Annotated in this window: 46 protein-coding genes, 2 tRNA genes and 1 pseudogene (1 of these 49 only partly in view); 21 read left to right on the forward strand and 28 right to left on the reverse strand. The window is 49.9% G+C overall.

All coding sequences use genetic code 11. From position 1 onward, the window contains the following. Positions 1-81: 81 nt before the first annotated feature. A tRNA-Leu gene (locus H6G45_RS12415) sits at positions 82-167 on the forward strand. A gap of 36 nt (positions 168-203) precedes the next feature. On the opposite strand, the gene H6G45_RS12420 is transcribed toward H6G45_RS12415, so the two are convergent. Then, entirely contained in the window at positions 204-1070 is an 867-nt protein-coding gene (locus tag H6G45_RS12420; protein WP_199309743.1) for an SWIM zinc finger family protein, read from the reverse strand. A 335-nt stretch (positions 1071-1405) separates the two neighbouring features. Between H6G45_RS12420 and H6G45_RS12425 the strand changes: the two genes are divergently transcribed. Continuing rightward, positions 1406-2953: a GAF domain-containing protein gene (locus H6G45_RS12425; RefSeq protein ID WP_190598727.1), complete on the forward strand. Its 1548-nt coding sequence runs from the start codon at positions 1406-1408 to the stop codon at positions 2951-2953. On the opposite strand, the gene H6G45_RS12430 is transcribed toward H6G45_RS12425, so the two are convergent. Next, a complete protein-coding gene (locus tag H6G45_RS12430; RefSeq protein ID WP_190598728.1) occupies positions 2935-4845 on the reverse strand; it encodes a GTPase family protein in 1911 nt (636 codons plus the stop codon). The two genes, H6G45_RS12425 and H6G45_RS12430, sit on opposite strands and share 19 nt — an antisense overlap. Before the next feature lie 183 nt (positions 4846-5028). Here H6G45_RS12430 and H6G45_RS12435 point away from each other — a divergent pair, with 183 nt between their 5' ends. Next, the gene (locus H6G45_RS12435; RefSeq protein WP_190598729.1) at positions 5029-7146 is read left to right on the forward strand and encodes a TIGR00300 family protein; all 2118 of its coding nucleotides are present in this window, start codon (positions 5029-5031) and stop codon (positions 7144-7146) included. Positions 7147-7351: 205 nt separating this feature from the next. Then, positions 7352-7909 carry a hypothetical protein gene (locus tag H6G45_RS12440; RefSeq protein ID WP_190598730.1) on the forward strand — a complete coding sequence of 186 codons (558 nt, stop codon included), beginning with the start codon at positions 7352-7354 and terminating at the stop codon, positions 7907-7909. A gap of 123 nt (positions 7910-8032) precedes the next feature. On the opposite strand, the pseudogene recR reads toward H6G45_RS12440, so the two are convergent. Beyond that, positions 8033-8730: pseudogene (recR, locus tag H6G45_RS12445) on the reverse strand (recombination mediator RecR). Positions 8731-8845: 115 nt separating this feature from the next. On the opposite strand from recR, the gene H6G45_RS12450 reads away from it, so the two are divergent. After that, positions 8846-9094, forward strand: coding sequence for a DUF3146 family protein (locus H6G45_RS12450; protein ID WP_190598731.1), 249 nt, complete (start codon positions 8846-8848; stop codon positions 9092-9094). Positions 9095-9830: 736 nt separating this feature from the next. Here the strand turns inward: H6G45_RS12450 and H6G45_RS12455 are convergent. After that, positions 9831-11564 (reverse strand): alpha/beta hydrolase, encoded by a 1734-nt coding sequence (locus tag H6G45_RS12455; RefSeq protein ID WP_242018158.1) that lies wholly within the window; start codon positions 11562-11564, stop codon positions 9831-9833. Positions 11565-11810: 246 nt separating this feature from the next. On the opposite strand from H6G45_RS12455, the gene H6G45_RS12460 reads away from it, so the two are divergent. The 3 genes from H6G45_RS12460 (at position 11811) to H6G45_RS12470 (ending at position 14294) form a co-directional block, all read left to right on the forward strand. Further along, positions 11811-12059 (forward strand): hypothetical protein, encoded by a 249-nt coding sequence (locus H6G45_RS12460; protein WP_162328209.1) that lies wholly within the window; start codon positions 11811-11813, stop codon positions 12057-12059. A gap of 72 nt (positions 12060-12131) precedes the next feature. Beyond that, positions 12132-12809, forward strand: a complete 678-nt coding sequence (ntcA, locus tag H6G45_RS12465) for a global nitrogen regulator NtcA (RefSeq protein WP_010872636.1) — start codon at positions 12132-12134, stop codon at positions 12807-12809. 9 nt (positions 12810-12818) lie between these two features. After that, positions 12819-14294: a DUF3084 domain-containing protein gene (locus tag H6G45_RS12470; protein ID WP_190598732.1), complete on the forward strand. Its 1476-nt coding sequence runs from the start codon at positions 12819-12821 to the stop codon at positions 14292-14294. 46 nt (positions 14295-14340) lie between these two features. Here H6G45_RS12470 and H6G45_RS12475 read toward each other — a convergent pair whose 3' ends face one another. After that, positions 14341-14937, reverse strand: coding sequence for a late competence development ComFB family protein (locus H6G45_RS12475; protein ID WP_190598733.1), 597 nt, complete (start codon positions 14935-14937; stop codon positions 14341-14343). 197 nt (positions 14938-15134) lie between these two features. Here H6G45_RS12475 and proS point away from each other — a divergent pair, with 197 nt between their 5' ends. The 3 genes from proS (at position 15135) to H6G45_RS12490 (ending at position 18906) form a co-directional block, all read left to right on the forward strand. Next, positions 15135-16946 carry a proline--tRNA ligase gene (gene proS, locus H6G45_RS12480; RefSeq protein WP_190598734.1) on the forward strand — a complete coding sequence of 604 codons (1812 nt, stop codon included), beginning with the start codon at positions 15135-15137 and terminating at the stop codon, positions 16944-16946. Positions 16947-17074: 128 nt separating this feature from the next. Beyond that, the gene (locus H6G45_RS12485; protein WP_199309744.1) at positions 17075-17542 is read left to right on the forward strand and encodes a hypothetical protein; all 468 of its coding nucleotides are present in this window, start codon (positions 17075-17077) and stop codon (positions 17540-17542) included. A 113-nt stretch (positions 17543-17655) separates the two neighbouring features. Continuing rightward, the gene (locus H6G45_RS12490) at positions 17656-18906 is read left to right on the forward strand and encodes an HhoA/HhoB/HtrA family serine endopeptidase (protein ID WP_190598736.1); all 1251 of its coding nucleotides are present in this window, start codon (positions 17656-17658) and stop codon (positions 18904-18906) included. A 37-nt stretch (positions 18907-18943) separates the two neighbouring features. On the opposite strand, the gene H6G45_RS12495 is transcribed toward H6G45_RS12490, so the two are convergent. From H6G45_RS12495 to H6G45_RS12550, 12 genes are all read right to left on the reverse strand, one after another. Next, on the reverse strand, positions 18944-19936 hold the full coding sequence (locus H6G45_RS12495; RefSeq protein ID WP_190598737.1) for an aldo/keto reductase: 993 nt from the start codon (positions 19934-19936) through the stop codon (positions 18944-18946). A 56-nt stretch (positions 19937-19992) separates the two neighbouring features. Then, positions 19993-21786, reverse strand: coding sequence for a translational GTPase TypA (typA, locus tag H6G45_RS12500; protein WP_190598738.1), 1794 nt, complete (start codon positions 21784-21786; stop codon positions 19993-19995). A gap of 97 nt (positions 21787-21883) precedes the next feature. Beyond that, complete coding sequence (locus H6G45_RS12505; protein WP_190598739.1) at positions 21884-23725, reverse strand: EAL domain-containing protein; 1842 nt, start codon at positions 23723-23725, stop codon at positions 21884-21886. A 28-nt stretch (positions 23726-23753) separates the two neighbouring features. Then, on the reverse strand, positions 23754-25874 hold the full coding sequence (locus H6G45_RS12510; protein WP_190598740.1) for an EAL domain-containing protein: 2121 nt from the start codon (positions 25872-25874) through the stop codon (positions 23754-23756). A 215-nt stretch (positions 25875-26089) separates the two neighbouring features. Continuing rightward, positions 26090-28657: an EAL domain-containing protein gene (locus H6G45_RS12515; RefSeq protein WP_242018159.1), complete on the reverse strand. Its 2568-nt coding sequence runs from the start codon at positions 28655-28657 to the stop codon at positions 26090-26092. A 75-nt stretch (positions 28658-28732) separates the two neighbouring features. Next, positions 28733-29218: a universal stress protein gene (locus tag H6G45_RS12520; protein WP_190598742.1), complete on the reverse strand. Its 486-nt coding sequence runs from the start codon at positions 29216-29218 to the stop codon at positions 28733-28735. 70 nt (positions 29219-29288) lie between these two features. Continuing rightward, entirely contained in the window at positions 29289-29669 is a 381-nt protein-coding gene (locus H6G45_RS12525) for a hypothetical protein (protein ID WP_190598743.1), read from the reverse strand. Positions 29670-29917: 248 nt separating this feature from the next. Next, positions 29918-30541, reverse strand: coding sequence for a flavin prenyltransferase UbiX (locus tag H6G45_RS12530; protein ID WP_190598744.1), 624 nt, complete (start codon positions 30539-30541; stop codon positions 29918-29920). Between the two features lie 67 nt (positions 30542-30608). After that, entirely contained in the window at positions 30609-31367 is a 759-nt protein-coding gene (locus tag H6G45_RS12535) for a HEAT repeat domain-containing protein (RefSeq protein WP_347338265.1), read from the reverse strand. 97 nt (positions 31368-31464) lie between these two features. Then, positions 31465-31956, reverse strand: a complete 492-nt coding sequence (locus tag H6G45_RS12540) for a CRR6 family NdhI maturation factor (RefSeq protein WP_190598746.1) — start codon at positions 31954-31956, stop codon at positions 31465-31467. 3 nt (positions 31957-31959) lie between these two features. Further along, entirely contained in the window at positions 31960-33384 is a 1425-nt protein-coding gene (lpdA, locus tag H6G45_RS12545) for a dihydrolipoyl dehydrogenase (protein ID WP_190598747.1), read from the reverse strand. A gap of 109 nt (positions 33385-33493) precedes the next feature. Next, positions 33494-34003, reverse strand: a complete 510-nt coding sequence (locus H6G45_RS12550; protein WP_190598748.1) for a DUF29 domain-containing protein — start codon at positions 34001-34003, stop codon at positions 33494-33496. 203 nt (positions 34004-34206) lie between these two features. On the opposite strand from H6G45_RS12550, the gene H6G45_RS12555 reads away from it, so the two are divergent. Next, complete coding sequence (locus H6G45_RS12555) at positions 34207-35211, forward strand: alpha-E domain-containing protein (RefSeq protein WP_190598749.1); 1005 nt, start codon at positions 34207-34209, stop codon at positions 35209-35211. A gap of 5 nt (positions 35212-35216) precedes the next feature. Here the strand turns inward: H6G45_RS12555 and H6G45_RS12560 are convergent, their stop codons facing one another. Beyond that, the gene (locus H6G45_RS12560; RefSeq protein ID WP_190598750.1) at positions 35217-35993 is read right to left on the reverse strand and encodes a DUF429 domain-containing protein; all 777 of its coding nucleotides are present in this window, start codon (positions 35991-35993) and stop codon (positions 35217-35219) included. A gap of 79 nt (positions 35994-36072) precedes the next feature. Here H6G45_RS12560 and H6G45_RS12565 point away from each other — a divergent pair. Next, a tRNA-Pro gene (locus H6G45_RS12565) sits at positions 36073-36146 on the forward strand. Between the two features lie 64 nt (positions 36147-36210). Here the strand turns inward: H6G45_RS12565 and H6G45_RS12570 are convergent. Further along, positions 36211-36957, reverse strand: a complete 747-nt coding sequence (locus tag H6G45_RS12570; protein ID WP_190598751.1) for a hypothetical protein — start codon at positions 36955-36957, stop codon at positions 36211-36213. Positions 36958-37109: 152 nt separating this feature from the next. Here H6G45_RS12570 and H6G45_RS12575 point away from each other — a divergent pair, with 152 nt between their 5' ends. Next, a complete protein-coding gene (locus H6G45_RS12575) occupies positions 37110-39908 on the forward strand; it encodes a CHAT domain-containing protein (protein ID WP_199309745.1) in 2799 nt (932 codons plus the stop codon). Here H6G45_RS12575 and H6G45_RS12580 read toward each other — a convergent pair. Together H6G45_RS12580 and H6G45_RS12585 are read right to left on the reverse strand one after the other, a co-directional pair. Next, positions 39839-40597, reverse strand: coding sequence for a DUF928 domain-containing protein (locus tag H6G45_RS12580; protein WP_190598753.1), 759 nt, complete (start codon positions 40595-40597; stop codon positions 39839-39841). The genes H6G45_RS12575 and H6G45_RS12580 overlap by 70 nt on opposite strands. Before the next feature lie 143 nt (positions 40598-40740). After that, complete coding sequence (locus H6G45_RS12585) at positions 40741-41295, reverse strand: cobalt chelatase (RefSeq protein ID WP_190598754.1); 555 nt, start codon at positions 41293-41295, stop codon at positions 40741-40743. A gap of 191 nt (positions 41296-41486) precedes the next feature. On the opposite strand from H6G45_RS12585, the gene H6G45_RS12590 reads away from it, so the two are divergent. The 4 genes from H6G45_RS12590 (at position 41487) to H6G45_RS12605 (ending at position 45927) form a co-directional block, all read left to right on the forward strand. After that, positions 41487-43739 carry an ATP-binding protein gene (locus tag H6G45_RS12590; protein ID WP_190598755.1) on the forward strand — a complete coding sequence of 751 codons (2253 nt, stop codon included), beginning with the start codon at positions 41487-41489 and terminating at the stop codon, positions 43737-43739. A 105-nt stretch (positions 43740-43844) separates the two neighbouring features. Then, positions 43845-44057 (forward strand): RNA-binding protein hfq, encoded by a 213-nt coding sequence (locus H6G45_RS12595; protein WP_190598756.1) that lies wholly within the window; start codon positions 43845-43847, stop codon positions 44055-44057. A 178-nt stretch (positions 44058-44235) separates the two neighbouring features. Beyond that, positions 44236-44757, forward strand: a complete 522-nt coding sequence (locus H6G45_RS12600) for a late competence development ComFB family protein (protein ID WP_190598757.1) — start codon at positions 44236-44238, stop codon at positions 44755-44757. 324 nt (positions 44758-45081) lie between these two features. Further along, on the forward strand, positions 45082-45927 hold the full coding sequence (locus H6G45_RS12605; protein ID WP_190598758.1) for a M48 family metalloprotease: 846 nt from the start codon (positions 45082-45084) through the stop codon (positions 45925-45927). Here the strand turns inward: H6G45_RS12605 and H6G45_RS12610 are convergent. Continuing rightward, on the reverse strand, positions 45924-47222 hold the full coding sequence (locus tag H6G45_RS12610; RefSeq protein ID WP_190598759.1) for an ATP-binding protein: 1299 nt from the start codon (positions 47220-47222) through the stop codon (positions 45924-45926). The genes H6G45_RS12605 and H6G45_RS12610 overlap by 4 nt on opposite strands. Positions 47223-47309: 87 nt before the next feature. Then, the gene (locus tag H6G45_RS12615; protein WP_190598760.1) at positions 47310-47540 is read right to left on the reverse strand and encodes a hypothetical protein; all 231 of its coding nucleotides are present in this window, start codon (positions 47538-47540) and stop codon (positions 47310-47312) included. Between the two features lie 175 nt (positions 47541-47715). Between H6G45_RS12615 and H6G45_RS12620 the strand changes: the two genes are divergently transcribed. Continuing rightward, complete coding sequence (locus tag H6G45_RS12620; protein ID WP_190598761.1) at positions 47716-48795, forward strand: PIN/TRAM domain-containing protein; 1080 nt, start codon at positions 47716-47718, stop codon at positions 48793-48795. Positions 48796-48869: 74 nt separating this feature from the next. Here the strand turns inward: H6G45_RS12620 and H6G45_RS12625 are convergent, their stop codons facing one another. Further along, entirely contained in the window at positions 48870-49436 is a 567-nt protein-coding gene (locus tag H6G45_RS12625; protein WP_190598762.1) for a hypothetical protein, read from the reverse strand. Between the two features lie 286 nt (positions 49437-49722). Next, a complete protein-coding gene (locus H6G45_RS12630; RefSeq protein ID WP_199309746.1) occupies positions 49723-52227 on the reverse strand; it encodes a hypothetical protein in 2505 nt (834 codons plus the stop codon). Positions 52228-52408: 181 nt separating this feature from the next. Here H6G45_RS12630 and der point away from each other — a divergent pair, with 181 nt between their 5' ends. Next, complete coding sequence (gene der, locus H6G45_RS12635; protein ID WP_190598764.1) at positions 52409-53767, forward strand: ribosome biogenesis GTPase Der; 1359 nt, start codon at positions 52409-52411, stop codon at positions 53765-53767. Positions 53768-53911: 144 nt separating this feature from the next. On the opposite strand, the gene H6G45_RS12640 is transcribed toward der, so the two are convergent. From H6G45_RS12640 to H6G45_RS12650, 3 genes are all read right to left on the reverse strand, one after another. Further along, a complete protein-coding gene (locus tag H6G45_RS12640) occupies positions 53912-55024 on the reverse strand; it encodes a hypothetical protein (protein WP_190598765.1) in 1113 nt (370 codons plus the stop codon). A gap of 63 nt (positions 55025-55087) precedes the next feature. Beyond that, on the reverse strand, positions 55088-56347 hold the full coding sequence (gene argJ, locus H6G45_RS12645) for a bifunctional ornithine acetyltransferase/N-acetylglutamate synthase (RefSeq protein WP_199309747.1): 1260 nt from the start codon (positions 56345-56347) through the stop codon (positions 55088-55090). A gap of 120 nt (positions 56348-56467) precedes the next feature. Continuing rightward, complete coding sequence (locus H6G45_RS12650) at positions 56468-57280, reverse strand: tetratricopeptide repeat protein (protein WP_199309748.1); 813 nt, start codon at positions 57278-57280, stop codon at positions 56468-56470. 258 nt (positions 57281-57538) lie between these two features. Between H6G45_RS12650 and H6G45_RS12655 the strand changes: the two genes are divergently transcribed. Further along, a protein-coding gene (locus H6G45_RS12655) for an AGE family epimerase/isomerase (RefSeq protein ID WP_190598768.1) crosses the window boundary here: on the forward strand, positions 57539-57671 show its 5' portion. 1043 nt of this gene lie beyond the right edge of the window; only the first 133 of its 1176 coding nucleotides appear in the window; the start codon lies at positions 57539-57541; its stop codon lies off the right edge, out of view.

Below are 57671 nucleotides of genomic sequence, written 5' to 3' on the forward strand. Positions count from 1 at the left end.
TGGAAATCTTGTCAAACGGGTGGAGGAAACTTTCTGTGGTATGATGCTTAATCGCCGACGGATCGGCGGACCCCAATTGTTGGGGGTGTGGCGGAATGGTAGACGCTGCGGATTTAAAATCCGTTGAGCCTTATAAGCTCGTGAGAGTTCGAGTCTCTCCACCCCCATTAAAGTTTTCCCTAACTTCCCTTGGTTAGGGCTATCTAGTCGCCCGCTCCCACCATTTGTCCCAGGGTAGCTTGGCTGGAGGCTTGGTAGATTTGCGTCAATGCCTGTTTAATTTCCCTGGCCACCTCATAATTTAAGGGCAGATCCCCTAGACGTTCAATTTGTTGCATGGGGTTATCCGGTGGGGCGATCGCCGTTAATTCCGGGGCCAATTCCCCTCGGTACTGCCAAAATTGTTCGATGGCTTGCTGTTGCTCCGCTTTAGTTTGTTTTTGGGGCTTGGTGGTGGTTGCTCCTTCCTCTGTCTCAATGGCGATCGCCGTAGAGTCATTGCAGAGATCTGGGTCATAGGTAGCCAATTGGGCTGGGTCAAGGTGTCGATAACAACTTAACTGCTCCAACAACTCACCCCGGCTCCGGCCCCGCAAGCGAAAAATCACAAAGGGATCCTCTTGGAAATGATCCGCCAACTGGTAGTACACTGCACCGATATGCTTACATGGATTAGCTTTATCTGGACAACTACAGCGGGAATGAACCTCCCCCAGGGTGAAGGGGAACAAATTTAGCCCATTTTGGACAAACACCTGTTCGATGCTGGGGGGCATGGCTCCACTGAGCAACTGGGCCGCATACAGAGCTTGTTCTGCCAAGGTGGCCACCACATAATGCCAATCCTCATCGCTGAAGCAATCCAATCCCAAAGTAACCTGGTAGGGATCCACTTCTGTGCCTTGCACCAGGGCCGTTAGCTTACTCTCCACAAACTGCAAACTAAGGACATTACCCTCCCTGGCATAATTCCTGGCACGTTCGAGGCGCTTTTTAAATCGGTAGGAATCTAATAGTTCCAACCATCGATCTACCCACCATTGTCGTTGTTCAATCTGCACTGCCACCATAATTCGGTAATGTTAGACCTGCTAACCACAAGTTTTTAATGAAAGTCACTGCCATCAACTTTCCCCTCACTATCCTATACCCCTTTCTCGGGCAATCATGAGCTCTCTTTTTCCCGGTTGACGGAACAAATCACCCTAGTCTTTTACCCTGGGGTATTGCCATCGAAATAGAGGTACACCATCATGGATGTAGAAAATAGGTTCTGGGCCACAGTTAACCATTAATCCCCAACATCACAAAATGTTCAGCAATCAATATAGTTATGGCTCGTTTAATAGAAAATGGCCCAGAACCATAGATTGAAATGATTGTCTTACCGACTTGACAGGAATTTATGTCACCCCGTTCTTATTCTAGTCAGCTATACGGATATGGATTAAGTTGTGCCTTAGATGGATTATCTACGGTGGATCGACGGGCCCGGAGGCAAAAAAAACTGTCGGAGTTGGGGCTGATGGCCAATGGAAACAATACTTTTTTTGAAGAAGCCACCCAAACCGTTGCCCAGAGTCTGGGATTACCCATTTGTATAGTGGGTTTGATGGTGCAGGACGAAATTCACATTACCTCCGCCGTGGGCATATGTAGCTTGGGCGTGAATGATGCCCTGGTGGTTTCCCGGCGCTTACAGCGCAATGAAGCTTACTGTACTATGGTGGTGGATAGTGCCATGCCACTAGTGGTGAATGATGCTTTGGCAGAACCGTTTTTTATCCAGGGGGAATTGTACCAACGTTATGGCATTAGGTCCTACCTAGGCACTCCTCTGCTCACCAGGGATGGTGTGTGCCTCGGAACCCTAGCGGTGCTAGATTTTTCCTCCCATGATTTTACGGAACAGAATGTGGCTCTGCTTAATATGACTGCCCGTTGGTGCATGGGGGAAATTGAACACCAAGCTTATCTCAGCGCTAACCAGGGTCAACTTGGCCACAGTTCCCCTAATTTCGGGTTAAATCCGATCGCCATCGGGAGAGATGATGTTTTTTCCTCCAACGGTAATAACCTAAATAAATTGCACAGGCCAGGGCGATCGGACCATTCTCCAGAAGCGGTCAAACTGCAATTGGTGCCCCATTACCTGATCCGCACCCAACGAGACCTCACTGCGGTGATCGGCATGGCCAGTGTTGTGCGGGACGGAGTTTTTGGCGAGCTTAATGAGAAGCAAAAACAATATCTAGAAATTATCCACCAGAGTGGCCAGCGGGTTAGCCAAGCCATTGAGGAAATCATCGAACTGGAGCAGATTAAACCCGATCGCCAGGGCTTAAAAATTGTCAATATCAATTTGGCCTTATTGGGAGAATATTGGCGGGATAAAATGGCCACCATACTTGGTCAAAATCGGCTTGCCCTAAACCTTTCCCTAGAATCGGGGCTGAAATATTGGCCCCTAGACAAAATTAAAATCAGACAGGGAGTGTACTATCTACTGCTCAGTTTGTTGGATGAGGGAGTAACGGATGGGACCTTACGCATCCACGCTTCTGCTGGCCAAGAATATTTGCACTTAGCCGTTTGGGTTGATTCTCCCCAGGGCCAGGGTCTGCCCCATGTGACCCTACAGGATTTACTCACAGAAGGTGAAGCCCACCAGGCAGAAGTAAATATCCAGTTAACATTGGAACACTTAGCTCTGAAACTGCAAGGCCATAACCAAGAAAGTCAGGGCCACTATTGCCAACAAATTTTGGCTTTGACCCTCAGTTTTTATTTCATCAAAAGTCATCAGGGGCAAATTGCGCTGCAGGGCAGTGCCGAGCGGGGTTACTGTTACTGGGTGCAGTGGCCGAAAATATCGGCCCCAACCGCCGTCAATCACAGTGAGTCCAATCTTTTACCGTTAATACTCCCCCTTACTCAGCCTCGCTCACAATAATGGCGAAATCTGACTCCCAATTGCTCCACTGTTAAATTTTGCGTCCAATATTCTAACAGGGCATGGCCAAAGGCCCAGGCATTGCGGTCGGGGGCCACCGGATTGTCTAGCAATAGGGGCCAGAGGGTCAGTAAATCAAAGGTGGTGTCATCGTCATCCGCTGCCAATAAATTAAATAGGTCATAGGCTAACTGGAGCTTGCCCAACACTAATGGCAGTTGCTCAATGGGAATTTGCTCTGCTAGCAAATAGGCCAGGGCTGGGGAACCGGTGGTTAAGCTAGAAACAAATTGCAACACCGGACTTTTCAACAGAGCTGTCACACCCTGGGTAGTGGTCATTTGCAAGGCATAACGGTCAATAATTTGGGCCGCCGCCAGGGAACGGGCCTCTAGGTTCCGTAAAAAACGGGCGAGACGTTGTTGTTGGGCCGGACTGACAACGGTCACTAAGGCCACAGCAAGCTCCTCCAGGCCCCAGGGCGATCGCCCTACCGTTTCATCACCACTAACAACGGGCAAAATTTGTTCACAATACTGGCCCAATTGCTCTGCCCGGTACTGCACCGCTTCCCGAATTGATTTTTCTTTGGACTGATCTCCCGATCGCCAATCGTAGGGAGGTTGCCATTGCCGCAGAGGACGCAGTCGGTCCACCTGGGTTACCAAGAGGATTAAAGGACGATCTCCCCCCAGGCTTTGGACATCCCGCACAAAGTCCGCATCCATCTGTAAAGCCGGATCCAAAGCGGGATTGAGCAGCAAAATCACATCGGCTCGTTGGGCATAGTCCAACACCAATTGCCTTAAGTCCGCCCGTTGCCCCTGCTCATAACCGGGACTGTCCCAGAGCAACAGGGTTTGGCCGTCCTGAGTTTGCCATTCATACTTGGTAATTTCCGTGGTGCTAGGCAGTAAATCCGTCACTGCCAAATTGGTTTGAAAGAGGGCATTAATGAGGCTACTTTTCCCTGCCCCAGTGCGCCCCACTAATAAAATATTGACCGGCTGTTGCTCCACTTCCTGGGGGGATTGCCCCTGGGCCAAAATATTTTGCAAAGTCTGGCTTTTGGCTTTCACCAGCCCTGGGATTGGGTTGCCCCCACTGGCAAAATTGTCCGGTAAATTACCACTGGCCGGATTGTACAAGGCGATCGCCTGGCGACAGAGGGTGCGGAGGGTTGCTTCCCGTAGCTGTTGACTGAGGTTAACTAACAATTGCTGGGTAGCCTGCTGATTGCTCTGTTGACTAGCTAGCCGTGCCGCCGCCGCCACCGGATTGAGCAACCACTGACCCCAGTACCACGCCTGCCAAATTTTTTTCAGGGATGGTTCTAGCTTTTGATAGACCTCATAGGATTGATATACCTGAGCCAAAGAAACCTGATTGAGGGTGGGGGAAAGGTTGGCGACCCAGCGGTCCATATCATCCACCGTGCCCCGGATCAAACCATAGGCATCCGGCACATAAATATTTAGTAGAGGGTATTTCACTTCCGGGTAATAGCTCTGGGCCACCGCTGTCACCACTTGTTGACATCTCTGCCAAAACAATGGCCAATCCTGCCACACTGGCACATCTTGGCGGGAAGCTTGGAGAATCTCGTTTAATGCCTGTTCGATTTTCTCCACGTTAACGTCCGCCGTGGGGTCCCCCAGGGAAACGGTGGGAAAAGATACCTGCCCATTGGGGGCTGCTAGAGGGGCTGTCCACCGCACCAGCAACCACCGCCAACCCAGGAAAACTAGCACCACCACGCCCCAAATCCAGTTCAAGTGCCAAGCATTAATTTGCCAACTGGCCGCCACCAACAAAAAGGTGATTACCCCCGCAATGGGTAACACTAAAATCACTCCCTGCCAGGGGCGGAGACGGAAATTGGCGATCGCCATGGGGGCTCTCAACAAAAAAACATTGTCCCCATGGTATGGGCCCAGGGGCAAAGTTTCAACAGGGATACCGTGATAGAATGGAAGGTTGGATTCCGCCTGCCTGGAAAGCTGATTTACGACCTTACTCCAACCAGGATTTGTCTCTAGATATACTTGCAAACCAACTTTTTTACTTCTTCAACCATGGCTGACGATATTCGCATTTTGATGTGCCCCCCCGACCACTACGACGTGGACTACGTAATTAATCCTTGGATGGAGGGCAATATCCACAAATCCTCCCAGGAGCGGGCCGTAGAGCAATGGAAAAAACTACACCAGACCATCAAAGAATGCGCCATTGTGGACTTGGTGAAGCCAGCAAAGGGTTGGCCTGATATGGTCTTCACCGCCAATGCGGGGCTGGTATTGGGAGAAAATGTGGTGCTCAGTCGCTTCTACCACAAAGAACGCCAAGGGGAAGAACCCTATTTCAAAGCTTGGTTTGAAGAAAATGGTTTCACTGTTTACGAACTGCCCCAGGATTTGCCCTTTGAAGGGGCCGGGGACGCCCTGTTTGACCGGGAAGGTCGTTGGTTGTGGGCGGGTTATGGTTTCCGCTCCGAACTAGATTCCCATCCCTACATTGCCAAATGGCTGGATACGGAAGTGGTTTCCCTGCGGTTAATTGACGAGCGTTTTTATCACCTTGATACCTGTTTTTGCCCCCTGAGTGGTGGTTATTTACTCTATTATCCCCCTGCCTTTGACGCCTACTCCAACCGGGTAATTGAGATGCGCATTCCCCCGGAAAAACGGATCATCGTCGAGGAGTTAGATGCGGTTAATTTTGCCTGTAATGCGGTCAATGTTAACGACATCATCATCATGAATTTGGTCAGTCGAACCCTGAAGGATAAGTTGGCTGAGGCCGGCTTTACGGTGCGGGAAACTCCCCTGACGGAATTTTTAAAAGCGGGGGGAGCAGCCAAATGTCTGACCCTACGGGTAACGGAGCCTATTCTGGAAGATGTCCATGCCACCGTTTCCATTGAAAGTCGGGTGATTCGCATGGAGGGCCATTTACTTGATGCCGGCATCCTCAACCAAGCCCTGGATTTGGTGGTGGAAAACAGCGGTAGTTTCCGGGTGTTGAATTTCAATTTGGGGGTAGAGCGCAACAGTACCTCCAGCGCGGAAGTCAGGGTTTCAGCCCCCTCCCACCAGATTATGGAAGAGATCATGACCGAACTGATTGATCTCGGCGCAGTGCCGCCTCCCCAGGAACTCTGTGATATCAACACCGAAACGGTAATCCAAGCAGGGGTAGCTCCAGATGATTTTTATGTCAGCACCATTTATCCCACGGAGGTGCGGGTTAATTGCGAATGGGTCCAGGTGACAGGACAACGGATGGATGCGGCCATTGTCGTCACTAGCAATCCTCCTTCGGCCCGCTGTGTACTCCTCCGGGATCTCCAGGTCGGCGATCGGGTCATGGTGGGAGTTGAAGGCATTCGTACCATCAAAAAAGTGGAATCCCATGAGGGCGGAACCCGCAAAGAAAATAAAGAGTTTGCCTTCATGGCGGCGGGGGTTTCCAGCGAGCGTCGGGTGGAACTTTTAGTAGAACAAATTGCCTGGGAAATGCGCCAAATCCGGGACCAAGGAGGCAAAATTGTCGTCACTGCAGGGCCTGTGGTGATCCACACCGGCGGCGCCCAACACCTTTCCCATCTGGTGCGGGAGGGTTATGTCCATGCTCTGCTGGGGGGCAATGCGATCGCCGTCCATGACATTGAGCAGGCCACCATGGGTACCTCCCTCGGAGTCGATATGCAACGGGGCATCCCAGTGCGGGGGGGACACCGTCACCATCTGAAAATTATTAACACTGTGCGGCGCTATGGTGGTATTCGCGAAGCGGTGGAAGCTGGATTTATTAGCAAAGGGGTCATGTACGAATGCGTGAAAAATAACGTCCCCTATTGCCTAGCCGGTTCCATTCGGGATGATGGCCCCCTGCCCGATACGGAAATGGACCTAGTCCAAGCCCAGGGTCGTTACAGCGAATTGATCCAAGGCGCAGATATGATCCTGATGCTGTCCAGCATGCTGCACTCCATTGGAGTAGGTAATATGACTCCTTCCGGGGTAAAAATGGTCTGTGTGGACATCAACCCCGCTGTGGTAACCAAGCTCAGTGACCGGGGCTCGGTGGAATCCGTCGGAGTGGTCACCGATGTGGGTTTATTCCTCAGTCTTTTGGTACGGCAACTGCAACAACTCACCAGACCCTACAGTCTGAACGAAACCTTTTAACTTTTGTCCTAGTTTTTGGCCCTGGGGTGTTACCTGTGGGGCCAGGGCTAGTAAATTGGAAATATCAAGAAGTAGGTAAAAAAGTTTTAAGGGATGGGGTCAAACCTTCCCCGTCTCCGAGGAACTATATTATACTTTTAGCGTCGGGGTCTGGATTTTGGCCCCAGCTAAAAATTGATTTTCGTGATTCACAAGCGAGGTTATCGTGTTAAACAAATCTGTTCAAACCCTCTCTGGAGTTTTGCTTGCTGCTGCGGCCCTAGGTTTTGCTGCCCCCGCCCAAGCTGAGCCTTTTCAAACCAAGGGTAACATTTTATTGAGCCAACTTCCTGGCCATGACATGTATGCCCCCATCAACGAGCAAATGAGCTTCGATGGGCTGGCGATCGGTCGGGTACGGGGCAAGGTTGGTAGTATCATCCAAGTTGAACTGTTACCCTATGGTGACTTCCCTGGTTACATTGAAGTGAGCGACAACAGCCGCATCTACCACTGGGACGGCGCCGGTGCTGCTGAACCCGGTGATGACGTTTTGCTCCAGCCCGTGTTCGATGACAATGGTAACTACATCCGCACCGATTTCTATTCTGCGGCCCACCCCACCTGGTTGACCCGTTTGGATCTCAAGGAAGTTCAAGAAGTCACCATTTCCGAAATTAACTTCCAATCCTCCGAACCTGTTGGTTTGCCCCCCGTGACCCGGTCCGCCCCTGCCCCCGTAGCCCCCGCTCCGGCTCCCATGCCCGTCCGTGGTCTTTGGTAAGCCGTCTGGTTACGCGATGAACTTATTTTACCGGCTTCTTTAATAGCTGGATTTAGTGTCTATATTCTCCTAAGCGTTGTGTTCACAGCGCTTTTTTAGCGATCGCCATTTATCCGCAAGCAACTAAAGTTCCCGTCGTCCCTCCAGGGCCCGAGCCAGGGTAACCTCATCGGCATATTCCAAATCTCCCCCCATGGGTAAACCAAAGGCAATGCGGGTAACTTTGGTAAAAGGTTGCAGTAATTTACCCAGATACAAAGTGGTGGTTTCCCCTTCCACGCTGGGACTAATGGCTAAAATCACCTCGGCAATTTCCGGCTGACTAACCCGATGCAATAGGGGCTGAATGGTCAACTGCTCCGGGCCAATGCCGTCCATGGGGGAAATTACCCCGCCCAAGACATGGTACTTGCCCCGAAATTCCCTGGTTTTTTCCAAGGCAATTACATCCCTGGGGTCACTGACCACACAGATAACACTGTTATCCCGTTGGGGATGGCGACAAATATCACAGACGGGCTCAGCGGATAAATGGAAGCAGACCTGGCACTGCCCCACCCGTTTTTTAGCGTCGAGGAGGGCTTGGGCTAAGTTTTCTACCTCCGCATCGGGGCGCTTGAGGAGATGTAGAGCAAGACGTTGAGCCGTTTTTGGTCCCACACTGGGGAGCCGTTGCAATTGTTCAATGAGACGGGCTAGGGGAGGAGTGTAAATGGCGCCAAGACCTCCTGGTGCGAGAGAAATTTTACTAATGGGGGCAAGTAAATAGCCGTAGAAACCAAGAGCTGATGGGCAATGGAATCGACGGCCATCTTCCACATATATTGTGCTACGCTATCGCCAATTATCGGCAAAACTTTCCGGGGTAATGTTTAATTCAGCGTAGATAGACCAACTGTTTGAACTTTATCCATTCCTTGTCCACCCGTATTTCCTATGCCTCAAACCAAAGCCCACCTGAGAGTGACTACCCATTCCTGGCCCGGAGGTTTTCTGGCTGGGGAAGTGCGGGCCGGGAACTATGAATGGCAATTTCACTGGAATTTTCGGGGGGGCAAATTGCGAGTACAGCCTTCCCTTGGGCGATCGCTCATTTTTGAGCCCCTGGGACGTTTTTTAGAACGGAGTGATTATCAATTGGAGCCGGGGGGTGACTATGAATTCATTCTCCGCAGTCGGCTTTAGAGATTGCTTGAAAAGTCCCCTGGCCCTGAAGTTTTGGGGGCAACTGGAAAAAAATCCCCCAGAGTTGCGGTCGCCTTAGTGGGTAAGCTGAGACTTTGCCAACAGGCTCTAGGCTCGACTTTGTCTATTTAGGGCGCATAACAAAGTAGATGAGACCAGGTATGGAATAACCGGGCAGGAATTTTTACCACATGAGTCTTGTCTGAAGATGTCGGAAAAGTCTGGAATTGCCATAATCGCTGCCTGACCAAGGCTAAAGCATCCACTTGACAACATGGGCATGGCTTGAGCGTACTGGGTCTCTATAGATACCCTCCGCTGCAATCTGTTTTCCCCAGTAGCGCCAGTAGCGCCCTATCGTACCGTCCAACCCTAACAGTAGCGAGCCAAACTCTGCCGGCCCCTTTGTTTATATCGTTAAACGCTCGTTGCTAGTCCCACATAACTGACTTAAAATTCTGAAATTTCAGAGGGGCGTTCCATAATTCAAGTTGTACTGATAGCATTACCGACGGGATAGGGCATTTCTCCTTTTTTTGAAATTGCCAACGCTGATATCGCTATTTTCGCTTCTCTTTTCTGATATAAGAGCGATATCACAAAATTACTAAGGAGTTCTAATTGGGCCAAGACTTCCATCAGCATTTCCGTCATTGGACAAATATTCGCCGTTTATGATCTTAGTCAAGATCGCAGTCTATTGTCCCAAGCAGATTAATACCGGTAAAACACCCCCTTAAAAATTGTCAGAAATAGTTTGGGTGGGGAACTCATTGGGGGGAGCAACTATGCCATTGGTGCGGCGGAACTGGTCAATCTCTTTGATTAAGGCTCCCTCAGATTTTTGGCTAATCAAATAAAACTTGAACTCCTGATCTTGGCTAAGGTAGGCTGCGTGGGCTGCACCATTCTCCACTAGGGGGCGGAAACTTTCATCCCGGGCTACATATAACTGGAAGAAAGGCACCATCACCGCAGAACCGTAGGCATGGAGCAAGTTAGGGTCGGGCAAGTTTAAGTTAACTGCTTCCACTGATTCCACTACGTTTTTGATGTTGGCATCAATTTTGGAGAAGTCCACATGAGCTTGCCCCTCCATCAGGGTTAGGTACTTGTCCCGGCTGGCTAGGCGAGGAAAAGAACGGGCCTGCTCCAACACAAAGGGGGTGGCGGGATCATAACTTCCCCCCAGCAGTAGCACAGGCACAGTTACCCGATGCAACCCTGATACGCCGAAGAGGGCACTATTGACCGGATTAGCCGCTAGCACCGCTACTACCCGGGGATCGCGAAAGTCGTAGTCAGACCTGGGCAGGGTCAAAGCATCGCACTGTAGTAGGAGAGCGGTATTCGGTACCCCTTGGCCAATGGTACACTCCGATTCTAAAAAGTCCCAATCAATGGTGGCTCCAGCCACGGCCAAAGCCCCATAACCACCAAAGGAGTGGCCACCCACCCCCACTTCCGTTAGGTTAAGACGATCGCCAAATTCACTGGCATTACGGCGTTCCAACTCATCGATGACATAACTGATGTCCTTGGGTCGGTCAATAAATTCCGTGGGATAGTAACCTTGGCGAGAAGTGCGGTTGAGCAGAGCCTGGGCCTGGAGAATGTCACTACCGGGGTGTTGGGGCAGAGCCACTACAAAACCATAGGAAGCCATTTTTTCGGCGGCAACATCGAAATCTTCAGGGCGAGAGGCTAAACCATGGGAAAAAACTAAAACTGGAGTTTTACCCGGTTTCCAGCGTTGGGGACGGTACACATCCACATAAAAACGACGGTTACGACCTTGGTCAGTTAACCACCAGGTTTCCTTGGGAGCCACACCGTAGGGGCCCATTTCAGTGGGGTCAGGCAAGACGCTAAAGTCAATCTCCCCTTCTGAAGCGGCTTCAATTTCCGAGAGGGCAATCATTTTCTGGATAAAGTGTTGGGACGCATTGACTAACAGTTGGGCTGCCCTGGCCCTCTGTTCTACGACTTCCCCTTGGAAATGAATGTCGGTGGGATACTTCCTAATAAAATTGATCAGGCTTAATCCCCCCTCGGGATCCTGAGCAGCCTGGACGATCGCCGCCCGAATGCCATATTTGGAGTTAGCTCCCCAAGGCGCATTGAGAATAAACGCGGCCCGAGCTAAGGAATCTTCCCCCAGACTAGTGTTAAAAAAGTTGCTGAGCACCACGGGGTCTACCTCTGCCCGGAGCCCCATAATTTCCCTTAACTTGGTCAGTTTTTCTTCGGAGGCTCCCACTAGGTTGAATAAAAAGCTGAGATTGGAGTCCACAGTGCCATCCTGCACAAATCGTTCCAGGGATTCCACCCGCACTGTCAACTTAATGGGCCCGTAGGTAAAAAAGATATTTTCTGCGGTTTTGCCCGGCAATTGGACGGCGATCGCCGTGAGAGTTCCCAAACAAATGGACTGCAACCAACGACGGAGGTTTGAGGGGAAGGTGACCATGGAAGTCATATTAGGGTTAATAAAGGGCGGGAACAACCAAGTTGCTGGACTGGAGCAATAGGCAAGAAACCTGAGCTAATTCTAGGCAATTTTTTTGCCATTGCCCCTAACGTAAAGTTATTTTTTTCTTCGTTACCTTTTGTTACCTAAAATTCAACAGAGGCAATCTAGACTGGACCTTTTGTCACCGTTGCTCCGTCCACGGAATGGGGGATAATCTAGACGAGATCATTAGGGACCCTGACCATGCAAAAAGCCGACGAATTTGCCATCCACCTGTTTTTGGCCAATGGCCATCGGGAAGAAGTCCGCTTCATGACCATTCAAGATTTTCAAAAATGGTACAGCAACGAAGTTGTGCCCAAGCACGACTCCCAGGAATTTATCAGTGTGCCGATCAAAAATATTCAAGGTGAGTACATGGTGGTGCGACCTTCGGCGATCGTTGCCATCCGGGTGGAACCAATTTTCTTTGGCAGTGTGGAGCGCATGTAATCCATTGTGTATAATCTTGATACAGAATGGGGTTTTGCACTTCCCTTGATGCCCCCATTACCGTGAACGTGCATGGATCAGTCCCTAACCCAAGATCGTCCCCTAGCGGCAGTGTTTCGACGCTTAGGCAGTGAGTTGATGCCCCCGGTGGTGGAAACTTTTGATAGGAGTAAAACAATTTTTTTTCCTGGGGATCCGGCGGAACGGGTTTATTTTTTGCTCAAGGGAGCGGTTAAGTTATCTCGGGTCTACGAAGCAGGGGAAGAGATCACCGTCGCTCTGCTGAGGGAGAACAGTGTTTTTGGGGTATTATCGTTAGTTACAGGGCAACGTTCTGACCGTTTTTATCACGCAGTGGCTTTTACTCCGGTGGAGTTGCTGTCTGCCCCCATTGAACAGGTGGAACAGGCTCTCAAGGAGCATCCCGACCTCTCATTGTTAATGTTGCAGGGCCTTTCTTCCCGCATCCTCCAGACGGAAATGATGATTGAAACCCTAGCCCACCGGGACATGGGTTCTCGTTTGGTTAGCTTTTTGTTGATCCTCTGTAGAGATTTTGGTGTACCTGCCCCGGACGGCATTCGCATTGACCTCAAGTTATCCCACCAGGCGATCGCCGAAGCCATTGGTTCCACCAGGGTAACGGTGACCAGGCTCTTGGGGGATTTGCGGGAAGGCAATATGATCTCCATCACGAAAAAGAAAATTACCGTGCATAATCCCGTTGCTCTCAGTCAACAGTTTACCTAGCCACCCCCTATGACCAGTGCCTATATTCTGGTTCTTTCTGTCCTGGTCCTGGGCGGGATCATTGCTGCGCTGGGGGATCATTTAGGCAGTAAGGTGGGGAAAGCTCGCCTACGCTTGTTTACACTACGACCCCGACAAACGGCAGTGGTGTTGACGGTAATTACTGGTACCCTAATTTCCGCTTCCACCCTAGGTATTTTGTTCACTTTTAGTAAATCCCTGCGGGAAGGGGTATTTCAACTGGATGATATTTTGGGTCAGTTGAGGGTGGCCAAAGCAGAATTGGAGCAGGCTAGCCAAGCCAAAGAGGAGATTGAATCAGAATTGAGTGCAGTACGTCAGGAGCAAAAGCTAGTACAAGAGCGGAGTCGAGAGTTAGACCGTAATTACACCAGGGCATTGCAACTGTTGCGTCGGGTATCCCAGCAATCCCGAAATTTGCGCCAGGAAGTGACTAATCTGTCGGCGGAAAGGGCGGAGTTAAATCAACAAAAGGACTCCCTATTGGCGGAAGCCACGGAGCTCCAGAGTCAAGTGAAGTTGCGAGACCAGGAATTGTCCAAACGCCAGGAACGCATTGCTCAACAGGAGAAAGTCCTTGCCCGCCAGCAGGAACAGGTGAAGTCTTTGGAGCAGAGGTTTGCTTCTTTGGAAGCCCAGCGCCAACAACTACAGGCGGAAATCAATCAACGGGACACCAAAATTGATCAACTCGACCAGGCGATCGCCGCTAAAGATAATGACATCCAGGTGCGGGAAGAAAAATTACAGGGGCTAGAAACGGAACTCAGTTTTCTGCAAAGGGAAGTGGAAGAACTAGAGCGTTATTACCAAGATTACCAAGAATTACGGGGGCAACAAATTGCCATTCTGCGAGGTCAGTTATTGGCCTTTGGTGGACTAAAGGTGGTAAGCACCGAAGCTGTCAGTGCTGCGGTGGATCAATTATTACGTCAGGCCAATCGCACCGCTCTGCAATTGGTCAAAACCCCCAATATGCCAGTGCCCGATGAACCCATTGTCCGGGTGACCACTGCCCAGGTGGATAGCATTAAAAACCAACTGCAACCAGGGCAGGAATATGTTATCCGGGTACTATCGGCGGGGAATTATGTGCAGGAAGAAAGGGAAATTCGCGTCTTTTTCGACGTGGTGCCTAACCGTCAAGTTTTCCGAGAATCTGAAACCATTGCCACCATTTCCCTCGAATCCTCTGACTTTAGCGAAGTTGATGTCCAAAAACGGATTGATTATCTCCTCGCTGCCGCCCAATTCCGAGCCCGTCGGGAAGGCATTCTGGGACCCATTCAGGTGGAAGATGGACGCATTAAAACCCTAATTGATTTTATTGAACAACTCCGTCGCCAATCTGATAATCCCCCCAATGAGGTGCGGGCGATCGCCGCTGAGAATACGTCGGTGGTGGGACCGCTAAAAATCAGGATTATTGCCTTGAGGGGCAATGAAATTGTCTTTGAAAACTGATGGGCAAACCTGGACACCATCCCCTTGAGATCAAGAGCCGGACTAGCTACCAGAGGGTATTTTTCGGGTCAATCTGACGGTCATCCATGGAGGGGGTTCTGATCGGTGGCGGTGGTGGCGGCGGAACCGCTCTTCGTTCAGTAACACCTAGCGGCGGCGGAGCTTGGGCGGTAGTTAACTTTAAAAAAGCTTGGCGTAGGAGGGGCAGACAATTGTCCCAGGTGACCTCTTTGTTCACCGGCTCCAACAGATGGTAACGCTTGAGTAACTCTTGAATTTGCCCTAGGGTGCTTTCCGCGCCCCGATAGTTCACTTCAATTTCCGAAACAATTGGTTCCGAATTACGCAGAGGATCCCTTTCTACTGCGGCGATCGCCCGACGAACAGCGGAAGTCAGCTCACTGCGATACTGGCGTCCCGCCACCCGCCTTTGTTCCTCCACTCCCTTAACACTGGAAGCATAGAGGGGAGGTAAACGATTGAGGGCATAGGTAGCTACCTCGGTTAGATTGAGATAATTTCTCAGATTTTTGGGGTAGAAACGCAGTTGCTTATCAATCTCCTCATAGACCAACGTTTCCATAACATTGACATGAACGCCGGGATTGATGGGGGCTGAGGACTCGGAGGCGAGAAAATCCATGGCAGAGAGTTGGGGAAAGTGACAACTAGACGAGAAAAAGTATCACAGAGGAGCGGGGGAAAATACAGGGCAAATACATTCCCGGATTCAAGTAGCACTCCGATTTTAGCTGAATTAAGGGATTCTCGGCGCAGTCATTCAACACAATTTAACTGGTGTGGGATAATGGGACACTGCGTCATTTACCTAGGCCCATTATGCGATTGTCCCAGATGCTCTTTGTCACCCTCAGAGATGATCCAGCGGATGCGGAAATCCCCAGTCATAAACTGCTGGTGCGGGCCGGGTTTATCCGTCGTTTGGGCAGTGGTTTGTACGCCTATTTACCCCTGATGTGGCGGGTGTTGGAAAAGGTGAAGCGCATTGTCCAGGAAGAAATGAATCGTACTGGAGCCCAGGAATGTCTACTGCCCCAGTTGCAACCGTCGGAATTGTGGAAAATGTCGGGACGGTGGGACACTTACACCGAGTCCGAAGGAATTATGTTCGCCCTGCGGGATCGGCTGGAACGGGAATTAGGCCTTGGTCCCACCCACGAAGAAGTGATTACGGCGATCGCCAAGGAAATGATCCGTTCCTATCGTCAATTGCCGGTGAATTTATACCAAATTCAGACCAAATTCCGGGATGAAATTCGTCCCCGTTTCGGTTTAATGCGGGGGCGGGAATTCATTATGAAAGATGCTTATTCTTTCCACTGCGACGAAGCTAGTTTAAAGGCAACCTACGAGGCCATGGACCAAGCCTACAGAAATATTTTTAGCCGTTGTGGCCTAGACTTCCGAGCGGTGGATGCAGATTCCGGGGCGATCGGTGGTTCCGGCTCCCAGGAATTTATGGTGCTTGCGGATGCAGGGGAAGATGAAATTCTTTACACCGAAGATGGACTGTATTCCGCCAACATTGAAAAAGCGGTGTCCCTCCCTACGGATGCTAAACCGTCTCCTTTTAGTGCGTATAAAAAAGAACCAACCCCTGACACTGCCACGATCGCCAAGATGTGTCAATGCTTGGGTTGTGATGCCAGCAATGTGGTGAAAAACGTTTTATATCAAGCGGTGTTCAATGCGGGCAAAACGGTTTTGGTACTGGTGAGTATCCGGGGTGACCAAGAAGTTAACGAAGTTAAACTAACCAACGAGTTAACCAAGTTAGCATCCCATTATGAAAGCACTAATGTTTTGAGCTTGACCGTTCCCGATGAGAAAGAACAGCATAAATGGGCGGCTAAATCTTTGCCTTTGGGCTATATTTCCCCTGGCATTAATGATGATTACATTGCGAAAAATGCATCGGTAGCTGACAAATTTCTCCGCCTGGTAGATCAAACCGCAGTGGACTTAACTAATTTCGCCACGGGGGCCGATGAAGTTGACTACCATGTCACCGGAGCTAACTGGGGTAATGACTTTACCCTCCCCAAACTGGTAGTGGATGTGCGTAAAGCCCTGGTCGGCGATCGCCCGGTCCATGATCCCAATGGTGAATTAAAAACTGCCCGGGGCATCGAAGTGGGGCACATTTTCCAATTAGGTACTAAATATTCCCAAGCCATGGGGGCTACTTTTACCAATGAACAAGGGGAAGAAAAACCTTTAGTGATGGGTTGTTACGGCATTGGTGTTTCCCGCTTAGCCCAGGCCGCCGTTGAGCAGAGTTACGACAAAGATGGCATTATTTGGCCCACGGCGATCGCTCCCTACGAAGTGGTCATTGTGGTGCCCAATGTGGGGGATGGGGAACAAATACAGGTGGCCGAGCAAATTTACGCAGAATGCCAAGCCGCCGGGGTGGATGTCCTGCTCGATGACCGCAACGAAAGGGCGGGGGTCAAATTTAAAGATTCCGAACTAATCGGCATTCCCTATCGGGTGGTTACCGGCAAATCCCTCAAACAGGGACAGTTAGAAGTAGTCAAGCGGGCCGATAAAAGTGTTCAAAATCTGGCGATCGCCACCGTTGTCCCGACCTTAGTCACCTGGATCAAAGCAGACAAAAAAGCTAGTTAAAATTACCTAGCTCCCTGGTCAGTCCAGTTGTAGAAATAGCACCCTTTGGCGTCAGCTCTTTAGGGAAAAATGCTATGGTCAATGTGTCTTGAATATCTTGAATCACTTTTTCCAGAGGGTAGGTTGTGATGAAATCTTTACTGCGGGGAATTGCCCTATCGGTGTCGGTGTTAATGGCCACAGGGGGCTATGGATTGACCACTTCAGCCCAGGTAGCTCCAGGGGATGACATACCCACCGTGGAAGAGGCCTTGGATACCCCTGATGTAGATGACATCACTGACCAACCCGACCAATTGGTCACCTGGGTATGTAAAAACGGCAGTAAAAGTGTTGCAGTAGAAGTTAAAGAACTGAAAGGTTGGCAAGAAACCGTCAACCCAGACCAAACTTGGGAATGCGAACAAAATATTCCCCCCGTTCAGCCTGATGATGCCACTTTTTCCTGTGAAACTAACGCCACTATGGGCCTAATCACAGTCTTCTGGCTAGAAGGGAAAGGCGGTAAGGCAGAAATGACAAGCTGGATGAATAACTTAGCCAACAATCAAAATATGGTCTGTACCCACGGAGAAAGTAATCCCTTCTGGGAATAGGTTTTTCTTTTGCCATTGGCCTGAGCTTGGGGGGAAGTGGTTTTCGTCCTTTGGTAACAACTTCCCCAGCTCCAGTTTGTTAAAGTTAAGGCACTGACTATTAACAATTTTCCATGGCAATCCATCTGAAGGCATCACATTTAGGCGTGGCCGTGCTTCTACTCCTCTTCGGTGGGGCGATCGGTGCCGCTGGGGGGGGTTATCTTTTGTCTTCAGGCCAAAACCATTCCTCCCTCGATTCTCCTGTCAATACCAGCCCCCAAAGTCTGACTCCTGTCCCCGTCGACAGTAATTACCGCAGTGCCCTCCCCCTGCCTCTGCCCCGCTCTGCCCAGGATGATCAGGAGTTAAATTTCATTGCCCGGGCGGTGCAAAAAATTGGTCCCGCAGTGGTCAGAATTGATGCGGAAAGGAGCGCCTCTCCCCAGAGTGGCCCCATGGGAGACCAACCCTTTTTTCGTCGCTTTTTTGGTGAAGAAGTCCCCGCCAACCCCGACCCCAGGGAACAGGGGACCGGTTCTGGTTTCATTTTGAGCCCTGACGGAGAAGTTTTGACCAATGCCCATGTGGTGGAAGGAGCCAGCACTGTCAAAGTAACCCTCAAAGATGGTTCTGTCCTGGAAGGCAAGGTGATGGGGATCGACACCATGACCGATGTGGCCGTGGTAAAAATTGAGGCGGAAAATTTGCCTGTGGTGGAAATTGGCCAGTCTGATCGCCTGCAGCCTGGGGAGTGGGCGATCGCCATTGGTAATCCTTTAGGTTTGGACAACACTGTTACCGTTGGCATTATCAGTGCCCTGGGGCGTTCCAGTTCCGAGGTGGGGGTACCGGACAAACGGGTGCGTTTCATCCAAACCGATGCGGCCATCAATCCTGGTAATTCCGGTGGTCCCCTGCTCAACGCCAAAGGGGAAGTGATTGGGGTTAACACCGCCATCCGAGCCGATGCCCAGGGACTAGGATTTGCCATTCCTATCCAAACGGCCCAAAATGTGGCGGAAAATCTGTTTACCAAGGGCAAAATGGAGCATCCCTACCTTGGCATTCACATGGTTACCCTCACCCCAGAAATGACTAAACAGTTACGAGCCAGTGGGGAATTGCCAGCAGGGGTGACAGCGGACAGAGGGGTTTTAATTGTTCAAGTCAGTCAAGGTTCTCCGGCGGCCCAGGCCGGGTTAGCCCCTGGGGACATTATTCTCGAAGTGGGGGGCATGGGGGTTAACACCGCCAGTGATGTTCAAGAACGGGTGGAAGTGAGCCAAATCGGTGAACCCTTGGCGATCGCCGTTAAGCGTGGCCAAAAACCACAAATGATTGCGGTGCGACCGGGACCTTTTCCTGAAGACTTGGGCCAATAAAATAAGAACCTCATCAGTCCTTGGGATTTTTGGCAAACTAACGACTTTGGAAAATGTTTTGCACCATAGTTTGGGGTAAGGAAGCCGCCTGTCCATTCAGCTCATCCATTTCTCCACTGTCCAATTGCCAACCCAAGGCTCCCAGATTGTCCTGTACCTGCTGGCAGTTTTTTGCCCCTGGAATAGGCATGGTGCCCTGGCATATACACCAGTTCAATGCGACCTGGGCCATGGTTTTCTCTCGCTCCGTGGCGATCGCCTGGAGAGTGTCCAGCAGGGGCTTAATTTTGGGCAATAACCGCCGAAACAATAGGCCACGAATGCCCGGCGGGAAAGGCCCTTGGGGGCTATATTTGCCAGTCAACAGTCCCAGGGTCAGGGGACTATAGGCAATTAATTTAATGTCCAGTTGATCACAGAGGTCTTTCAAACCCAATTTACTGACGGGATCTGTGGAAAGCAAAGAATATTGCACTTGCAGACTGGTAATTCTAATCCCCTCATTCCTGCAAAAGTTATAGGCCTTTTGCAGACGTTTTGGGCCAAAGTTCGATAAACCTAAAGCTTTAGCGTCGCCCCGTTGACAGAGTTGAGCTAAGCCCTTGAGCAGGGCCTGTTCTTGCCAGGGGGCATAGTTGGCAGTAGACCAATGGAGTTGCACCAGATCAATGGGTCGCTGTAGTCTTTCCCTAGAAGCAATGCCGGCCTTAACCATGGCCTGCGGTGTAAGTCGCCACGGGTAGGGAGCCAATTTGGTGGCCAGGCAAATTTTGTCCTGATTTGCTCCTCCATAGGCCTGGGAAAATTGCCCCAATAGTTTTTCACTTTGTCCTTGGAGTCGACCAGTGCCGTAGGAATCGCCAGTGTCAAAAAAGGTTATTCCCGCTGCCACACATTGCTCAAACACCCGTTGCAGTTCCCCGTCCATGGCAGGCTGGTAGCCCCAGAGCAATTTGTTACCCCAGGCCCAGGTGCCACAACCCATGGTGGGCCAAATGATCGGGGAAGGTTCTGTGGTGCTAACTGTCATCAGAAAAATGGGCTTGCAAGCTCGCCCTTGAGAGCAACTTCATTGTTTCGTCAAAATTAACGTTTGACTAACTTTTTGCGGGCCACTTTCCGTAAACGGATAGATTCCGGAGTAATTTCCACCAACTCATCGGGGCCAATATATTCCAAAGCCCTTTCTAAGTTCATATCTTCCGGTGCTTGGAGTTGCACCAATTCATCCCCAGTGGCGGAACGGTGGTTAGTTAATTGCTTGGTTTTACAAACATTCAGTTCGATATCCTGGGGTCGGTTATGTTCACCGATAATCATGCCTTTATAAACCTTGGTACCGGGGGTAATGAAAAACACTCCCCGATCCTCAGCATTTTTCATGGCATAGAAGGTGGCCACCCCTTCCTCAAAAGCTACCATTACACCGTTATAGCGGGTTTCCAAATCGCCACTCATGGGACGGTATTCCAAGAAGCTGTGGTTCATAATGCCTTCCCCCCGGGTAATGCGGATGAAATCCCCCCGGAAGCCCAGTAGGCCCCGGGCCGGAATGACAAATTCCAATTGGGTGCGACCGTTCACGCCGGTTTGCATATCTTGCATTTCCCCCCGCCGTTGTCCTAGGCGCTCGATGCAAGAGCCGACAGCGGCCTCCGGTACGTCTAAAACTAGGTATTCCACCGGTTCACAGGGCTGACCATTTACTTCCCGATAAATCACCTGGGGCTGGGCCACTTGAAATTCATAACCTTCCCGCCGCATGGTTTCAATCAAAATGCCGAGGTGCAATTCTCCCCGACCGGAGACCAAAAACTGCTCTGCACTTTCCCCGTCTTCCACCCGCAGGGCAACGTTCGTTTCCAATTCCCGATTAAGGCGGTCCCGAATTTGACGGGAGGTGACAAATTTGCCCTCCTGCCCTGCAAAGGGAGAATCGTTGACCGAAAAGGTCATCTGCAATGTGGGCTCATCCACCTTAATCAGGGGTAAAGCTTGGGGTTCATCCGGGCAAGTCAAAGTCTCACCGATATTGGCATCGGCAAAACCGGCGATCGCCACAATGTAGCCAGCACTAGCCTCAGCCAACTCGACCCGGCTCAGACCTTCAAAGCCCAAAAGCTTACTTACTTTCCCCCTGGCAATGGAACCATCTTCTTTAACCAAAGCGGCCTGTTGCCCGGCTTTAATGGTGCCGTTATGGATGCGGCCAATGATAATGCGCCCCAAATAATCGGAGTAATCCAGGGTGGTCACCTGTAATTGCAACGGTTTGCTCGGATCGCCGGCCGGGGGCGGGACATGGTGCAAAATCGCCTCGAACAGGGGCTTCATGTCCTCCGATTCATCTTCGAGGCTTTCTTTGGCAAAGCCCGCTAAACCAGAAGCAAACAAAGTAGTGAAATCACATTGGTCATCGTCTGCCCCCAGTTCCACAAATAAATCAAACACCTTATCCACTGCGGTGTTGGGGTCGGCCCGGGGACGATCAATTTTGTTAACCACCACCAGGGGACGCAGACCCTTTTCGAGGGCTTTTTTGAGCACAAAGCGAGTTTGGGGCATGGGGCCTTCATTGGCATCGACGATTAAGACGCAACCGTCCACCATCCCCAGTACCCGTTCCACTTCTCCACCGAAGTCGGCGTGGCCGGGGGTATCGACAATATTAATTAACGTATCTTGGTAGCGGACCGCTGTATTTTTGGAGAGAATGGTGATGCCCCGTTCCCGTTCCAGGTCGTTGGAGTCCATCACGCACACCGGTACATCTTCCCCTTCCCGGAAAATGCCTGATTGCTTCAAAAGAGCATCAACAAGGGTGGTTTTACCGTGATCAACGTGGGCAATGATGGCGACATTGCGGATGGGAAGAGACATAACGGGCAAGCGGCTTCAGGGTCCGCATTAACAATTTGTAATATTCAGTCTATCCTACCGTTGGCTTCTCTGGCGCAAACAGCCCCTAAAACTAAACCTAATCACCCGCAATGTATTTGTGTAAAAAGCTATTGGCTGCCAAAATATTTAACGGTTCAGTGAAACAGTAGCCCTGCATGAAAAAGCAATTGAGGCTATCCAAAATATTAATCTGTTCTTCCTGTTCGACCCCCTCGGCCACCACCTTCAAGTTGAAGGTTTTACCAAGACTGATCAGAGTTTCCATCATGGTCAAATTTGGAACATTATCTGGTTGTTCCAGCAACTGTGCCGTGAGGGATTTGTCAATTTTTAGCTTTTGGAAAGGCAAATCCTGGAGACAACGCAGGGACATATAATCCGTGCCAAAATCATCGAGGGAAAAGCCCACGCCATAGTTGTGCAAGTTAGTAATAATTTGTTGTGCCAGGCCAAAATCCTTCATCACAGTGGATTCTTGAATTTCTAACTCCAAATAATGGGTCTCCATCTTAGCCATGGCGATCGCCTCCATGACCATATTTTTGAGCAAAGGATGGTAGAACTGCTTTTCGGAAATATTAACGGAAACCAAAAAGGGACTTTGCAATTGCTCTTGCCACAGGACATTTTGTTGGCAAGCCGTTTCTAAAATCCACCGGGTGAGGGGCACCATAAATTCCGTTTGGTCACTCCAGGGCAAAAACTGGCCCGGGGGCAGTAGGCCCTTTTGGGGATGTTGCCAACGGATAAACGCCTCCATGGCCTCAATGGTCTTTTTGCGCCAATTAATCTGGGGCTGATAGTACAATTCCAACTCATGTTGTTCCAGGGCCCGCAGCAAGCGCTTTTCTACGATCGCCAAACGCTTCTGATCAGAATCAGAAAGTTCTGGCACTGGCTGGGGGGCATCGATGCGTACATCCACCGCTGTTTCGATATGGTCATCCGCCTCCCCTGCTCCGGGATTGGTGATTTGGGGTAACAACTGCTGTAAATTTTCCCTGATATGCTCAATCAAATCATTCACCTGCTCCCCATCCACTGGATAGAGGGACACCCCGTAGGTAATTTCCGGTTGGAAAGGTCTTCCGCCTGCCATCACCGGAGTTAGCACCGGTTTCATCAAGCGTCGGGCAATCCCCAACAGACTGTTAGTGTCCTGCACCTGGGACACCAGAAAAATAAACTCATCCTTATCCCAACGGGAAACAATATCTCCATTGCGCAAATTTGCCTTCAGCTTTTGCCCCGCTTCCTGCAGAAAAGCATTGGCCACCGCATCCCCTCGTTTGCGCTTGATGTCAGACCAATTATCAATTCGACAGAGCAAGACCCCTACCTGGGCATGGTGACGGCGGGCATTGGAAAGGGCAATATTTAGGTATTCCAAAAACAGAGTCTGGTTGGGCAAATCCGTCGCCGTATCCAGATAGGACTGCTCATGGAACGTTTCATCATTGGAGCCGGCCAACAAATCAACCCCTTCCCTAGCGTTATAGCTAGAAGCAATCTGGGCAGAAACCGCCTCATTGTAGGGGGAAGTCTGGGGTAACATTTCCACCGGCTGGGAGGAAGAATCACCGAACCCCTCTCCGGTAACGTGGTAACTAGCATTGATACTACAGCCAAAATTAATTAGGTCACCATTTTTTAACTCATGGATGAGGCGTTTTTCCCCGTTCACAAAGACGCCGTTTTGACTTTTATTGCCTTCTAGATCCCCATCAATAATCCAAAAACACTCTTCGTTGGTTTTACTATTGGTCTTCCGCATCAGGGTGGCATGGTGCCGGGAAGCCTGCCGAGAATGGATCTGGATGCTAGTACCAGAATGGCGGCCAATAGAGTATTGCTGTTCGTCCAGGATTATAGTTCTTCTTTGATTGGCATCTTCTAGAACTAGTATGTGTTGCTTCATAGAGAATTAGGGAACTATCAATTCTAAGTTATGCCAGAGGATCAGCCTTGATTTTATTTTGACTTAAAAGTTCTGTCGCGGCATCAACTTTGAGGGGTTTACTGAACCAAAAACCTTGTATTTCCTGGCATTGTAGTTTTTGTAGTACTTCCAACTGCTGTTGGGTTTCTACGCCCTCACTAATTATGCGGATGCCCAATTTTCTCCCCAGGGTCATAATGCCAGTAACGATCGCCTCGTTGACGGGACTGTGGTCCAAATCCTTGATAAAGGACTGGTGGATCTTGACGGCGGGAATCTTAAACTGTTGCAAGCAGGACAGACTACCCAAGCCAACACCAAAATCATCGAGGGAAAGATTGACCCCCATGGCGGCTAACTGCTCTATGGCCCGACGGGAATAGTCGATGTTTTCCATAATGATGCTCTCAGTCACCTCAATGGTCAACCAGTGGGGCTCCAACTGATTCTCCTCTAGGATACTTTGAATATTGGCAATCAAGTCGGGATTTTGAAATTGGTTGAGGCAGAGATTAATACACACCGGCAAAGGGGGAACCCCCGCCGCTTGCCATTGCCGATTCTGTTGGCAGGCGGTTCTTAGAATCCATTCACCGATGGGCACAATTAAATCAGTTTTTTCCGCCAGGGGAATCAAATTAACTGGAGAAATTTCGCCAATTTCAGGGTGGTGCCAACGCAAAAGGGCCTCCATGCCGGTAATTTCCCCCGTGTTGATCTGGAGAATGGGCTGGTAGGTCAGATAAAACTGTTGCTTGTCCAAAGCCTCGTAGAGGAGATTTTCCAAGCGAAAAAACAGGTTAGCTTTGGAGGCCGCCTTTTCGTTAAAGAAGGCAAAGGAGTCAAAGTGTTTTTCCTTAATCTGTTCCAGAGCGGTGTGGGAATTTTTCAGTAGGCTAGCCCCATCGCTACCGCCATCGGGATAAACGGCGATGCCCACCTTACCCTTAAGGTGAATTTTTTGTTTGGCCACATCAATGCCTTCCTCCAGCATGGCCAGCATTTCCTTAACGGTTTCTGTGAGGGCTTGATTATCCCCCGGTTCCTTGAGCAAAATGGCAAATTGTTTTCCCTGCCAGCGGCAGGCCAAGCCTTTCTTCTCCGTCCACTGGCTCAAGCGTTTGGCTACGGTTTTGAGGAGAATTTCCCCACACCCCAGTCCGAAGGCGTTGATCATCCGTTCATAGTTATAAAAATTGAGGAATAGGATCGCCAACCGACTCTGGTCTCGCTGTACTTTTGCCAAGGAGATCGCCAATTGTTCCTCAAAAAAAGCATGGTTAGGTAGCCCGGTCATGGGGTCGTAGAAAGTATGTTGGGCTAAACTATCTTCTGCTTGTTGCCGCCGGGTAATGTCAATTAAGTAACTACGAATAATTTGATTTTCAGTTAAATAATGAACGTATTGCTCATAGCATTCATCCCCATTTTTCACTTCTCGCAAAAGCAAATTGCCCCGGACGTTTTGGGCTTGGTTAAGCAGACCTTCCAGAACAGGATGGCTAACCCCCCGGTCATTGATATCCCGAAACTTAATACTAGCGGGGGGATTTAGATAAACGATCTTGCCATTGAAATCAATTTCCACAATGGGATGGGGACTAAGCTCAGCAAAAGAAGAAAAACGCACCAAATCAGCGGAGCTAGGGGCCAAACGGGAGGCTTCCTGTTCCTCTTCATTAATAATGGTAGATTTGCTGGTATATTCCCCTAAACTTTGGCGCGACAGGTCTTCAAAGGACATGGCCTCCAAGGGGTTGAACATAGCGATTTCCAAGGAAGTGGAAACGATGTAGTAACTAGCCTTGGACTGACTGCCAAATAGGATCACATCTCCATGCTGCAGGTCGTGGGATTCACTATCCTGACCATTGATAATCAGACCATTAGTACTGCGATTGCCTTCCAAATCCCCATCTAAAATCCGGTAGGAATAACTTTCATTTTGGGGGGTGGGTTTGATGCGAATCAGGGTGGCGTGATGACGGGATACCACCTGGTCGTAAATGACAATATCATTGCTGGATTCCCGTCCGATGGAATAGGTTGGTTCGTCCAAGGAAATAATACGACGGGCTTTTTGATCTTCGATCACAAATATATGTCGAAATTCAGGCAGGTTAGTCATAACAGCAAGGATGGGCGGATGGGCAAGGGAAATATTTATCTTGACCCGATGATGGAGACAAAATCTGGCTAAATTGCGACCCCACCTCTAGTTTGACATAACCCCTAGCGGTTTGATCGTACTTCTTAGGCAAACTTTATTAACGGTTTACTCGAGGTTTGGGCGGACCATCAATGAAGGCAAGTTGCGGTTAGTTTTAATGATGGGGATAAGACCTAGCTTTGGTGTAATTGTTTCTGTAAAAATTGCCCCATTTCCCGTTTCCGTAGGGGACGACTCAACAAAAATCCTTGTACTTCTTGGCATTGCAGTTGCCGGATCAGGCTGAGTTGGGCTTCGGTTTCTATCCCTTCGGCCACTAGACGATATTGGAAGCCCTGGCTCAATACAAGTATGGACTGGAGAATGGCCATTTCCTGGGGGGTGCCCCGCAATTGGGCCATGAATCCTTGATGAATTTTGATGGTGGTGAGGGGAAACTGGGTGATAAAACCAATGCCCATTTGGCCGCGACCAAAGTCGTCTAGGGCAATTCTGACGCCAAAGGCTTTGAGGTCTTGGAGAATAGCCAGGGCTCTGGACGGTTGTTGTCGCAGAGTATTTTCGGTGATTTCTAGCTCCAACCATTGGGGATCCAAGCCGGTTTCCTCTAGGGTTTTGCCTACCATCATCACCAAGTCTTGGCGGTAAAATTCTCGCGCTGAGAGGTTAATGGCGATCGCCCGGGGGGGCAAACCATCTTTTTGCCAATCTACATTTTGTTGACAAGCGGTGCGAAAAATCCAATCGCTGAGTTCAAAAATGAGATTACTACGGGCGGCAATGGGAATAATTTTTTCGGGGGCAATCTCTCCCACTTCCGGATGTTCCCAACGGAGTAGGGCTTCCATGCCGGTAATCTCTCCACTTTGGAGATGAATTTGGGGTTGGTATTGCAGGGTAAGTTGGCGTTTGGCGATCGCCTGTTGGAGAAGATTTTCTAGGCGAGCTTGATGGAGGGCTGCGGTGCTAAACTTCGGATCATAGAACTGGTAGCGATTAAAACCAGTTTGGCGTAATTTTTGCAGGGCAGTATTGGCCCGGGAGAGTAAATCTTCGGCCCGGTTACCATCGTTGGGGTAAGCGGAAATGCCAATGTTGACATTAAAGATAATTTCCCTTTCCCGCACTGTTACGGGGTTTTTCAGACGATCTAAAATTCTTTCCGCTAGACGAATGGAATCCTGGGGACTTTTGATCTTGGCTAGAATAATCACTAGGGTGTTGCTATCCCATTGTCCGACGGTATCTCCAGAGCGCATACAATCGGCGATCGCCCCGTGGAAGGCAATAAAAACCTCATCCCCAAAGCTAAAGCCATAAGCCTGGTTAACGCGATTGAGAATCTCCAGGTGGATGAACATTACCCCCATGAGATGCTGATGGTGGGCCGCCGCATCGATGGCGAGGGAAAGCTCCTTCTGCAAATTGACTCGGTTGGGGAGTTTGGTAATGGGGTCATACAACGCCTGGTTGGCCAAGGTTTCTGAATAGCCCTGGCGACCCCGGGGGGTGCGCATGACAAAACAGTACACTTCCCTGTCTTCCCAGGGTTGGCGATAGACTTCCCCCTTCACCTGCACCGTTTGCCCCTCCCGATTGCGGTATTCCAGTTCCGGTACCGATAGGTAATCTTGGGTTTCCAAATTAATTAATAGTTCTTCGATCACTGGCCGTTCCGCGGCCATCAATTGATAAAGGGTGAGGTCTAGAACTTCCGGTTCTTCGTAGCCCAATAATTGGCAAAAAGCACTGTTGGCTTCAACCACGGTTTTGGTGCGGGCATCCACCAGTAGAAAACCTGTGGCCGTATATTCCCGATAGGCACGCAAACGATGGTGGAGGTCGTTCAACCCTTGCTCCATTTTGCGATACTCGGTTACGTCCTCGCTGTAGCACTGCAAGCGACTCCGGTCTGGCTCGAGGAAAACCCGCTGGTGGAAAATTTGTTGGCCGATGGGAATATCCCGCTCCAACTGCAAGCCCTCCCTGGTGAGGGATAAATTGGCGAGCCCTTGGATTAGGGGATGTTGGGCCTGGATGGCCATTAATTCCGGAAATAAGGCTTTCGTTGCCCCGTTGGCGTAGAGTACCCGCCCTGCGGTGGTCAACTCAACAATTAACTGGGTACTATTTTCGCTCAGGGTGGCCGGCGGATGATGGCTTGGCCCTGGGGCACTGCGGCCCACATCCGGCAGTTCCTCGTTATAGACCACCGCCGTAGAAAAGGATGAATCTTCCTCTACTTCCACTGCTTCATGGTCAAACCCGGCCCCTTCTCCATACTCGTGGTCAGCCAGGGCAAAGTTGAGGGGATCCACGTAGGTTTCCCCCATGATCGGGTTGGCAGCCACCGATACTGGTTCGATTCCATAGGGTTGTTCCTCCGACTCCGTGGTCAAATTCATAATGTGGTAACTGGCTTTGGACTTGTTGCCAAAGCGAATTACGTCCCCGTGTTCTAACTCGTGGGAAAGACAATACTGACCATTGATCACTATGCCATTTGTACTGCGTTTACCCTGGAGATTGCCGTCAATTAGACGATAGGTGTATTGATGATTTTGGTAGTCGTTAACCCGGATCAGGGTGGCGTGGTGGCGGGAAACTTGGCGATCGTAAATGGGGATGGCACTGCCGGGGTCTCGACCAATGTCGTAGGTGTTTTCTTCCAGGGAAACGATGCGGCGAGACTTCTGATCCTCAATGACCAGAACGTGGCGGACAATGGAATCGTTACTCATGGGGGGCATGGCTCAGGGGATAGTTTTATTTAACTTGGGCAAGCTCGGCGGTCAACTTCAGGACCCGATCGCCTCTCAGTCCGGGGTTGGCACCACAAACACGCAACAGTGGGCATGGTGAAAGACATAGTTACCCACACTACCAAGGAGAATTTCGCTTATTCCCCACCGGCCCCGGTGCCCCACCACAATGATGTCACTGTTATCCTCTTTGGCTCGCTGGCAGATAATTTTGCCTGGACTGCCCAAAATTTGTTCCGCTTGGCAGTGGATGCCTAAACCCAATGCTTGCTGACGGCGCTTTTCCAGAGTGTCTAACCCTTCCTGTTCAAAGGTTTGCCATTGCTGTTGCCACACTTCCATAGTTAATTCATTGCCCACAGCAGGGTAAATTTCATCCATATTGACCGGGATGGGCAAAGGACTGCCCTCTTCTTCGGCGGACAACACATGGAGCAACAACAGGGAAGCCCCATAGGCCTTGGCTAGGGATAAACCTTTTTCTAAAACTTCTTGACCTGCAGGGGACAGATCCAAGGCGACGAGAATACGGTTGAACAAGGTAACCCTCCAAGGCTTTGAGCAATGGGCAAAGATTTGCGCCTTATTTCCCACAGGACAGAATGTTTTTTCAATGCCCTGGTTTACATACATTGTAATCTTCGTGGGAGACGATTTCTTTTGGCTCTAGGCGATCGCCATCATCCTGGCAAATTAGCCGGTAATGTCTAGTGACTGGAATACTGATCACTAGGCGATCGTGCCTAAGGCGTTTGCCATAAAATTCGCGGTAGTCGTTCTGTTCCGCTAACCCCGCCAGAATTTGCCTAGCCTTAATCACCACGTTGCGGGGGAGATGGGTCAAATCAATGGGATCTTCCTCAAAGGTAGCTTTCCAAGCGGCCCGGGACTGTTTCCTTTCCTCTTGGTCAATGTGTTTTTGCACACAGCGATGACATTCTTGGCCATAACCCTTATGGCCACAGGGAAAAGTTTTTTTACGTCTTGCCATGGTGTTTACAGTTAGGTGGAGGGTGAGCATCTGTAGAACAAACTGCTTGACAACCGCGCCCTAATCAATCACCTCCTCTCAACCTTTCTGGCGGCAATGCCAAACTTTGCCCACAGCCGCCGACATGGGGCGGTTTTTTTATAGCTTAGCGGCTAATCCCCGTGACGGAACAATGGCCCCAACCAAAGCCTTGGGTCAATGCTGCCATGGACTAAAGGCAATGGTCTTGGCCCTGGCGTCCCTCTTCATCACAGTTCGGGGGTCGGCCCTCCTTGCCAACGACTCAGGGGTACACAGTCGATCGCCAATTGATCCAAGGCCCTGGCTACGACAAAATCCACTAGATCTGTCACGGATTGGGGGCGATGATACCAAGCGGGAATGGCGGGCACAATGCGGACCCCGGCTTCAGCCAAACTGGTGAGATTGCGCAGATGGATCAAACTGAATGGCGTTTCTCTGGGTACCACCACCAAGGGCTTGCCTTCTTTGATTTGCACATCCGCTGCCCGCTCCAATAGATCGGAACTCATGCCCACCGCTAGTTTAGCCACCGTGCTCATGCTACAGGGCATCACCACCATGCCGGCGCAACGGTAGGAACCACTGGCAATGGTGGCCCCCACATCTCCCCAACGATGACAAATAAGTTTTCCACCGGTTTCCACCCCAGCTTGATGACGCCAAAAGTCTGCCTGGGCGGAGGGTTCCCCCGGCATTTGAATATTTTGTTCCGCTTGCCAAACTTGGTAGCTGGCCCGGGAAGCCACCAGTTCGATGGTGTAGTCCGCCGTCAGTAAATGCCTGATGGCTCTGACGGCATAAATTAGCCCAGAGGCACCGCTGACCCCCAAAATTAAAGGTTGTGCCATGGTGTGTTGATTTTTAGTTAGTTTTTAACTGTTTCTCTTTACATATCTTTACAAATCAATCGACGTATTAGATCAGACCGTCCATTTCCAAGTCTTCAATCATCTGTAGCCCCCTGGCGTCCCCCAGTCGTAGTAGGGCGGATTTGGCATCTTCCTTCACGCCAAAATCTTCATCTTCCACTAGAGCTTCTAAGAGAGCATCGATCGCCGTGGCATAGACCACATTGGAGGGCAACTCCCGACACAGTTGCCCCACTGCCCAGGCACAATTACTGCGGACAGCGCCCATTTTGTCCCTCCTCAAACCCTCTATTAAAGGAGGAATGGTGGCAATAACATCTTCGTAGGCCAATTTGGCAATGTTGGGTAAACTGCTGGCACTCCAGAGACGCACGGCGGAAATGTCGGTTTTTAGAGCATGGATTAAAGGAGCTAAGGCCCGGCGATCGCCACAATTGCCCAGGGCCCAGACCAATCCTTTGCGGACATAACCGTTAAAATCCGTTTGCAAACTTTGAATGAGCGGTTCCACTATGGCCTGGTCAGTATTACGCCCCAACGCATAGGCCGCACTCACCCGCACCAGGGGACAGCTATCCCGTAATAAATTGATCAGCGGCTCCACTGCCCGGCGATCGGCAATTTCACAAAAGGCCCGGGCCGCCAGCATCCTCTGTGGGGCTTCCCTACTGGTAAGAAGCGCCAACATTTCATCGGGGTCCGGGGGTGGGGGGGCTACGTCGTCGTCCAATTGGTCCAGGGGATCAACCCAGGAGTCCTCCAGTAGCACATCATCTTGGTTACGCATAGCTCCATATTTTCGCACGAAATTTGACCCCCTTGGCTGGGGCACCGTGGCCTGCCTTGCTCCGGTTGAACCGGATATTATCTTGGGGTAACGGTTCGTAATTGCGCCAAGGCAACTATAGCTGGGCCAAAAAATTCTCGTCCAAATCGTAGCCCAACAGTTGAGCTAAGGACTTAAGACGGAACTGGGCCGGTAGTTGATATTTTTTTAACCAGTCCGCTAACACAAACACTTTGCCCATAACAAACAGATCCAAGGCTTCAGGATTGAACTGGATGCCATCCACCCGATGGAATTCGTGGGGCACCAGCATGGCCGCATAGCGGGTAAATTCCCCTGCTTGCCAATCTAAACAAAGGGGAAACCAGGGATAAAGACTATCTAGGCGAATAAACCAGAGGCGAACTTCGGGAATCTCCGATAATTCCCTGGGATCGCCTTCTTGCCTAGGAAATTGAATGTCAAACTGCACCTGTTTTTCGATGGTGGCCAGGGCAGATTCATCAATCCGATTCGGGCTCAGATTGAGGGTCTGCTCCAGCCACGATTGCACCGGAGCCAGATCCAAATGATTCAATTGCTCTGGGGTAACGGTAATGGTAACCATGGTTTACACTGCCCGTTTGTAGGCTTCATCCAACACTTCCGACAGGGTGGGGTGGGCATGGACATGGAAGGCCAATTCCCGCACTGATTTGCGGTCGGCGATCGCCTGGGCGGCCTCTTGGATCAGGTCCGATGCATGGATGCCGATAATGTGGGCCCCCAATAATTCCCCGGTGTCCTGGCGGTAGACCACTTTGGCAATGCCATCGGTTTCCTTTTCCGCCAAGGCCTTGGAATTACCTTTGAAATAGGTTTTGGCCGTACTAACCACAAACCCTTCCTTTTCCCCTAGTTCCTTGGCTTGGGCTTCTGTTAGGCCCACGTAGCTAATTTCAGGATGGGTGAAGGCCGCCGCCGGAATGGCCCGGTAGTCCACCTCAGTTTTGCGGCCGCAGATATTTTCCACCGCCACCACGCCCTGGCCAGAAGCGGCATGGGCCAACATCATTTTGCCCGTGGCATCCCCCACCGCCCAGAGATGGGGCACCGGCTTGCCATCTTTGGTCACTTGCATCTGATCGTTAACTTCAATGAAGCCCCGGCGATCAGTTTCTACTCCTACCGTTTCCAGCCCTAAATTTTTGGTGGCAGGAATGCGCCCCGTGGCCACTAGGCAGGCGTCCACTTCAAGGATTTCAACTACTTCTTTAGTCTTGGCATCGGTGAGTTCAATTTCCACCGGGGAGCCTGCTTTTATTTTGGTAGCAAATACGCCGGTATAGGTTTCAATATCCCGGGATTTAATCAGCACCCGTTCGGCAATTTTGGCAATTTCCGGATCAAACCCCGGCATTAAGTCCGGCAGGGCTTCAATCATGGTCACTTCACAACCCAGAGCCGTGTACACGTCGGAAAATTCCAAACCAATGTAACCACTGCCGATGATGGCAATCCACTGGGGCAACGTTTCCAACTTCACCGCTTCGTCACTGGTAAAGACTGTTTTATGGTCAATTTCAATGCCGGGGGGCACAAAAGGCACTGAACCTGGGCACAGCATGATCTCTTTGGCTTTAAGGATACGGGTTTCGTTGTCCCCAATCACCGTTACTTCCTGGGGGCCAGAAACCTTCCCCCAACCCCTGATGGTATCTACTTTGAGACGGGTAAGGCTATTGGTCAGGTCAGCTTGAATTTTACTGACAAGGTCGTTGGCATGGGCGGCGATCGCCTCTCTGGTGAAGGTAATGCCATTGACTTGGATGCCTAACTGTTGGAGATGACCTTGGTCGGACATTTCCCGGACTCGACCGGAGGCGGCCAGGAGAGCCTTGGAAGGAATGCAACCCCGGTTAACACAGGTGCCCCCCATATCCTTGGCTTCGATGATGGCGGTTTTCAGACCACATTTAACGGCGTGGAGAGCGGCTCCGTGGCCCCCAACACCAGCGCCAATAATCACCAAATCGTAATCAAAATCCTGACTCATCGTTGCTTGCACCTCAATCTGTCAAGACTTTAGTTTAGGGGCTAAGGGCAACCTCTGGAAAGTTGACCCCCGCCTAGGCGATCGCCCATTGTCTGCCATTAATTTATTGTTATAGACTTTTTCTTTCTTCCTGAGGCTCAAACCATTGTTCCGGTTGCCAGGGAAGCCAATTTTCATCTAAAGCTTGCTCCAACGTAAAATCTGGTTTTTCAGGAATTATTTTTTTATTTAGGTCACTGGCAATTAAAAACAGCTTTCGGCCATTTTGATACTGCTTGATAAAAACATCCTGCAGAAATGGTTTAAGACTTGGACTTGCTTCCAACTCAGCTTCAATAGCTAAACGAAAATTTTGTACCTCTACTTTCCAGCCCCGAAAACATTGTTCCCGTTCCGATTGCCAATATTTTATTTTGAGAAGATGCTCACAAAGACGCATTAAATAGCTAGAAATTGAGCGTTTTTCACTCCTCCCCAAATCTTCAATCTCCTCAATTAAATTTTCTAAATCAAGATGGCTAAAATCCTTGTTTTTCAAGGCGATAGCAGTTTGTTCTAACCACAAGCAATAGTCTTGGTCATAACTGGTGTCATGACTTGTTTTTGTCTCTACCTGCATAATGGCATTTCTCCCCAGACTTTTCTGAGCTAGTGGCCATCCATGATAACCCGATCGCCAACGGGGCAAGTTGAGGACTTAAAGCAGGCTCGGCTTTCAACAGGAGAAGACTCCCGACCATTCCGTCAGAATGGCAACATATTGAACCACCAGGAGCTTTGTACAATGGGCCCTGGATCCGTAATTGGAAAAAACCGAAAATTATGCTAAGCCGTGTTGCTGACTCCGTTTACTGGCTAAACCGCTACATCGAACGGGCGGAAAATATTGCCCGCTTTGTGGACGTGAACCTTTACCTAATGTTGGATTTGCCCTACGGCGCCCAACAGCAATGGGAGCCTTTGGTCATGACCACTGGAGATTTGGGCTTTTTCAAACAGCATTACGGCGAAGTTACCAAGGCCAATGTGATCAAATTCCTCACCTTCGACCAGCATTATTCCAACTCCATCCTTTCCTGTCTGAACATGGCCAGGGAAAATGCCCGCTCCATTCGGGAAATTATTTCTTCGGAAATGTGGGAGGAAATTAACCGCTTTTACCTCATGGTCAAAGAAGCAGGCGATCGCCCTCCGGCTAACATTGCCGACTTTTTTGCCCGGGTGAAACTATCTAGCCATCGCTTTGCCGGTATTATGGACGCCACCATGACCCATAACGAAGCTTGGCACTTTGGCCAGATGGGCCGCCTGCAGGAAAGGGCTGATAAAACCGCCCGCATTTTGGATGTGAAGTATTATTACCTGCTGCCTTCGGTGGAATGGGTGGGTACTCCCCTGGACCAGGTGGAATGGATTGCCCTACTCAAATCCGCCAGTGCCTACGAAATGTATCGCAAGAGCCAGCGGCGCATCACCCCCGCCAACGTGGCCAGTTTTTTGATTTTGCACCAAAAATTTCCCCGTTCTATCCACTTTTGCTTACTCCAGGTACAGCGGTCACTGCATGAAGTTACTGGTACTCCCCAAGGTTCCTGGCGCAATGATGCAGAAAGGGCCCTGGGTCGGCTTTGTGGAGAAATGGGCTACATCACCATCGAAGACGTTATTAGCCAAGGGCTACACGAATTTTTGGAGGAAATCCAAGCGAAAGTGAACGAAGTCGGGGTTAAAATGGCCCAGACATTTTTTGTCAATGAGCCAGTGCTATCGCCGGCGCCAGTGCAAAGTCAAAGTCAGACCCAACAGCAATCCCTAGCGAGTTTTTAGACCCATTACCCATCCGGTACAGGTTGGTCAGCGCTCAAAGTGGGCACCACAATATAACCCGTACTTGCATCGCCTAATACCCAGTTCCGTTCCCGGCCCCAGTACCACCAATAGGCACCAATGTAGGCACAGATTAGACTATCCCACTGGTCTTCCTGGCGTTTCAGTTCCTTGCCGTTCAACGTCAATGGCGATCGCCAAGGCTCCATGCCAGGGGGAAGGGTAAGGTCCAGGGCCGGCGTTAGTTGGGGCAAAACATTTTCAATGTGGGACTGTAACTCCAGCAAACCCTGCCTTTTTTGGGCTAGGTTCCCTTTTTTGTATTTGATGATCCGCTCTAGCTGAAAAAGTTGCACCATGGCGGGATGGGGAAACACTTCAATTTGGTAACGCCCTTGCCGTTGGGGCTCTATCTGCGGGGCATGGAGAAAACCCCGTTCTTCTAGCAATTTACCCACTTCTGTGGTTCTTGCCGCAAAAGGTCTAGCCAAATTAGCCGGATAACAACCCGCATGGTACTTGCCAAAATATTTGTGGGTTAGGCGATCGGGCAGCCTTGTCCCCCCGACATTGGGAATAATTGTAGGGGCATCCACCGCCACCATGGCCCCCTCCGGGGCTGTTAACCCCCCATCTAGCCAAGCAAAAATATCTGCCAAGCTCAAGCGGCAGGTAATGTCCTCCACCCAAAGGCGATCGCCAGCAGGGGCTGATTCCAGCCGTAAACGACATAGTCCACTTTCCCCAGAGCTCCAACCTAAATCAATGCCAATAAATTTCATCAAATGAACACTCGCAAATATTTGCCAAAAAACTTGCCAAGGGCCACAGGGGAGGACTAAGATTAGATTCTGTGAAATTCGGGGCGTAGCGCAGCTTGGTAGCGCACCACTTTGGGGTAGTGGGGGTCGTGGGTTCAAATCCCGCCGCTCCGATTCAACTGAAAAGCCTTCTCCAAGAGCAACTTAGCTTAGGGGAAGGCTTTTTGCTGACTACCTGTTAGAAGCCGAATCTGGGCAAGGGAATGGATACCGGCAAACTGGGAATGGGGGGAGAGTAGCTCGCTCCATTGGTGGAACAACTCAGCCCCGGTAACAAATTGGAACACATACTTTGCAAGGCTCCATCGGGAGTGATGGGTATGCTGAAGCCATTGAACAAACTGCCACTCAACAGGGCTACTAATTCTTCCGGGGTCATGGGAATCACGGAACCGATGATGCCTTCCAACACACTGACCTTTTCCCCAGCTTTAACCTGGGTTGTTTGCCCTGGGTTTTCCGGATCACTAACCAACACAGCTCCCTCCAGAACCTTAATTTCCCCCGATTGACCTTTATTTCTTTCCATCACATACACCGTGCCGGTCACCGCCACACTGACCCCCGCCATGCAACCATTGACGGGACCACTAGCCAGTAATTGACCTCGTTCCAGCTCTACACATTGACCCACAATCACACTGGCATTTTCGCTCAATCTCCCCGCCGCTCCGTTATTGAACAAGATACCGGCTCTGGATTTTTTGGTCACTATCACCTGGCCAAATTCTGCTTGATCATCCACTTTTGCCTGGATTTCCTCGATGTAAACCTGGGGACCGTCAATGATTTCTTGCACCACCGCTTGGCTGATTTGAGCTTGGCTGGGGGCCACGGCCCATCCTAGAGCCAGTAACGGGGCAGAAGCGCTGAGGGCACTTATTTTAAGAAGTTTTAAGCTGGGGGAGCTAGGTAGGGTAATCATGGCATAGCACCGGGAAAGGGTCAGTGGGGGAACGTAAAATTGGTTAGGGGGCCAAGGAAGTGGATTTCTCTCTGGGTCTAAACAAGATAGGAAAATTTTGGAGCCTCTATCTTAGCTGTTCATCAACATATTTTATTGGAGAAAAAGTGGTCATGGCAGTACGTTTTTTGTTCAACTTGGCCTTTGCTGCTGTGGCCACAGCTTGCCTTTGGGGGGGCATGGAATGGCGCCAAATATCTTCAGCCCAGTCCTCCCCAGGGGCCATCTTGGATGGAGAAGGTAAAACCACGATCGCCACTGCCCAGCAATATTTTAATCAAGGTCTCAAGCATTATCAGCAGGGTAGCCTAACAGATTTTCAAGTGGCCCAAAGTTCCTGGGAGCAGGCGTTGGCCCTCTGGCGCCGGGAAAATAATTTACCCCAGGTGGCGGTCACTTTAAATTTTCTTTGTTTAGTTCAGCGTCAGTTGGCCCCACCGGCGGTGGCTTTGGCTTGTTACCAAGAGTTATTAACCGCCGCCCAAACCTTGGAGGATATCCAAACCGAGGCTAATAGTCTCGTGGCGATCGCCCAGTTGCAATTACAACAGGGTAATTACCAGGAGGCCTTTGAAAGCCTAGAAAAGTCTTTACCGCTTTGGCAAGAAGCCAACTTTAAAACCGGGGAGTTGATTAGTCAGAACGAATTAGGGCAAATGTATTTTATCTTGGGGGCAACGGCCCAGGCTGAGTATTTTTATAACAAGGCTTTGGAGCAGGCCCAATCCTTGGGAAACCGAGGTAATGTCGCCGGCATTGAACATAATTTAGCCCAGGTTAAATTCACCAGTGGGGATATAAAAGGGGCTTTAGCCCTGGAAGAAAGTGCTTTCCAACATTGGCAAAGTTTGATCAACGACCTTGGCGATCGGGCCACACCGGATCTTGTGCGGGGGCAGGCGGCGGGATTAAATAATCTTGCTTTTATGCAAGTGCAAAATCAACAACTTAATACGGCCAAAGAAAACTATCAAAAAGCGTTGATCATCTGGCAACAATTGGGGGATAAAAATGGGGAAGCCAGTAGCTTAAATAATTTGGGTTATCTAGCCTTTTTGCAGGGGGATTTACCCACAGCGCTCGATTACTATCAACGGGCTTTAACCCTAAGACAAACGACTGGCGATCGCCTGAAGGAAAGTTTAACTCGCTATTGGTTGGCGGTGGCTTGGAAGCAACAGGGAGAAGTAGAGCAGGCCATGGCAGAAATTGAAAAGGCAATTTATTTAGTGGAAAACCTGCGGCAAGCCATTGGCAACGATGATCTAAGGACCAGCTTTTTAGCTTCCAAACAAGATTATTATCAGTTCTATATTGATCTGTTAATGGAACAACATCAACGGGAACCTAATCAAGGCTGGGACGGAAAAGCTTTGGTGGCCAGTGAATCAGCCAAAGCTAGATCTTTGTTGGATATTTTAGCCCAAACTCCGGGGAAAATTACCAAGGGAATTTCTTCTCAGTTGTTAAATGAAAAAGAAACCATTGAACGACAACTCAATACCCTACAGGAAAATAAAATTAAGTTATATAGTTCTAATTATGATCCGCAAAAACAAGCAGAGTTAGACCAGGCCATAACGGATCTATTGCAACGGTATGACCGAATTTTAGGACAGATTGAGCGGCAAAACCCCGACTACAGCGCCCTTACCCGTCCCCAACCGTTGAACTTGCCCCAAATCCAAGCCCTCTTAGACGATGAAACTCTGTTGTTGGAATATGCCCTGGGGAGAGATCGTAGTTATCTCTGGGTGGTGGGTCAATCCAGTCTGCGGAGTTACGTGCTTCCCAAGACCGACCAGTTAGACGAAGCCATTAAATCCTTTCGCCAGTCTTTTTTGGAGCCCACCCAGCGCATTCGCCGCCCCCTGGCCGTTAGCCAAGGAGCCCAGTTATATGGCCAGTTAATTCCTGATCCGGCAGTGATTGCAGGAAAAAGATTACTGATTGTGCCCGATGGTGTATTGCAATATCTACCCTTTGGGGCCCTGGTGACAGACAATCCCCCCAACCAGCCCCCCACCTATCTAGTCGACCGCCACGAATTGGTCACCATGCCTTCCGCTTCCACCCTAGGCATTCTGCGGCAAAATACGGCCCAGAGGGAACCGGCCCCCAATTTGCTGGCCGTGTTTGCGGATCCAGTATTTACCGCCAGCGACGAAAGGTTAGGCCCGGCGATCGCCCGTCGTCCGGAAAATTTGCCGGTGGATTTGGAACTGTCCGCCAGGGATGCGGGGGTTTATTTTGACCGACTCCCCTACACCGAACAGGAAGCCGAGCAACTGATCGCTCTCTTTCCCCCGGAAGCAAGTTTAAATGAATTAGGTTTTGAGGCCACCAGGGCCCGGGTTTTTGCCGACACCATGGAGCAATACCGTTTTATTCACTTTGCCACCCATGGCATTCTCAACAGCAAAAATCCCCAACTGTCGGGACTAGTGCTTTCCCTGCTCAATCCCTCCGGGGAACCGATCAATGGCTTCGTGCGTTTGTACGATATTTTCAATCTCAACCTACCAGCGGATTTAGTGGTGCTCAGTGCTTGCCAAACAGGGCTTGGTCAGGAAGTGCGAGGGGAAGGACTGATTGGCCTGACTAGGGGGTTTATGTATGCCGGGGCTGCCCGGGTAGTGGTCAGCCTTTGGAGTGTGGACGACGAAGCCACCGCCCGTTTGATGACGGAATTTTACCGGGGTTTACTGCAACAGCAAATGGCCCCCGCCGCCGCTCTGCAATGGGCCCAGCAAAAACTAAAGGAAGACCCCCGTTTTGCTTCCCCCTATTATTGGGCCGGTTTCACCCTCCAGGGGGAATGGCAAAATTTGCTCCCCAGTGGTCAGTTGGCCAAGGGCACGTCCCCGGCTTCATCGGTACCGACAAAAATAATTGGCACATCGCTGAATTGATCCAGGCCCACAGAGCCTAACAATTCCACCAACTCTTCCCGTTGTTCCGGCAAACTGGCCACAATCATGAGGGTGTCTTGCCAAATGCCTTGGTTGGCATAGAGGGTAGCCTTGCCCAGGGGCTCATTGGTTTCTTCAATCTTCTCTGTTACCTCAACGCTCAACTCCCGGTGTACTAGTCCCGCTTCCACGGCACTGCCCACCACTTGGTTATCGATGGTGCAATTAACGGCAAATGCCCAGGCATATTCGCCGCCCGGTTCCAGCGCTACATCTGTGGGAACGGCGATCGCCAAAATAGTTTCTCCTTCCGGTACCGCTACGGTTTGGCTATGGATTAATTCCCCGGCCCCATCTACGAGGACAAATTCCCCTTCCACCCCTCTGTTAGCTGGTACATAAACAAACAGACTAGGGTTAGCCGTGGCGGTAAACGTATCTTGACTGGGAGCAACTATTCTGAGGTTGGTGTTGGCCTGGGTAAAACAACTGCCCCCCCTAGTGCCTCCCCCTCCGGAGCTTTGGGTTGTGCCTCGATCGCCAGCTTGGGGGAATTTCAAGCTAACTAGGGTTTCTTCTGGGGTCAAACCAAAGGACAAATCATCAACGCCAGAAGCAATGGTCTGGGGGGCAGTCACCGTAAAGGTTAGGGCAGTGGCTAAAAAAAGATGGAAAGGATGATTAACCATGGCAAATTTAGGGATTGAGGACTTATTGTTCCAGCTTAGCCTAGGTCTACCCAGGGCAACGAGGGGATGTTCGGTGGCAGGACTGACCAGTGAAAATTCTCCTTGGCTGGAGGCTAAGGGGTCTGCAGTGGAGCAAAAACCGTTTAAGGACGATAAATTCCCACTTTTGGTACTATTTGGGGGCCAGGGGGCTGATAATTGCAGCCAAAACCATAATCCCCTAACCACATTAAGCCGTGACGAATATTCTCCGTTCCCCCCTCAGCAAAATATTGCCATAGGGAGTGAACTGCGGTGAGGGGCACCGTGGACTGGTCCATCAGGGATGGATCCGGGCGATCGTCCCCCGGCAAGACAAATAGTTTCAACTCTGGTTTGGTTTGCGTTAGCTCCCCCAACACTTCTAAGCCGTAGGGCCAATAACTTTTTCCCCCCAACAGCCGCACCACAATCACCTCCGCATGGCTCAACACCCGATCGCCGTAGTCATCGAGGGAAAAGGACTGTTGTAAATTAAGCAAATTACAAACCCGCAGGGAGGGAAAATTTCCGGGCAACCGGGGCCACACCCTGGCGATCGCCTGAATGTCAGTGTCGGCGGCGGTTAAAAAAATTAGTGGGGCCGGAGTTTGCTCAATGACAATAACCCCTTCCATGGCCGGGGTCCAGCCACCGGGAAGACTAGCAAGGCGATGCATAATAGTTGAAAATATATGGAAATAAATCTATGAACTAGCAGGGACTAGCAAAATAATTTTCTTAAAAAAACCTTAGATCTTTAAAAATACTTAGATTTTGACGAGTTAGGCAAAAACCTAGGCATGATAGAAAAAGAAATCCATGGGGCTTGGTCCTTGAATGCCGCTGCCCAGTCTACGTTCAATTCGGCATGCTACCTGCTTTTTCCCCCATTTTCCGTCGACTTTTACCTGCTGTCACCTTTGAACGCTTGCTCCGTTTTTGGCGTACCATGGCCCAACAAACAGGGGATGGGGTGCAGTGTTTTGTGGGGGATTTACCCAGCAGTTTGAAACCTGCCCCTGGGCCATCGGTGCTTGATGCAGAAATCGACCACCGTTTTGCGCTCCTCGTTAGTCCAGGGCAATGGGCTTTATTGGAAGGAGAACAAATTTCTCCCCATCATTATGCGGTGTCGATCACCTTTGCCCAGGGCATCATCGAAGATTTTATCGACAAGCAAAATTTGCCCGTCGTAGCAGAGGCTATGCCCCACCGGCCAGAGCCGCAATCCGGTCCCACCATCTCTGAACAATTGACCCTGGGGCTACTGGAAATCCTCAACAGTGACAGCACTAGCTTTTCCCCAGAGCCTTCCCTCCAGGACAGTCTGCAGGCCAGCCAGGTAAAAGTGCTCAGCCAAGTCATTGCCCAGATTCGTCAAAGCTTAGACTTGGCGGAAATTCTCAATAAAGCCGTGACGGCGGTGCAGAAATTTCTCTTTGTCGATCGCCTAGTTATTTACCAATTCCATTACCATCAGCCATCCCTTGCTTCAGTGGGGGAAGAGTCAACATTGGCCCCCAAGCCCCGCCAGCAATATGGAGAAGTAACCTACGAAGCACGGCGATCGCCAGAAATTGACACCATGCTGGGAATCATGACTGAAAATGATTGTTTTTCCCAAGTCCTCAGTTACGAACAAAAATACCTCAAGGGCGCTGTGGTGGCAGTCAATGACATTGAAAACCACTACTCTTCTTCCTACTGTTTAGTCGGACTGCTGCAACGCTATCAAGTACGGGCTAAATTAGTGGCTCCCATTATCGTTGAAGAGCAGCTTTGGGGTTTGTTGATTGCTCACCAGTGTCACCATCCCCGGCAATGGTTAGATAGCGAAAAGAATTTTTTGGGTCAAATTGGTGAACACCTAGCCGTGGCGATCGTTCAGTCCCTACTGTACAGTGAAGTGCAAAATCAGAAAAATAACTTTGAAAAACGGGTAATTGAACGGACCAAGGAATTGCGGGATACGCTCATGGCGGCCCAGGCTGCCAACCTCCTTAAAAGTCAATTTATTAATAATATTTCCCACGAATTACGTACTCCATTAACTAGTATTATTGGTCTTTCTGGCACCCTATTGAGGTGGTTTGACCATCCCACCTCTTTGCCACCGGCCAAGCAACAATATTACCTGCTGAATATCCAAGAAAATGGCAAAAAACTGTTGAATCAGATTAATAACATTATCCAACTTTCCCAGCTTGAATCTGGTCAAACAGCCCTCAACATTCAATCCTTTTCCCTACACACCCTAGCCCAGACCGTGATCCATTCCCTAATGGGGGTAGCGGTTAAGCAACAAATCAATTTAGAGCTAGACTACCAGATTAATTTAGGCCAGGATCAATTCTGCGCTGACCAGGAAAGGCTCGATCAAATTCTGACCCAATTACTCAACAATGCACTGAAATTTACCCCAGCGGAAGGCACAGTTATCCTCCGCATTTGGAAAGAAAAGAACCAGGCTATTTTTCAAGTGGAGGATACAGGCATTGGCATCAATGAACAACAGTTGCCGGTGTTGTTTGAAGCCTTTAAGGTAGTTGGAGACAGCTACACTAGCTTTTATGAAACCGGTGGGGTGGGCCTTGCTTTAACCAAACAGTTGGTGGAGCTCCATGGCGGTTACATTGAAGTGGAATCCAGCCCAGGACAGGGGACAATTTTCACCACCATAATTCCCCAACAGAGTTTACCCCTAGCCACCAAAGGACCAGTCCAGGATAAGTTGGATGCGGTTATGCCCTTTAATTCCAGTGTGATCGTCATTGAACAGGATGAGGAAATTGCCACACTGATTTGTGAATTATTGACTGTGGCTAACTACCAAGTCATCTGGTTAATTGATACTACCAATGCCCTGCAACAGGTAGAACTGTTACAACCGGGTTTGATTATTGTGGATGGGGATTTTGCCGATGTCACGGAAGTAACCAGGGGAATTAAAAAGTCCCGGCGCATTAGTAAAGTTACAGTTTTTTTGTTGAGTGAGTCCCTATCCTCAGCGGAGTGGCAAGCGTTGTCCCAAAAGGGCATTGATGATTACTTGCTTAAACCTCTCCAGCCAGAATTACTTTTGCAACGGGTGCAGAGCATCCAACAGGAACCTCTCCGCTAAATTTGTTGATGGTTAATACTTTGACTGTGGGCAGATGTTTTTTGGGGTTTCCATCCTCGAAATACCGGTAACATATTAAGATTGAGGGGAGTTGCAGGAAAACCGATGAGTAAATTTGATAGCGGATTACCCAGTGTCCGCCAAGTACAGCTTTTGATCAAGGATCAAACCCCGGTGGAAGTCAAACTACTAACGGGGGATTCCATCTTCGGTGTTATTCGTTGGCAAGATAGCGATGGCCTAGGGCTAGTCGATGACTCGGAACGTTCCACCATTGTGCGCCTAGCGGCGATCGCCTACATCACCCCCCGCCGTTAGGAATTAATAATCTAGTCAAAGCAATGAATGGCCAAAGATATGATTAAACAACATTGTTAAACCATGTTTTTGTGGCCCGTTGATTGAACTAAGCTAATCTCCATGGCCGGCACCTGTCCCAGAACTCTGTCCTTTTTTCCTCCCAAAGTCAGCCCTTCCACTCCGAATTAACTCCCCCATGAGCATCCAAGAAATCTTCGCTAAAGCCGTCCAGGATGGATACCTCACCCCCGCTATGGAAGCAGAAGTGGGTCGTCTTTGTGAAAGTGGGGTGGATTTGGATCAAGGGGAATACGAAGCGCTTGATCGCCTGATGGCGGCCCTATTGGCCGGGGATGTGGTGGCCATGCCCCACAAACAGTTCATTAACGTCATGGAAGAAATGGTTCTGACGGAGGTGGTTTCCCAGGTGTCTAAGTATCAGAAAACCACGGAAAAACAACCTGATATTGCCGACATTGCCGCCTATGCCCTCAACCGCTTACCGCCTCTGTACGCCACCTCCGAAGAAGGGGCCGAATATCAACGTCAACGGGCCTCCGAAGAACTGGAATTTCTCATCCAACAACAGGTGAAAGAAGGGCTGGGTCGATACTTTGATCGTCCTCAAATCGCCGACCGTAAGCCCCTAGAACCATTGGTTAAGCAGGATCTGATCAGCCAAATGGCGCTCTTGCTAGAAGCCCTAGCCCAGGACTAGCCACACCATGAAACCGTGGCCATGGCGGTGAACTACGATAAAGTTAGTACAAAGTAGTGAGAAATTTGAGGAAACCTAGGCGACTGAGGAGTTAGTCCAGTGGTTCGATTGGATTAGAGCAAATCAAGAACTGCCATAGGGCAGGGAGAGGCCCTAGGTTCCCGGCCATAGGATTGATCTATCCGTCGATGGCTATCCTTGGTATGGTAATGATTAGTTGGCCTGCTGTGGCCGATTCTGCCCTAGTTTATTCTCCCCAACTATTCTTTTACCGTTCCATGGCAGCCCCGGCTGATGCTGTGAATTAATTGGGCTTAATTCGAGATGGGTTTTCGTCGCTATCAAAGTTTTGCTGCTTGGATTCTGACTGTTGTTCTCACCGCCACTGTTACCGTTGGTGTTGCGTCTCCAGCGGGGGCCCAATCCTGGATGAATTTATTGCTCCAAGGGCTACAGGTGATTCAACTTTCCAATCTTTCTGATCAGCAGGAAGTGCGGTTGGGGCAACAGATTAATCAGCAACTTTACCAACGGGGAGAGTTTCGTCCCCACGGCGATCGCCAATTGCAGGGTTACATCAACGAAATTGGCCAACGGTTAGCCCGCACCAGTAGCCGACCCAATATTCCCTACACATTCCAGGTGGTGGATGACCGCAGAATTAACGCCTTTGCCACCATGGGGGGTTTTGTTTACATTAATACTGGCCTGATTGCCGCCGCCGAAAATGAAGCCGAGTTAGCCAGTGTCATCGCCCACGAAATTGCCCACATTGCTGATCGCGACGCCGTAACTAGAATGCGGGATGTGGGCCTTTCCCAGGGATTAATTTCCGCCGCTGGTATGCGGGAAAATAACATTGTCCAAATGGCAATGCAACTGGGCTTCAATCTGCCCATGAGCCGGGAAGATGAATTAAACGCCGATGCCATGGGGTTAAGGAACCTAGTGCGGGCAGGCTATGCCCCCGCAGGCATGGTTAGTTTTATGGAAAAACTACAGCGACAGAGTGGCGCCGCTCCAGAGTTCCTCAGCAGTCATCCCCTCACCCAAAATCGCATTACCTCACTGCAGAGGAGCATTCCGCCCCAATACCTTTACCAAGGGGATGGGTTGGACTCCCAAGCCTATAGCCGCCGCATTGGCCGTCAAGTCCCCACCCTTCGTTAGGGTAATTCCTCTAGCAAAACAGTGAAGGTGACGGTGGATCCCAATCCTTCTCCCATGCTAAAAAAGGCCACCTTGCCCCCCATGGTTTCCACCAGCTTTTGGGAAATTACCAGTCCCAATCCTGTACCTCCATAGGCTTTGGAATGGGAGCCATCAATTTGAACAAATTTTTTAAATAACTTGGACTGTTGCTCCAGGGAAACCCCAATCCCCGTGTCTGCCACGCTCACTTTTAATAATCCTGGTTTTTGCACCCCTTCCCAGACGACAGTGCGAGGTACCACTTCCACCGTCACTGTGATACCCCCTTCATGGGTAAATTTGAGGGCGTTGCCGACAATATTCAGCATCACCTGCAGCAACCAACGCTGATTGCCGTAAACCGCTAGGGGTCTTTGGGGAGGAGCCGTTAGGCAAAAGCTGAGGCCCTTATTTTGGGCTTGGGGTAGGGCAAAATTTTCCGTCGCCTGGAGTACTTCACCAAAATCCACCACTTCCAATTCAATGCCCACTCGCCCCGCTTCAATTTTGGCTAGGTCGAGGATGTCGTTAATTAAATTCAGCAGTAATAGGGCAGACTGGTAAGCTTCTTCGATAAATTCATGCCTTTCTGCTTCAGAATCTGCCATGTCATCTAAAATTAGCCGCAAAAAGCCGATGATGCCATTTAACGGGGTGCGGAGTTCGTGGGTGGTGCTGGCCAGGAATTCACTTTTGAGTCGGGATGCTTCCTCCGCCGCTTTAGTGGCCTGTCTTAATTCTTGGTAGAGGGTGGCATGGGCGATCGCCGTTCCGGTTTGCTCGGCCAATTCCTGGAGCAGGGCTTCCGTTTCTGGATGCCAGGGGCCGGGGGCTGGGCTCAGTTGTTGCAAACAGAGATAGCCATTGGCTTGGTCTTGGTAGAGGGTAGGGAAAATCCACAGCCCCGCCAAATCTTCCCCTTGAAACTGGATATCGTAGAGGGTGAGGGGTTGGTGTTGCTCAAATAGCCGCCGCCAAATTTCACTTTCCTCCGGCACAATCAGGTTGGTGAAGGCCGCTACCGTAGGCTGGCAAAATTCCGCTTCAATCTGTAGGTGACGACTTTGGGTATCTCTGGTCAACAACAGGCAACGGCTTACCCCCAAGGTAGAACCAATACTATCCACCGCCTCTTGCCAAATGGTGGGCAGATGGAGGCTATTGCGTCGGATCCTTTTGGCGATCGCCGTCAGTTGGGAAATAACAGGGGGGTGCAGAGGATCCAAAGAAGAAAATCTGAGGGTGGATTCCGTTAAATCGCTCGGCTGTCCCATGTCAAAAAGTGGTTAAGTGATGGAGTCAGGGGAGGAAATAGCACAACCAACCATGGAGTCTATCTCTCCCTGAGAAAGCCAGAAAAATTAGTCGTTCCACTCTCCCCGGGGGGGAACGGGGGGATTGCGGCGTAAGTTGCGGGTTAGCTCATCATCCCGTTGTTTTTCCCCCCTTAGCCATTGCTTCACAGCCATTTCAATTACCCGATTCGGCTCATTGGTCAAATGCTGAATTTGATCCATCAGATCCGAGTCCAACTGAATGGAAACTTCTATTTTTTCAGAGTCCCGAAGCGAGGCGGAGGTATTATCATTCATGGCTTTAGAAACGAGGTCTTCACCAATTATACTATCCCATCAGTTTCAGGCCAGGCGGATATAATATATGGAACTTCAGGAAAAGTTACCAATTGGGAAAATCCATCCAGATTGAACAATTTTTGTAAACTTCCTGCCGCCTCCAAGTTATCAACGCCAGTTCCATAACTCTGCCATGTTAGACGCCGTTATTATTCTCCTCTCCATTTTCACCTTTGCAGGGGTCGGCTTCGCCGTGGTGGATCTGTTACCAGATTCCGTGCAGATGCAAATTTCTAACATGGACGCCCTGCGATGGCTGGCGGCGGGATTTATGTCCATTATCGGCCTGGCGATCGGGCTAGTGGCCCAAACTACCTACCGCAGATTGGAAAACCAGATTCGTCAAACCCCCATTGAAACCATTCTCACCAGGGCAGTGGGTTTGGTCATTGGTTTGTTGATTGCCAACCTCATGCTTGCCCCCATCTTTCTGTTACCCATTCCAGGGGAATTTTCGTTTATCAAGCCCACCCTGGCAGTGTTTGGCAGTGTTATTTTTGCCTTTCTTGGCATTAGTTTGGCCGACACCCATGGCCGCACCTTCATGCGCCTCATTAACCCCAACAGCATTGAAACCATGTTGTTGGCCGAGGGCACCCTCAAACCCATCGCGCCCAAAATTGTTGATACCAGTTGCATTATCGACGGCCGCATTGAACCCCTATTGGCCACCGGTTTTATTGAAGGTCAGGTATTAGTGCCCCAATTTGTCTTGGCGGAACTGCAACAATTAGCCGATGCGAGCAACGACCAAAAACGGGTGCGCGGCCGGCGGGGCTTGGACATTCTGGGCAGTATCCAGGCGGATTTTCCCGAAAGCATTGTCATTCATTCCGCTGATTATGACGACATTGCCACCGTGGACGCCAAACTAGTCCATTTGGCTCAGGAAATCAATGGCATTTTACTGACCAATGATTACAACCTCAGCAAAGTTGCCAATTTGCAGAAAGTACAAATTCTCAACGTTAACGATTTAGCCCAGGCAGTGCGCCCCATTTACCTGCCAGGGGATTCCCTCGCATTAAAAATCGTCAAACAAGGCAAGGAAGCTTCCCAGGGAGTAGGTTACCTAGAAGATGGCACCATGGTGGTGGTGGAAGAAGGACGCAACCATGTGGGCTCAGAATTGCAGGTCATTGTTACTTCAGCTTTACAAACCTCCGCTGGTCGGATGATTTTTGCTAAAACTCCTTCAGTACTAGCTTCGTAGGAGCACAATCCCCCTTCCTCGGGCAGGGCAAAAACTATTTTCAGTGGCATTTGCCTGTTTATATCAGCCTTTGCCTAGGGAGCGTCCTGCCATTGGGGAGCCAAGGTAATAAAATCAAAAACCTCTGCCCCGGGGTGACAAGTGACACAGGTATTGCTTGTTACCTCCTCTGGCATAGGAACCCTTGGGTGTAGAGCCTTGAAAAAGCGTGATTTCTCCGCATAGAGGGGAACTGGGGTATTGGGGGGTAATGGTCGAGAGAAGGTACTCACATAATCCCAAATGAGTAACTGGGTCAGACGATTAATATTAGGGATGCTGACCCCATAATGAACATCCGGACGGCGCAAAATTTCCTGCCAGGACTCCAGGGGCAACACTTCCGGTGGCAGAGCAATGTGACAGCCAGTGCAGGTTTCAATATAGGACTCAAAACCGGGAAGGTAACGGGTCGGAATCGGATCAACGGAACGGGGATTGTCAGGAATAACTGGGGGCAAATTCTGTGGAATGCTTGCCTGGGCTATTAAGCTATCCTTCGGTTGGCCATGGGGAGCCCAGGTCTGGGCCATCGCCCAACCACCACTAAGGGAAAGGAAAATGAGAACTAATCCTGTCAGAACCACTGGCCAAATTCGCATGGTTGTTTCCGATTACACCAATCCATCAATTAAGATCATTTGTCCGGGGACATGGTCCGAAGACCCCACAATTTTAGCAGTCCCCACCGGCACACCGTTTTTTCCCCTCTTCCCTGAGCCCAAGATCCATAACTGTGCCTGCTTGGAATTTAGAAAAGAATAGGGCAGAGATTTTACGTCTATGGCCATATAGCTAAGCGGCAGATCCGCCATAAATCTTAATTGCCCCATTCCGGAAAGTCAAAACCCAAGATTTATTGGTCCAAGGGAGAAAGAAATAGATTTGCTATTTACTAGAGCCCTGTCCAAAGCGCCATTGTATGCCTGCGGAGAAGCGAGTGCCCGGCTCCGCCAATAATTCTCCCAAATCAAGCTGACTAGTGGCATTGGTACCCATTAAATCGATCGCCAAGTTTTCCAAAGGGAATAGTCTTAAACCGGCTGACCATACCAGTCGTTCACCAGTCACAAGGGGAGTCACTTCCGCAATTAGTTGTATGACGGGGGAAATCTGATAATTCGCCCCTAACCCCAAACCCACCGGAGTTTTGCCACCAGTAATTGCAGCCTTGGGAGAAAATAGCAAAGCTAATTGATTATTGACTTCATACATAAAGGGAAATTCAAGCATAAAATATCCTTGTTCTGCTTCACTGATATCACGACCACCAGTCAAACGGCCACTGATTGAGAGGGGATCCCCATCGGCTTGGTTTAAAAATAAAAGCTTGCCCCCTAAACGCCATTGGGTCGCTGTTCCCTGGGATGAGTCTATAACTGATTGGGTGTCAAAACCACCAATGGAAGAAAGGAGCAACTCCATTTGGAAATTTTGCAAAACGCTGTAAAAAATTCCTCCACCCACACTGCCCCCCGTATCCGCTGTAAAACGTATGCCGAAATCATCGGTGGGAAAAACGTAGGGAGTTGTGAGGGTAAACCAGTCAAACAATAGTCTTTTTTGCCGGTCGGTATAGTCAACATGATGAACCTCTTTGCCCAAGGGGGCTATTTTGAACTGAGCTCCCAGCAAAATTTCATTAGCAGCGGTGGGTAAAGTTAAAACACCGGTAGCCGGGGTACCGCCAAAGGCGTTGGTTAAGCTCAATTCAAAACCTACAGCTTTACTAAATGCATAACTAGCACCGAAAGACCAAATGGGAGTTTTAGATATTTCCCTAGATGTGTTGATAGAATTGCCGCCCGATAGGGGAACCACGGTATTGCCAAAAAGAGAAAGTTGCTCGGAAACACGCCAATTTGCTCCCAATCCCACGCTAAAGACCGTGCCGTAAAAAGGAACGCTATTGAGACTATCAGAAAAGATATTAACTGCCGGTGTAAAAGTAACCTGAAATTGTTCACTCAAGTTATAAGAAATGGGGAGTTGTACGGTCCCGGCAACAGTTCTACTCAAGGTGGGAGAAGTGGCATTATTGAATAGTCCAGGGCCACTATAAATTTGAAATTGCTCAATGGAACCTAGGACGCCGATACCCCAATTTTCATCGCTGTAAATGTTGTATTTTAGGTTAGGACCCGTGGATTGATATAACTGCTCGATAAAAGATCCATTAACAGCGTTGTAGGTCGGGTCGTCATTGTACATAAAAGACCAACCGACTTGGAGGTCATTAGTTAGTCCCCAGTCAGCATAAATAAAATAGGTTTGATTACCCGTACCTGGCCCACCAAAGGTTTGGGTTTGACCAAATGTGCCCAGTACTTGTCCCTGCAAAAGTTGGTTGGCTGTGGGCAGGTGTAATAGTCTTAAAGGTTGGCGTAATAAAGGTGTGGTAATTTCAGGCTGTTTTTGGGGAGATTCTTCCGCCCCTTGCTCTCGGATAAATTCAACACTGTCAAGGGTTTCGGTTTCTATGATTTCAACTTCTGTTGTTTCTATTTGATCAGTCTGAGCTACTTCTATTTTTTCTTGACTACTATCGTTTTCTATTGCTGTTTCTATAATTTCAGTGGTACTTTCTTCGGGAGAAAATGTGGGGTCAATGGGGCCAGTAATAATCTCGAGTTTGTCAGTTTGGGTAAGGTGAGAAGATTCTGTAACTGTTGTTTCTACACTTGTTCCTTCTGCTCCTTCTCCGCCGATCGCCGTTGCCTCAGAAAGCATTAAAGTTTCTTCAGCTGATAATTCTCCTTGACTAACCTCCTCCCTAACTTCAACTTCTAGGGTTTCCTCTGTGCTGGCGATCGCCATAGGGGCTAAGAGTAAACCTTGGCTATGGGAGCGGACGGCCCAACTTTGTTCCTGGGCATTAAGACTAACTTCCACCACACCCCGGTCTAATTGTTTAATTTTGAGGCGACGTTTCATCAGAGTGCCATCGGGGCCGGCATTGTCCTGGTTGATGGGGATGGAATCGGCTAGTTTTACTCCTTCTACCACTAGAGCTAAACGATTGGTGCGAGGATCTAAGATCAGCTCAGCGGCGGTTTGTTGCCCATTAATATGCAAAATTATGTTATCAACGGTGAGAGTAATGGCTTGGAGAACGGCAAAATTATCTTCCTCTTCTTCGACAATTAAAATGGAACGATCGCCGGATTGACTGGGACGTTGGCTAACCAGGGTTGCTGGGAAAAGAGGAGTAGTCGAACTGTAATAGTTGTTTGAAGTGAAGATAGGGAGAATTTTTTTGTTGGAGACCAATGATAGGTCAGCCAAAGCCGGCGGAGAACTGATACTATGGTGATCCGTGTCGCCACTCCAGGCTCCGAGCATTAACCATGCCCCTAGTAGACCAAGCGCCTGAGTTGGTTTTTTGAAAGCCATGTAATTATTCCTCACTCAAAACTCACACCCATCAGAAGACATAATATCCCTATTTTTTAGAATACGTATTAATTTCGGCCAAAGCTGGAAATAAATGTTTTCTTTAAGTTTGTTTGACGGCGATCGCCACAAAGCCACGGATTTCTCTTCATTATTCTCAATTTTTTGCTTGTAATTTTCTATGTCCCTTCCCATCGTCGCCATCATCGGCCGCCCCAATGTGGGTAAATCCACCTTCGTTAATCGTTTAGCCGGCAACCAGCAAGCGATTGTCCATGATCAGCCAGGCATCACGAGGGACCGTACCTATCGTCCAGCTTTTTGGCGAGACCGGGATTTCCAAGTGGTAGATACGGGAGGGTTAGTGTTCAACGATGACAGCGAATTCTTACCAGAAATCCGAGAACAGGCTAACTTGGCCCTAGCGGAAGCGAAAGCGGCCATTTTTGTGGTGGATGGACAACAGGGTCCCACCGCTAGCGACGAGGAAATTGCCCAGTGGCTCCGGCAACAATCCGTCCCGGTAATTTTAGCGGTAAATAAATGTGAATCCCCTGACCAAGGTGCTATTCAAGCGGCGGAATTTTGGCATTTGGGGCTGGGGGAACCTTACCCCATGTCGGCCATCCACGGTAGTGGCACAGGAGATTTACTCGATGCTCTGTTGGAATATTTGCCCCCCACCCAAGAGGAGTTGGAGGAAGATGAGATCAAAGTGGCGATCGTCGGCCGTCCCAATGTGGGTAAATCCAGTTTGCTCAACGCTTTAACTGGAGAACAACGGGCCATTGTTAGTCCAATTTCCGGCACTACCAGGGACGCCATCGATATGGTGGTGGAACGCAACGGCCAAAAATATCGCCTGATTGACACTGCCGGCATTCGGCGGAAAAAGAATGTGGACTATGGCGCAGAATTTTTTGGCATCAACCGGGCATTTAAGGCTATTCGTCGGGCCGATGTGGTCTTATTTGTACTGGATGTTTTGGATGGGGTAACAGAACAGGATCTGAAATTGGCGGGGCGCATCATTGAAGATGGCCGGGCAGTCGTACTGGTGATCAATAAATGGGATGCGGTGGAAAAGGACTCCTACACCATTTACGAACATCGGGAGCAGTTGATGGCTCGGCTTTATTTCATGGATTGGGCCGAAATGATTTTTGTCAGTGCCCAAACCGGCCTACGGGTACAAAAAATCCTTGATTGTGTGGATATTGCCGCCCAAGAACATCGCCGTCGGGTCACCACCGCTGTGATCAATGAAGTGTTAGAAGAAGCCGTTAGTTGGCATTCTCCCCCCACCACCCGCCAGGGTAAACAGGGCAAAATTTATTACGGCACCCAGGTTTCTACCCAACCACCGGCGATCGCCTTATTTGTGAACGATCCCAACCGGTTTAACGACAATTACCGCCGCTATATTGAAAAGCAATTTCGTAAACAACTGGGCTTTTTCGGTTCCCCCATCCGATTATTCTGGCGGGGTAAAAAAGTGAGGGAAGTGGAAGGTAGTCGTAACCGTGCCACCAAGGTCTAAGGCTTAAAATGGTTGACCCTTTACAGGTTGACTTGCAAGGTTTTAGTCTGCTCTCAAATCGCCCCTAAAAGTTCCGGTAATATTGGGGAACTTGTATCTGGTTTCCAACTAATTTCCTGGCCAGTTTTTATTGGATAAACCTCACTAGGCTCCACCATTGTCTTGATTTTGCCAAGTACTACGCCAGGCCAATTCCGCCTTGGCCGTTACCTGCTGTCGCTCTAACTGACGATACTGCTTTTCCAGTTTGGTCAGATCCTTTAGATAGGTGTGAATTTGTTTACGAATTAAACCCAAATTAACGTCACTAAATTCGAGATCTTTCAGCCGTAAATTCAGGGCTGTCAAACGACTAATTTGTCCCCGTTTAGACCGCTGAATCAATTCCTCTATGGCTTCTGGGGAGAGGTCTTCATCGTCATCGTTTTCCGTATCTTCTTCCCCTTCGTCAGTGGAGGGTGGGGAGACATTTTCCGACTCGGGCTTTTGGGCTTTTTCAATCAATAAATTGACCACGTGGGGCATCTTTTCTCGGTTGGGGGCTAGGCGGTCATCTTCCGACTGTAGGGCCATTTCGAGAATGTGTAGGGGAAGATTGGGAGGAATAATTTTACTGGCAGTGAGCAAACGATTAATGTTCATTGACAGGGCCACCACGCTGCGGTGCAGGATTTTTTCGACCTGTAAATGCCATTTTTGTAGATCCTCGGGAGTTTTGATCACCGTGGGTGCTTTCGCCTCCGTGGCTCCCATTCCTTGGGGCAATAGCATTTCTAGGGATAGGCCTTCTTTCTGTAAAGCTTGGCTGAGAAAGTCTTTGATTTCCTGTAGGTCTGGAATATTGCTATCTTCTGATTTTTCCTCTTCTGGGTTGTCTCCATCGTTCCCCAATAGGATCAATTCCTCGGCGTCCTCTGTATTCCCCTCCGGTTCCGGCACAATTTGCTCCTGGCGGGAAGAGTCCCAAAAAATCCCTTCCTTTTCCAGGTTTACTAGCAGTTGATCATAAAACTTGGCGATCGCCGTGCGTAATTGGCTCTGAAATTTGTGGCGGGGACTATAGTCTAGCTGGAGAAAAGCATCGGGATAAATTTGCGTACAAATCTGGTAAACGGCATAGACCCCCTGTTGCTGGAGAATTTGCCCCAGGCGTTGGGCATACTGGTCATAGGTGGCAGCAAAGTGATGCCCCAGAATGGCCGTTTGATTTTCAATCTGAGTTAACTGCTCACGGATTTTAGGGATAGAACGGGTCATGGATACTAGTCTAACAACAGAGCGAGGCAATAGGACTAGATTTTATCCCAGGGACTAAACAGATCAGGTCGTATAATCCGCATTGATCCGTACATAGTCGTAGCTCAAATCACAGCCCCAGGCAGTACCATGGCCCGAACCGGTGCCCAGATCCACTTGAATTAGCACTGTGTCCTGCTGTAAATAAGCTCCAGCGGCGGCCTGTTTGAGATAATTGCTGGCGGCGGAACGGTCAAAGGGTAAGGGTTGCCCCTGGTCCATGAGAACGTAATCCCCTAATTTAATCCGTAGATTATTTTGGTCAAACTTGACTCCGGCTCGCCCCGCGGCCCCGGCAATGCGCCCCCAGTTGGGGTCCCGGCCAAAAATGGCAGATTTCACCAAGGAGGATCCGGCAATGGTTCTGGCCACGGCCCTACCGGCTTGGTCGTCGGGGGCCCCAGTTACTTGAATTTCGATCAAACAGGTGGCCCCTTCCCCATCCCTGGCGATCGCCTTGGCCAAATGTTGGCAAACAGCGGTGAGCATGGCTTCCAATTTCTCGGCATTGGGGCCCATTTCCGTAATGGCGGCGGTGCGGGATTCCCCATTGGCTAAAGCAAACAAACTGTCATTGGTGCTAGTGTCCCCATCTACCGTCACTTGATTAAAGGTTTTTTGGGTGGCTCGGCTCAGCATCTGTTGCCAGAGGGCAGTGGAAATGGCCGCATCACAGGTGACAAAGGCCAGCATGGTGGCCATGTTGGGGTGAATCATGCCGGATCCCTTGGCAATGCCCCCCATCCTTACCGGCCGACCGTCAATTTCCGTTTCCAGGGCGATGGTTTTGGGCACCAAATCTGTGGTCATAATTGCCTTTGCGGCCTTGTCTCCGCCATTGGGGGCAAGGGATTGGATTAATGGCGCAATACCCTGGCGTAACTGCTCCATTTTGATCCGTTGGCCAATGACCCCAGTGGAAGCCAGCAGAATACTTTCGGGGGAAATGTTTAGTCCCTGGGCCAACAGTTGGGCGGACTCCACCGCATCGTCCCAGCCCTGTTTGCCGGTGCCGGCATTGGCTTGCCCGGAATTGACCAAAATAGCTCTGGCACTGGCCTTAGCCTGTAACCGTTGGCGGCAATAGTCCACACAGGCCGCCCGCACTTGACTGGTGGTAAAAACTCCAGCGGCGATCGCCTCAGTTTCGGAGTAAATCAGGGTTAAATCCGGGGAACCGGACGGTTTTAGTCCCGCCGTGATGCCTGCCGCCTTAAAACCTTTGGGGGCGGTGATGTTGCCCTCAATTACCTGCCAGTCAGCCATAGGAAAAGCCTGCCACATTCTCAAACTCAGAGGTCAATCATAGCAGTTCTGCTTGGGGTTAATTATTGGCCGTTCAACCCTGGTCAGGAATTGCTGATTTTCTAGTCAATTTTTCCTGGCCCTCACCTGAGGATGGGATCAATAGCCCAATAATTGGCGAATTTCTGCTGCTTTTTCCAATTCCCCTTGGCGATCAAGCAAATTAATCGCTTGGATCATGTCCTCTAGGGATTCTTCCACTGCACCCTGCTCTGACCGGATGCCAGCCCGGAGAATAAATGCATCGGCATTGGAGGGATTGAGGCGAATGGTACGGTTCAAATCAGCCAAAGCCCGTTCGTAATTGCCCACCATGGTATAGGAGAGCCCGCGAAAATAATGGGCCTCTTCAGAACGGGGATCAAGCTCTATGGCCCGGTCAAAATCGGGAATGGCTTGGCGGGGTTGCTCTAACCCCAATTGGGCTTGGCCTCGACAGATCAAGAGATCTACATCCTGGGGATCAAGCAAAATTCCCTGGCCACAATCATCGATCGCGCCTTGGTAATTATTCAGTACTCCGTGGACGTTAGCTCGATTGAAATAAATGGCTGGATCGTTGGAGCTCAGGGCAATGGCCTGGTCAAAGTCCGCCAAGGCGGCGGTGTACTGTTCGATCACCATATAGGCTACCCCCCGCAAATTATAGGCATCGGCATTCTGGCCATCGGTGTCGATCACCTGGGTAAAAATGGCGATCGCCTTAAGGGGGGAACCATTTTCCAGTTCCGTAAATCCCTCCAACAACTTTTGTTCTATGGCAACGGCGGAATCCCTTTCCTGGGCAATAAAGGGAGGAGTCAGGGCCGCCCGACTAGGTAAAACTCCCCCTAGGCCAGGGCCCAAGGCACAAAAACCGACGGTGGCGATCGCCGTTAGGGAAAGGAAAAGGGGACGAGGCAAACAAATCATGGCAGGCAACACTGGGCGGAGGAAGAAAAAATGTCTCCTTTATTTAATGATGATTTAAAGACTGAAATTAATCCCGCTTTTTGTTGACAAAGTAAGGATTTTTAACAAATTTTCACAGTCGTCAATGATAGAAAAATTTTTACCCTACTCCCCCCGGAGCAAAAAGCCAGTTTTGCCCAGCCGTGCTATGTTGTTTTGTTGTCTGAAAACTGAGCCATTGTGCACCGCCATCCATCGCATCATTAATAGTTAAATTGTATGATTGCCCATCGCCGTCAGGAGCTAGCCCAGCAATATCACCAGGCCCTACACCAGGACGTGTTGCCCTTTTGGGAAAAATATTCCCTCGATCGCCAGGGGGGAGGTTACTTTACCTGTCTAGATCGTAAAG

This window comes from Synechocystis sp. FACHB-383, from assembly GCF_014698605.1.
Lineage (GTDB): Bacteria > Cyanobacteriota > Cyanobacteriia > Cyanobacteriales > Microcystaceae > Synechocystis > Synechocystis salina.

What these genes read in the sequence shown, in the direction of transcription:
- H6G45_RS12420 (WP_199309743.1), bottom strand. Translation starts at nt 1,070, where the DNA reads ATGGTGGCAGTGCAGATTGAACAACGACAATGGTGGGTAGATCGATGG.
- H6G45_RS12425 (WP_190598727.1), top strand. Translation starts at nt 1,406, where the DNA reads ATGTCACCCCGTTCTTATTCTAGTCAGCTATACGGATATGGATTAAGT.
- H6G45_RS12430 (WP_190598728.1), bottom strand. Translation starts at nt 4,845, where the DNA reads ATGGCGATCGCCAATTTCCGTCTCCGCCCCTGGCAGGGAGTGATTTTA.
- H6G45_RS12435 (WP_190598729.1), top strand. Translation starts at nt 5,029, where the DNA reads ATGGCTGACGATATTCGCATTTTGATGTGCCCCCCCGACCACTACGAC.
- H6G45_RS12450 (WP_190598731.1), top strand. Translation starts at nt 8,846, where the DNA reads ATGCCTCAAACCAAAGCCCACCTGAGAGTGACTACCCATTCCTGGCCC.
- H6G45_RS12455 (WP_242018158.1), bottom strand. Translation starts at nt 11,564, where the DNA reads ATGGTCACCTTCCCCTCAAACCTCCGTCGTTGGTTGCAGTCCATTTGT.
- H6G45_RS12460 (WP_162328209.1), top strand. Translation starts at nt 11,811, where the DNA reads ATGCAAAAAGCCGACGAATTTGCCATCCACCTGTTTTTGGCCAATGGC.
- ntcA (WP_010872636.1), top strand. Translation starts at nt 12,132, where the DNA reads ATGGATCAGTCCCTAACCCAAGATCGTCCCCTAGCGGCAGTGTTTCGA.
- H6G45_RS12470 (WP_190598732.1), top strand. Translation starts at nt 12,819, where the DNA reads ATGACCAGTGCCTATATTCTGGTTCTTTCTGTCCTGGTCCTGGGCGGG.
- H6G45_RS12475 (WP_190598733.1), bottom strand. Translation starts at nt 14,937, where the DNA reads ATGGATTTTCTCGCCTCCGAGTCCTCAGCCCCCATCAATCCCGGCGTT.
- proS (WP_190598734.1), top strand. Translation starts at nt 15,135, where the DNA reads ATGCGATTGTCCCAGATGCTCTTTGTCACCCTCAGAGATGATCCAGCG.
- H6G45_RS12485 (WP_199309744.1), top strand. Translation starts at nt 17,075, where the DNA reads ATGAAATCTTTACTGCGGGGAATTGCCCTATCGGTGTCGGTGTTAATG.
- H6G45_RS12490 (WP_190598736.1), top strand. Translation starts at nt 17,656, where the DNA reads ATGGCAATCCATCTGAAGGCATCACATTTAGGCGTGGCCGTGCTTCTA.
- H6G45_RS12495 (WP_190598737.1), bottom strand. Translation starts at nt 19,936, where the DNA reads ATGACAGTTAGCACCACAGAACCTTCCCCGATCATTTGGCCCACCATG.
- typA (WP_190598738.1), bottom strand. Translation starts at nt 21,786, where the DNA reads ATGTCTCTTCCCATCCGCAATGTCGCCATCATTGCCCACGTTGATCAC.
- H6G45_RS12505 (WP_190598739.1), bottom strand. Translation starts at nt 23,725, where the DNA reads ATGAAGCAACACATACTAGTTCTAGAAGATGCCAATCAAAGAAGAACT.
- H6G45_RS12510 (WP_190598740.1), bottom strand. Translation starts at nt 25,874, where the DNA reads ATGACTAACCTGCCTGAATTTCGACATATATTTGTGATCGAAGATCAA.
- H6G45_RS12515 (WP_242018159.1), bottom strand. Translation starts at nt 28,657, where the DNA reads ATGAGTAACGATTCCATTGTCCGCCACGTTCTGGTCATTGAGGATCAG.
- H6G45_RS12525 (WP_190598743.1), bottom strand. Translation starts at nt 29,669, where the DNA reads ATGGCAAGACGTAAAAAAACTTTTCCCTGTGGCCATAAGGGTTATGGC.
- H6G45_RS12530 (WP_190598744.1), bottom strand. Translation starts at nt 30,541, where the DNA reads ATGGCACAACCTTTAATTTTGGGGGTCAGCGGTGCCTCTGGGCTAATT.
- H6G45_RS12540 (WP_190598746.1), bottom strand. Translation starts at nt 31,956, where the DNA reads ATGGTTACCATTACCGTTACCCCAGAGCAATTGAATCATTTGGATCTG.
- lpdA (WP_190598747.1), bottom strand. Translation starts at nt 33,384, where the DNA reads ATGAGTCAGGATTTTGATTACGATTTGGTGATTATTGGCGCTGGTGTT.
- H6G45_RS12550 (WP_190598748.1), bottom strand. Translation starts at nt 34,003, where the DNA reads ATGCAGGTAGAGACAAAAACAAGTCATGACACCAGTTATGACCAAGAC.
- H6G45_RS12555 (WP_190598749.1), top strand. Translation starts at nt 34,207, where the DNA reads ATGCTAAGCCGTGTTGCTGACTCCGTTTACTGGCTAAACCGCTACATC.
- H6G45_RS12560 (WP_190598750.1), bottom strand. Translation starts at nt 35,993, where the DNA reads ATGAAATTTATTGGCATTGATTTAGGTTGGAGCTCTGGGGAAAGTGGA.
- H6G45_RS12570 (WP_190598751.1), bottom strand. Translation starts at nt 36,957, where the DNA reads ATGATTACCCTACCTAGCTCCCCCAGCTTAAAACTTCTTAAAATAAGT.
- H6G45_RS12575 (WP_199309745.1), top strand. Translation starts at nt 37,110, where the DNA reads ATGGCAGTACGTTTTTTGTTCAACTTGGCCTTTGCTGCTGTGGCCACA.
- H6G45_RS12580 (WP_190598753.1), bottom strand. Translation starts at nt 40,597, where the DNA reads ATGGTTAATCATCCTTTCCATCTTTTTTTAGCCACTGCCCTAACCTTT.
- H6G45_RS12585 (WP_190598754.1), bottom strand. Translation starts at nt 41,295, where the DNA reads ATGCATCGCCTTGCTAGTCTTCCCGGTGGCTGGACCCCGGCCATGGAA.
- H6G45_RS12590 (WP_190598755.1), top strand. Translation starts at nt 41,487, where the DNA reads ATGCTACCTGCTTTTTCCCCCATTTTCCGTCGACTTTTACCTGCTGTC.
- H6G45_RS12595 (WP_190598756.1), top strand. Translation starts at nt 43,845, where the DNA reads ATGAGTAAATTTGATAGCGGATTACCCAGTGTCCGCCAAGTACAGCTT.
- H6G45_RS12600 (WP_190598757.1), top strand. Translation starts at nt 44,236, where the DNA reads ATGAGCATCCAAGAAATCTTCGCTAAAGCCGTCCAGGATGGATACCTC.
- H6G45_RS12605 (WP_190598758.1), top strand. Translation starts at nt 45,082, where the DNA reads ATGGGTTTTCGTCGCTATCAAAGTTTTGCTGCTTGGATTCTGACTGTT.
- H6G45_RS12610 (WP_190598759.1), bottom strand. Translation starts at nt 47,222, where the DNA reads ATGGGACAGCCGAGCGATTTAACGGAATCCACCCTCAGATTTTCTTCT.
- H6G45_RS12615 (WP_190598760.1), bottom strand. Translation starts at nt 47,540, where the DNA reads ATGAATGATAATACCTCCGCCTCGCTTCGGGACTCTGAAAAAATAGAA.
- H6G45_RS12620 (WP_190598761.1), top strand. Translation starts at nt 47,716, where the DNA reads ATGTTAGACGCCGTTATTATTCTCCTCTCCATTTTCACCTTTGCAGGG.
- H6G45_RS12625 (WP_190598762.1), bottom strand. Translation starts at nt 49,436, where the DNA reads ATGCGAATTTGGCCAGTGGTTCTGACAGGATTAGTTCTCATTTTCCTT.
- H6G45_RS12630 (WP_199309746.1), bottom strand. Translation starts at nt 52,227, where the DNA reads ATGGCTTTCAAAAAACCAACTCAGGCGCTTGGTCTACTAGGGGCATGG.
- der (WP_190598764.1), top strand. Translation starts at nt 52,409, where the DNA reads ATGTCCCTTCCCATCGTCGCCATCATCGGCCGCCCCAATGTGGGTAAA.
- H6G45_RS12640 (WP_190598765.1), bottom strand. Translation starts at nt 55,024, where the DNA reads ATGACCCGTTCTATCCCTAAAATCCGTGAGCAGTTAACTCAGATTGAA.
- argJ (WP_199309747.1), bottom strand. Translation starts at nt 56,347, where the DNA reads ATGTGGCAGGCTTTTCCTATGGCTGACTGGCAGGTAATTGAGGGCAAC.
- H6G45_RS12650 (WP_199309748.1), bottom strand. Translation starts at nt 57,280, where the DNA reads ATGATTTGTTTGCCTCGTCCCCTTTTCCTTTCCCTAACGGCGATCGCC.